Genomic DNA, 57,671 nt, shown 5'->3' on the forward strand with positions numbered 1-57,671 from the left:
GTTGAGCTAACGGAGGATCGAACTTAATAGCACCGCTTTTGAGAACTGAAACAGGAACCGTGACTAAAACTTTTCGCGCTGTAATCTTTTCGTTTCTGTCACTGTACATTTCAACGTAGTTATTTCGCCATACTATTTTGTTTATGACAGTTGAAAGTTTCAGGACCCCATGAAGATGATTAACTTCTGACCACAGATGCTCAACAAGCAAAGAATATCCGCCAATCGGCCGATACCCTTGAATATTTTCATTAGCCCACTCTTCCCGGAGTGCCAAGGCACTGGCCTTATTCACATCCGCAGCATCGTATCCTTGAACAAATCTTGTTACCCCTTCTACAAGTGATTGGTACTTGGGTTCATTAAAAAACGTTTTCAAGAACTCACCGATCGTGATGTCATGCTCAAGTTGTCTAAGTTTCGTTAAAAGGATATCCCAATTGTCGTCGAACAAATCGCCCCGGGCCAATTCGTTTTTTTCTACAGTCCACGTTTGACCTTTACCCGCGTAATAGGAAACTTTTGCCTGTTTCATCAAAGCTTTCGTGAGTGGAAGGTCTCCATGTATAAATTCAGCCCCAGCTTCAACGGGCCCCGAAAATTCTCCACCCTTAAGCGTATGAATCCTACCACCGATTCGGTCGCGTGCCTCACAAATACAAATCGACCTTCCTGCGGTCGATAATATTTTTGCAGCGGATAGCCCCGCGGCTCCCGCGCCTATAATGACGATATCAAACACATCTGGCTTCATCGGGATATTAACAACAGTTTACAGCCCTGGTTTTTGTCGCCACTGCTTCTTTTCAGCGTGAAGCTTCTTAGTAGTGATACGTTTTTGAATAGCGGTTTTAGATGGTTTAGAGGGCTTTCGTGGTTTTTTTTCCCGAAAAGCAGTAGAAATGAGTTGCTCTAATTTCCGGGTAACAGCTTCCTTATTTTCAAGCTGTGATCTGTAGTCTTGCGATGAAAGGATTAGAACCCCGTTCTTCGTAATGTTTGCAGATAACCTTTTTAGAATAATTGCTTTCTCTTCCTCTGTCAGGATCTGCGAATGGATTACATCAAACTTAACAGAAATTTTAGAGTTGACTTTGTTTACATTCTGCCCGCCGGGGCCGCTGCTCCGGGAAGCTGTAAAGTCAAGCTCATGGTATAATAAGGATGCAGTGATACGCGATGTCATGCACGATATGGGTTATGTTGATTCAAAGTTAACCGAAACACCTGTTTGTAGAGAAAACAATATTGTCAAAACAATTGAACAATTATGTAGCCAAACCGCTTTTAGTATTGTGATAGAACTTACTAAGTTAAGTAACTTCCCTTTCGACATTCCCCATGAAAAAGTTCCTCAAGTGGCTACTGTATATCGGTGGGTTAATTACCGTTCTGGCAATTAGCGTCCTCGCCGTTGCCTATTGGAATAGAGACCAGCTCCTGGATAAGCTCACAGCTCAATTAAATACAGGCATTAATGGAAAGTTTAGCATAGACAAAATCGATTTTACCTTTCTCCACAATTTTCCCAACTTTTCCATCACCCTTCACCGCGTTTCCCTGAGAGATAACCAATATGAACGCTATCAAAAAGAGCTGATTTCAGCAAAGAAGGTTGTCCTTGATGTCAACCCCTATGCGTTGATGAAAAAAGAGATTAAAATCAATTCGTTAGCGGTAGACGCGGCCGACGTCTTTATTTTTAAAGCAGCAAATGGTGATACCAATATCGATGTGTTTAAAAAGCGGGACACTGTTCAAACTGACCACGCTGAAAGAAGTGCGCTCTTTCTAAATCTTCAGAAGATTAATTTCAAAAATGTTTCAATCGTTTATGCTGACTCGGGCAAACGCAAATTTATGAACTTTCAGTTCTTGAATACCAGGCACACATTTTCGCAGACTGATTTAGGTTATACGATAGACGTCAACGGAAAAATGCATTTTGATAGTTTGTACTTTAACCCGAAAGGCGGCAGTTACCTGGCCGACAAAGACGCATTGGTTAATCTGAGTATCCGCATAAACCGAATAACAAATGATCTTACTATTCAACCTTCCTCGTTAATATTTGAAAAGAATCAAATCAATCTCAGTGGAAAATTCCAGTTACAAAAAGAAGGCCCCTACGCATTGTTATTCACTGCAACCCATATCAACCCCGCAGAGGCGACGCAACTCTTGAACAAAAAATTGATGCGAAGTCTTTCCAAATTCAAAATTAACGATCCTGTTGATGTTGAAGTTCGCCTCGCGGGAAGGTCAATCCCCGGATATGTTCCGGATGTAGATGTTGAATTTGAAACGACCAATGCTAAGTTTCAATATGGCACATTGGATTTTACGTCGCTCTCATTGAAAGGCCTGTTTACGAACCACCTGGATAGTTTGAAACCTAAGGATAATAATAATTCCAAAGTCACAATAACATCATTTGATGCCACCATGGAAAAAATACCCATTAAGGGAAAAGTGATTTTTACACAACTCCAGGACCCCACTGTGGACCTATCTTTCTCATCAAAAATGACTTTCAGGGATGTCAACAAGCATCTTGACAATGATCGATTCGTTTTGGAGAAAGGAAGATTTCAAACTGAAGTTACCTATAAGGGAAAGCTTTCGGAATACCTTGACCCTACACGCACAAAGTATTTGGGTAAACTCCAGGGGCAAATTAAGGCGATGAATGCTTCCCTCCGTTACAAACCGAAAAAGATTCATCTGGATAACATTCAGCTAACGTGTACCTTCAATGAAGATGTGTTTACCATAAGTGATCTTAATCTGAATGTAAATGGAAGCAGCGTAAGCATCCATGGAAATATAAAAGACTTTATTCCATTTTTTATACAACCCAAGAACAAGGGGTATGTGAGACTGACCGTCAATTCTCCTGATTTTGATCTTACAAGCTTAACCTCCAGAAGGGACCAGCAAAATAAATCAAATGAGCAAAACAAAGAGAATCGCAAAAAGGTCACTGACCTTATCGATAAAGTGTACAATAAGCTGGAGTTTGATGTGGATGTTATTATTGACGAATTAAAGTTTAGAAAATTTTCAGCTTCTAATTTCAAAGGCAGGGTTAAGCTCGACAATAATTTATTGCAGGCAAATCCTGTATTCATGCAGGTAGCAGGCGGAACAATGAATCTTGATTTTTCATTGAGCAATGTTTTTGATTCCTTTAGTCCCATGGCGATTGAAGCGCAACTCAACAACGCTAACATCAAGGAGCTCTTTCAGCGTTTTAATAATTTTAATCAAAAGACAATTGGCGCAGAAAACCTCGAGGGGAAAATTTCAGCTGATGTAAGCTTCAGCGCTACCGTTGATGACGATTATAAACTGCTGCCCTCATCTATGCGGGGAACGCTGGATTGCAAAATTTCAGAAGGTGGCCTGAAAAATTTTGAGCCAATGGAGAACATGAGCAATTTCTTATTTAAGAAGCGCGACTTTTCCGACGTGCAATTCGCCGAGCTTAACAGCGCATTTTCGATAGAAGGCACCAATATGGATATCAGGAGAATGGAGATTCAGTCATCTGTACTTTCGCTTTTTCTTGAGGGAAGATATTCTTTTACCGACAGCACCAGTTTAAGCGTGCAAATTCCCTTGAGCAATCTTAAAAAACGCCATAAAGACTTTACGCCAAAGAACATCGGCATCCATGCAAAGGCAGGGCCGAGTGTCTTTCTACATGTCTACCGCGATAAGGATATCAATAGCAAGATCAAAATTGATTACGATCCATTTAAGAAATGGGCCAGGAATTAACCTGACACGAGGCTATCTACTTTGCGCTGTTGTTCCCCTCGCCACTCGCGCGCATCGATCTTCTGTACCGGAAGAAAAGTTGGGACACAGGAATGAACATAGCACCTGAAAAAGCAAAAATTAAGAAAGAAACTCTTAAGTTGAACGCGTGGGCGAGGTATCCCACCAAAGGTGGCCCAATAAACATTCCGACTATACCATACGTTGCGATAAGCGAAATTGCCATTCCTGGAGAATACTTCTTTGAACCCGACGCGAGGGTAAATGTCATGGGAATGATCGCAGCTGTGCCGAAACCTGTAAGACAAAAGCCAATCATGGATGGCCAGAACGTCGGAAATGCGATAGCGAGCAGAATACCTGAAAATATTAAAAGTGAACTGGCAAAGAATGTTTTCGACATCCCAATCCATTCAACTACAAAATCAGAGGCAAATCGCGATAATGCCATGCAGATCATGTACGTGAGATAACCCCAGGTAAATATTTCAACTTTAACCACTTCCTTAAAATAAATTCCACTCCAGTCGAACATTCCTCCTTCGCATAAACCAGCGAAAAAAACCAATAAACCGAGGTAGGCGATGTAGGGATCGGGCTTACCAAGTATGAGCTTGTTTCCTGAAGTAGACCGATCGTTGCGCAATAAAAACCGGTACGAGAAGAATGTAACGAGCAGCGTAATACAGGCTACGATCAACAAATGTTTGGCAATAGAAATATTCAAGGCTACCATGAGCGTTGAAAATCCAACCCCCACAATTCCTCCCGTACTCCACAGGCCGTGGAATGATCCGTTAATTTTCCGATCGAATAATTTCTGCAAAGCAATCGCCTGCGTGTTCATCGAAATGTTAAGCACGCGCATGCTGAAAGAAAACAGGCAAAGTGAAGCAATGAGGGCAAAGCTTGTCGTGGCAAAGCCGATCGACAAAATGGCGAGTGACAGTGCGACAAAAGCAAATGACATGGGTATTCGGCTATCGTATCGCGCCACAAGCCAGCCTGAAATTGGAAGTCCTATTAACGAACTGATAGGCATAAATAAAAGGATGGTACCCAGTTCGGCTTCGTTGTAGCCAAAAAAACTTTTGATCGTTGGAATTCTTGACGCCCAGCTGGAAAAACAAATTCCCGAGAGAAAGAAAAATACGCTTAAAAAAATGCGTTGCCTGTTTTTTAAATCCATGCTGCTGCAAAAATCGCGTACAAAAGTAACACGATTAGCAGATTAAAGGATTAAAAGATCATGAGATTTAAAATGGTAAATCGCACGTTTGAAAATTGAATGTCCCTGATATCATCATTCATCCTCATCTGCATTAAACCACCGGCATCTCCCATCCATTGTGGTAAGCAGGCTTGATGAATTTGTTGGCTTCTGCATCGTTGCCAAAGTTTCCTTGCATAGCGTCCCAATAAACTTTCTTTCCGGTTCTGTATGCGATGTTCCCCATCTGTGCATTGATAGCTGCTACACTACCTGAACGTATGGGTGTGTTTAAAAGTGATTGATCATTTTTCTTGACCGCTGCCACAAAGTTTTGCGTATGCAAGTCGAGGTAATCGATTTCTTTTGGTTTAACAAACGCTTCGATGGGATCCATTTTTTGATCACCCCACATGGAATATCCCTCAGCTTTCCGCTCCGTTAGAACCTCATAGCCACCACGGTCGACCACAAGCGTCCCGTTGTTGCCGATAAAAGCGATGCCCTCTCTTCTTTTATAAGGACCATTATCGATACCGGTCGCGTGTTCCCACAACATGTTGAAATCTTTATATTGAAACACGGTCTGCAAAGTGTCAGGTGTCTCAGAAGCATCATCAGGATAAGCCAGCTTTCCCCCGGTAGCCATAACAGAAATCGGCGCGTCCGCTTGCATGGCGTAAAGTGCGATATCAATTTCATGAACGCCCCAATCAGTCATCAACCCACCAGCATAATCCCAAAACCATCTGAAGTTAAAGTGAAAACGGTTCGCATTAAAATTTCTTTTGGGCGCGGGCCCCAACCAGAAATTATAGTCTACACCAGCCGGAACAGCGGTATCAGGCACCACGGGTACAGGCTTCATCCAACCTTGATAAGCCCATACTTTAACCAAACGGATTTTACCCAGCACGCCCGAACGTACAATCTCTATCGCTTTTTTATAATGCGGACCACTCCTTTGCCATTGGCCGGCTTGCACAATTTTACCCGTCTTTTGTTGTGCTGCAACCATTAAGTTACATTCTGCTATGGTGTTGGCAACGGGCTTCTCAACGTACACGTGTTTACCGGCTTTGACCGCATCAACCATGATTTTGCAATGCCAATGATCAGGCGTTCCAATGATCACAGCGTCAATCTCTTTGTTATTAAGCAGTTCCCTGTAGTCTGAATAGGTCTTTGGAATGTTTTTTCTCAGGGACGAATAATCAGAGGTCCTCTTTTTGATCACGTTAGAATCAACGTCACAAATTCCCAACAAGTCAACGTCCTTCATCTTTAAAAATGAATTGGTATTCGACCAACCCATTCCATTGCACCCGATGACACCAATGTTAAGTTTGTCATTAGCAGAAACTATTCCAGGTGTGGCTATAATTTCAGATCCCAAAAACATACCTCCGGCCAATGCAGCACCGGTTCCTTTGATAAAATTTCTACGTTTCATGCAAGTCAAAATTTAAAGTTGTCCCTCATCCACGTTTCGGCTTTGCTAACTATTTTTATCCTAACAATGTTAATTTAACCTTTTCATACGGCATATCCACTTCCAAATAAACGGGCGTATCATTGATGCTCTGATAATTCAACTCAACAATGCAGCGCAAACTGCTTTGGGGGTCTGCATATACTCTGCCAATGCTGGCAATATTTACCAACTCAGTCTTCTCTTCAGATTCATCCGATACCTTTAACTCAATAAACTTTACCATAGTCCTTTCTATAAATTTCAATGCTAAAGTTACAGACCTTTACTTAGAAAACACACGGTGCACATAACAATAAATCAACTAACCGTGCGTGTTCCTGTAGCCAATCCAGCCTTATCCCTTTTGTGTAAATCGGATTTCATCTTAAATATAATAGAAGTAGTATTGTATTAAGACGTTCACAATATTAAAGACATACTATAAACGTAAGACACATTCGGTCTTTCAAAGAATTACAACCGGACCCTGACACCGGCAACTGCAATGGCGGCTAAATACTTTATCTCATGAAACACTATAAAAACATTCTGCTTGGGTCTATCCTACTCATGGCGATAACCCTCCACGCACAAACTAAACCAACAACCGAGGAGCTTCCTGTACGTGGATTTTGTATCGCTTCGCCACGTCCGGCTGACGTAGATGCGTTCGTCAAATTTATTCGCGAAGAACTGGCTCCTAGGAAAGTAAACACCCTGATACTCCGCGTGGATTTCAATTATCAATATGAAAGCCACCCGGAATTACGAGACTCCATCGCACTGTCAAAAAATGATGTTAAAAAGATGGTGGACATTTGTAAGCGTAACAATATTCGAATTATTCCGCAGATAAATTTATTGGGCCATCAATCGTGGGCAAACACTACGTATAACCTCCTGCGTGTATACCCACAGTTTGATGAAACGCCCCATGTAAAAATGCCTGAAAAATATGTTTGGCCAAACGCAGATGGATTGTATTGCCGCAGCTATTGTCCACTGCATCCTGATGTCCACAAAATTGTTTTTGAAATGGTAGATGAAATTTGTGACGTGTTTGAAACGGACGCTTTTCATGCGGGAATGGATGAAGTATTTTACATCGGCGACGATAAATGCCCGCGGTGTGGAGGGCGTGACAAAGCTGAATTGTTTGCCGGGGAAGTATCGCGGATACGCAATCATCTTGCACAAAAAAACCGGATGTTGTGGATTTGGGGCGACCGCTTATTGGATGGCAAAGCTACCGGTCTGGGTATGTGGGAAGCCAGTATGAACAATACGCATCGTGCCATCGATATGATTCCGAAAGACGTCATGATTTGTGATTGGCATTATGAACGTCCGGATAAAACAGCAGTGTACTTTGCCATGAAGGGTTTTAAAGTAGTGACGTGTCCCTGGCGAAACCCTTCGATTGCCGTACTGCAAGCGGAAGATATGGTTAAGTTCAGAAAAGATTCCACTCCAGCCATGAAAGAAAATTTTCAGGGGATGGTTCAAACTGAATGGTCGAGTGCGGCCAGCTTTATGGATGGATTTTACAATAAAAAGAAGGACCCCGAAGGTGGTAATAATACTTCCTGGAATTCCTTCATTGCGCTGTTCCAGAAACTGAAAGAACTGAATGCCGTAAAATAATTTAGCCGATGAAAGCCAGCAATTTTTTGCTGGCTTCTTTTTTTTACACTCTGCGACTTGTGGTTTTAAATCTACGGAGGAATAATATTCCACGATTTTCATCCAAGCAATACTTGCATTTTCAAATCTATTCTCACATTTGACTTCTGGCATTTTATTTCTGCACGTGCTTCCTGATTACGCAACAATTTTCGGAAACCAATGAAAAGAAATTTAAAATCCTCTACCCTGAACATGCACATCGCCAGTGCATGTTCTGTTTTGTTTATCTGCTTATGCCTGGTGTCTTGTGACGAGTGGTTTGATGATGATGACGATGGCTTAAATGATTTTAACGGTCAAGTTTATGCAGATCACCTTGACACACCCTGGGAACTAGAGTTTGCGCCCGATGGCCGGCTTTTTTTTACACAAAGACCGGGCGTGGTGAGTGTCATTGAAAACGGAAAAACAAACGTATGGCTGAAATTAGATTCCGTCGTAGCTGAGATTGGTGAGTCTGGTCTTCTCGGAGTAACGCTTCATCCTGATTTCGCACAAAATGGTTATGTGTATGTAGGATATACCTATGCTGCAAGTAAATCACCATTAAAGCTCGTTAACAAACTTGTCCGGTATAAAGAAGATCCCGCAACAAAAGCACCAATGTTCGACATGGTGGTGATGGATGGTATTGCAGGAAACTACGTTCACAACAGCGGGCCGTTGGAATTTGGACCCGACGGCAAATTATATTGGGCGATAGGAGAAATCTTTTCACCTGAACTGGCGCAGGATATGAATGTTTTGAACGGGAAAATTTTGAGAATGAATGACAATGGTAGTATTCCGTCCGATAATCCATTTCCAGCATCGTATATTTATTCTCTTGGCCACAGAAATCCACAAGGGTTGGCTTTCCACCCTGAAAACGGCGCGCTTTGGTCCACCGAGCATGGGCCTTCTGAAGAACAAGGATGCTGCATGGACGAGATTAATCTGATCAAACCAACTGCAAACTACGGTTGGCCTATCATACGCGGCAGTCAGACACAAGCGGGACTCGAAACGCCGGTCTACCACAGCGGCGACACAACGACATGGGCACCCACAGGTGGAATATTTGTCACGCAAGGTGACTGGAAAGGATCATTCATTTTTACCGGCCTCCGTGGGCAAGCGCTCTATCGCGCAACGATTGATCCAAACGATGCTACCAAAATACAAAAGGTTGACCGGTATCTCTACCAGAAATTTGGAAGGCTTCGGAATGTCGTTGAAGGTGCTGACGGAAAATTATATATCGCCGTGAGCAATCAGGATGGCAGAGGAGATCCAAAGACACAAGATGACCGGATCATTATACTTACACAAAAGCAAATAGAAAAAAATAATTAAGCAACTTTTAGTTGAACAGCACCAGCGTGAGCTTTGGCCACGCTGGCTTTTTTTATTTCTCCATTACAATACCCTCAAATTTGTCCAGGCGCTCGACAGTAAATTTTATAACGCCATTCTCCCAACGGAATTCAATTGGCGCATTGTTAATCATTCCCCGGATTTTTGACGGCCTGGTATCCGAACGAATGCTAAACTGAAGGTTGTAAACGGGAATTGGCTCAAAGTATGTATTGCCACTGAAGCCGGTCAGGTTAACAAGGTGTAATATCTTTCCCTCGGGTTCCTTTCGTGAAATGTTTTCTGGAATATTTCTGACATAGTCTTGAAGAACAACCTCTACCCTGACAGGCGCATTTGTTTCTATCAATTGGTTCACCTCCGGATAGAGGTAATCAATTACATCCAGCAGGATATTTTTATGTTGTTCATATCCATGAATAAAGTACAGCTTGCCCAGATTGATGGGCAAGATTGCTGCTTTGCTCTTAGCATGATTTTTTATCGCAAGTGCCTTATAGCCCGATGGCTCATGTCCACCGATAATTTCTGGCGGGCCAGGTCTGCCCGCCGTGTAAATGGGAAGCAATGAAGTATCAGCGGCAGAAAAATCATATAGTCCTAAGTTAAACTTCCAGAATAATAAAGTCTGCTTGTCAAATCGTTTAAAAAACTGCTTCTCCTCTGGTTTTAAATAATATCCATTTCCTACATGATCCTTGTTAACGATTTTTGCTCCAAACAATTTTAGCAAAGCCTCGGGGTGGCGATGAAAAGATTTGTTGGTCGCAATCAGGTTCACCCCCTTTTCACAAACACGGTTTATAACTTCCACTGCGTCGTCGCTCAAATTGATAATTTCCGGAAGAATGATGAGTTTATACTGTCCGAGTTTATTTTCCAGGCTTTCAATTTTTCCATCCTCAACAATATCGTATTGTATGTGCGATTCCTTTAACATCAGCTGAACACCTCTGTACTCCTGAGCAGCCTCACCCGCTGGCCAGGCGCCAGGTGCAATAACAACAACTTGAGCCGGTGAAGTATACTTTCCATAATAAGGCTCAAATTTTTTATGGTGATCATATACCAGTTTGAATGCTTCAAAGTTGCGTTCGTCTTCATAGTTTTGAAAATCACCCATCAGACTCATGTCCAGCCCTGAGCCGTTGGCGATATTCTCATACAACCGAATTACGGTCTCTTCCGGCTCTATGGCGTTATAGCGCGATTGAAAAGAGATTTGCTGAATACTGGCATTGCTGATGATGTGATCAGGATACGAATGCCTTGCATTGGTAACATTATCCGATGCCATGTACGGCCAATACGGTAGGCTATTGGTTTGTGTTTCATGGCGAATGATGTCGATGTAACGGTCTCCATAGGTGCAAATGGCTACTTGTTTATTTTTGGATTTCACCAGCGCGTTTAGGCGTTTCATCAGATCGTCTACGGAATGTTTCTTAAACGCTTCATACTTTCGGAAAACAGGATCATCCACATTTTCTTCTTTGGGTAGTGTCATGCCATTGCTGAATTCCGCAAAACGTTTTTTGCTGTATTCATTTTGATCGATTCCATGATATTCACCTACATAAGAATTACGGGTTTGATATCCAGGCATGTTAATAAATATGCCGTCGATAGGATATAGATTCATTACCTCCTCAACAATCTGGAACAGGACCTCTTGCTCGTAGGGTGCATCAATCGACACCACATACATGTCATCATTGATAATGTGTTCTCCTTTTGGAGAAATATAAAACCAATCGGGATGTTTCTGAAAGATACTTTCATGTGCGCGGCTAAAATCAAAACGGGTTATAACCTTTATGCCGTTCTCATGACATTTCCTGATTACATCTCCTAACATGTCTTTCTTCATGTATGGATTTGTATATTGGTTTTCCAATTTCGTGGGATAAAAAGCCATAATACCACCCGCATTGATAATAAGTGTATTGGCAGAAAAACGTACGAGATCCTGGACCAAAGAATCCGCATTTAATCCGCCTTCGTACGCAGGCAAATTGGTCTGCATCACGCGAAGGTTATTTCGTTTCCACCACGCCAGTGAATCGGGCCAGTTTGATATTAAAGATGTTGAAGGTGGATTTTCTTGTTCCGGAGAACCGCAATTGATGCATGCAGCAGAATAAAAAAGTAGATATAAATAAAAAATCAGTTTACGCATGTCTCTTATTTTCGGGAATATCAATTTAAAAAAGTAAAATGCGTAAAATTTTTGATACACGGTATTCCTTAAATAACTGATGATCGTAATTTTACGCTTCAACACGCCGTACTTCAACACTACAACATCTTTCACATGGATAATTTTAATATTAACAGAAGACGCTTCCTGCAGGGAGCAACAGCCTCGCTGGCACTCTCAGCTTTCGGAGCGCAGGGCATGGACATTATCAATCCACAAAAACCTCTTCGCGTCGGATTAATTGGAACGGGATGGTATGGGAAGAGTGATTTATTCCGGCTTATTCAAGTCGCCCCCGTAGATGTAGTTGCGCTTTGCGACGTTGATAAAAATATGCTGAAGCAGGCAGCCTCGATGGTAAGCGAACGGCAGAAATCAAAGAAGACACCGCGTACCTATGGAGACTACCGGAAAATGCTTTCAGAAAATGAAATGGATATTGTATTGATTGGGACTCCGGATCATTGGCACGCTCTACAAGCTATTGATGCGATAAAAGCAGGGGCTAATGTCTACTTGCAAAAACCCATCAGCGTTGATGTTATTGAAGGCGAAGCCATTCTTGCTGCCGCACGCAAGTATAATAAAGTGGTGCAGATCGGTACGCAGCGAAGAAGTACACCGCATCTCATCGAAGCGAAAAAAAATATTGTCGATGCCGGTCTGTTAGGAAAAGTATCGCACGTTGAAATGTGTTGTTATTTTCCTATGCGTAACAACACCAATCCACCTGTTGAACCAGTTCCTGATTTCCTTGACTATGAAATGTGGACTGGCCCTGCACCGTTGCGTCCCTACGATGGAATTCCTCACATCCGGTGGTGGCGTGCATTCATGGAATATGGTAATGGTATCGTGGGCGATATGTGTGTTCACATGCTCGACGCCGCGCGTTGGATGCTCGATCTCGGATGGCCTAAGAAAATTACTTCTACGGGAGGTATCTATGTCCAAAGAAATACAAAGTCAAATATTTCAGATACACAGACCGCTGTATTTGAATACGAGGGGTTAAATTGTGTATGGCAGCACCGCTCATGGGGTACGCCTGCTGATCCCGAATATCCATGGTCCTATAAACTGTATGGCGACAAAGGCACGCTTTCGGCCAGCACGATGAAGTACGACTTTGTGCCGGTGGGCGACGGTCAGAAGATTCACAAGGATGTTGTTTATGAAAAAGAAAAATATCCTGAAGACCTGAAAGAGGAAAGAATTGAATTGAATGCAGCGCCGGCTACGCGCCTTCACATGCTGGATCTGCTCGCAGCTATGGAAAAGGGTAGCCATCCCGTGGCAGATATTGAACAAGGACACATTTCAACAGCAAGTTGCATATTGGCAAATATGTCTATGCAAACTGGACGTCCGATGGTGTACGATCATCAGAAGAGAGAAGTCGTTAATGATAAGGAAGCAACGGCGCTTCTGCAAAGAAAATACCGTGCACCATGGATACATCCGGACCCGCAAAAGGTTTAACGCTGTAGCATTTCATATTTGAATATTCGATCTAAAAAAATTTTATTAATCCAATTATCATGAACAGAAGAGACGCGATCAAAGCAGCATCGGTAACAACGGGGCTCGGTCTTTTAGGAACCGTCGGCTTTGCCAAAGAAAAGAAAAAGCAAGCAGACAAATTCAAATTTTCCCTGAATACAAGCACCATCAGCGGTCAGAAACTCGGTGTTCAAAAATACATTGAGATTGCGGCTCGCGCAGGATACGATTGTATGGAGCTTTGGCTACCCGACTTGAAAGTGTACATGGATAACGGTGGCACACTGCCGGCATTAAAAAAACTGATCGACGATAGTAAGGTACCAGTTGTTAACGCCATTGGCTTCGCCCCCTGGATGATTGACGATGAAGAAAAACGAAATGCAGGATTCAAACAGATGCGTCAGGAGATGGAAATCATGGCAGCGCTGGGTTGTCCGCGCATAGCGGCACCATCGGCAGGTATTGGCCCGACTGCACAATTGGATATGTTTATTGTCGGTGAAAGATTTGCCAAGCTGATTGAGCTAGGTAAAGAGACAGGTGTTACGCCGCAGCTTGAGTTCTGGGGTGCTTCAAGATTCCATCATATAGGGCAGGCGTTAATGGCGTCTGCGGTGGCAAATAATCCGGGGGCGAAAATTCTCGCTGACGTTTATCATTTATTCAGAGGGAACTCCGGGTTTGAAAGTCTTAAAATGATCGACGGAAGCATGATCGAAATTTTCCACATGAATGATTATCCCGGATCAATTCCGCGTGAAAAACAAGAAGACAAAGATCGGATTTACCCTGGAGATGGTGTCGCACCTTTCAAACAAATTCTAACGGATCTGAAAAACATGAAAGGTCCGAAGGTTCTGTCACTTGAGCTTTTCAACCGCGAATATTGGGCACAAGATCCATTACAAGTGGCAAAGACTGGTTTAGAAAAAATGAAGAAAGTGGTGCAGGGAATTGTTTAGTCTTGTTCGATCCCGGACCATAGCCACCACGCCACCAATGTTTTAATCATGATCTTTATCATCCAACAGCAAATGCGCCAGAACTTTTAACCATTAACCTCTAAGAAACTGAAAGACTTCTTTTCAACCCAATCCAAAGCTTACGCAACATTTCGTCCGACCTATCCGGAAGAGTTGTATCAGTTTATTTTTAAACATGTAAAAGAATATAATACGGCGTGGGATTGCGCCACAGGTAACGGCCAGGTCGCACAATACCTCGCACGTTATTTTGAACAAGTGTTGGCAACTGATATCAGTCAGCAACAATTGGATCATGCAGCCCTCAGTGATAATATTATTTACAGCGTTAGTTCTGCAGAGCAGACCTCTTTTAAGGATAACCAATTTGATCTGATTACAGTCGCTCAGGCTTTGCATTGGTTCGATGCCAACAAGTTTTATTATGAAGCAACACGGGTCGGTAAGCCGGGATCGCTCATTGCCGTTTGGGGATACGGAATGCTGAACATTGAGTCCCGCATTGATGCAATGTTCAGGTCCTTCTATTCCGACACCGTTGGACCGTATTGGGATGATGCACGCCGCCTTGTTGAGCAAGGGTATAAAACCATTTCGTTTCCCTTTGAAGAAATCAGCGCACCGGAATTTTTTATTGAAGTACAATGGACGCTCGAACAGCTGTCGGGCTACCTGTCAAGCTGGTCTGCCACGCAAAAATACATCAAAGAAAAAGGACATGACCCCGTTACACCCTTTATCCAGAAACTTCAGAAACACTGGCCATCCGCTGTTATGAAAGTGTCTTTTCCTGTCTTTTTGCGAATAGGGAGAATCATAAAATAACATCAAATCTCACGGCCAGTAATCCAGCTTATCATAATTCTGTCTGGGAATTGACTACCTCACAAACAAATGTTGCTGCATCGGCCGTGGATAGCAAACTTTCAACTTCAAAATCAGCAAAGAAACGTTTCCATGCCATAAAGTATATGATAATGGTAACAAGGATCACATAAAACTGTTGATTCATTAGATAGCTGCCTGTTGGAACAAAGCGCTTTGTAGTCAATTATTACATAGCCTTTCATTTGTCCGGAAAGTGCACTATCATGCCACCATATTTTTTTTATATGCGCTATGTCATCCTCTCCATCATCGTCATTGGCGTCATCATGGCCTGTGCTAAAAAACCCAGACAAGATTTTGATCTTATCATTCGGAACGGAAATATTTATGATGGCTCAGGTGCTGCGCACTTCGTAGGTGATGTAGCTATTCAAGCAGATACCATTGCTGCGATCGGAAACCTGGATGATGCCGTCGGCAAAACAGAAATAGATGCCAAAGGACTTGCTGTCGCTCCCGGTTTTATAAACATGTTAAGCTGGGCCGACAGAAGCCTGTTAATGGACGGGCGGAGTGTGAGTGACATTAAACAAGGCGTCACATTAGAAGTATTTGGAGAAGGTTGGTCGCCGGGACCAGTAAAAAGAAAACCGACCAGCAAGCCAGTCGATAGTCTTTGGACGACCCTAGGGGGATACTTTGACTTTCTTATGAAAAAAGGTGTTAGCCCAAACGTTGCATCTTTTGTGGGCGCGACTTCCATTCGTATTCATGAATTGGGACACGATAATCGTCCACCGAAACCTGAAGAGTTGGATCGCATGAAAGCACTTGTTCGCCAGGCCATGGAGGAAGGTGCCATGGGATTAGGGACATCTCTGATTTATGCGCCCGCGGACTATGCCTCAACAGAAGAACTGATTGAACTCGCCAAAGTTGCGTCCCAATATGGTGGCATGTATATCACACACATGCGCAGTGAAAGCGACAACATTCTGGATGCGATGAATGAAACTTTCCGGATTGCCAAGGAAGCTAATATCGCTGCTGAAATTTATCATCTTAAAATCAATCACGAACGGAACTGGAATAAGATCGATACAGTAATCGCTAAGCTTGATAGTGCTCAACGGGCGGGGCTCAGAATCACAGCAAACATGTATCCATACATCGCCAGTGCCACAGGGTTAACAGCAAGGCTTCCGACCTGGGTACAGGAAGGGGGTGCTTCAGCTATGCGGAAAAGAATGAGGACGCCACCCATCAGAAAAAGAGTACTGGAAGAAATGAGGTTGGGTATACCAACAAAAAATTCGGATCCCAAAGATGTAATGATGCTGGGATTCAGATTAGATTCTTTAAATAAACTATATCGCGGTAAGCGGCTTGACTATGTGGCCAGAATGCATGGCAAAGATGCTGATGAGACTGCAGTTGATTTGATCATGAAAGACAAATCCACCATCGCGGCCATTTATTTTTTAATCTCCGAAGACAACATGAAAAAAATGCTGACACTCCCCTACGTGAGTTTAGGCTCAGATGCTGCATCCATGTCGGACGCCAAAATATTTGCCGACTGGGGTACGCATCCACGTGCTTACGGAACCTTCGCGCGCTTCCTTGGAAAATATGTAAGAGATGAAAAAATTGTATCGCTTGAAGAAGCCATTCGCAGGTTAACATCTTTGCCCGCTACAAATCTAAAAATTAAAAAACGCGGCAAATTACAAGTGGGATTCTTTGCTGATATTACCATTTTTGATGCCGCAACGATCACAGATAAAGCTACATTCGAACAACCTAAAGCCTATGCGGACGGCGTAAAACATGTGTTCGTCAATGGTGTGCAAGTACTCCGAAATGGAGAACACACGGGCGCAAAGCCGGGTCGCGTTGTACGCGGACCAGGCTGGAAAAGTCAAATCAAATAAGCATTAATGTAAGTTTCGTACCCGAAAGCCATTTTCCCTGGATTTTTTTTGCTTTATCTTATTTGAATTAGAGAAATTTTTATCAACGACTTCCATTTTGTTATGGCTAAAAATATTTTAGTTGTTTGGCTGATTTTATGCGCATTCACCGGATATGCTCAGGATCAGAAAACGCTAATTGCAACCGGTGATAAGCACTATAGCAAGAAAGACTACAAAAATGCATTGGCCGCTTACCTCGCTGCACAGGAAATCAATCCCGACGATGCATACCTGAATTTTAAGATCGGCCTTACATATTTGTACTCAGAAACAAAGTCCAAAGCGGCTACTTATATCGACAAAGCGTATCGACTCAATCCCGCCGTTAATCCTGACATCGATTATCATTTGGGTATTGCATTTCAAAACACAAACTCCTTCAAGCTGGCGATTGAACATTTCGAACGTTTCAAAAAAAAGAATAACAAACTGGCAAGCATCGCGGATGAGAAAATAGCAGAATGCCATGTTGCAGATTCACTTTCACAGAACGAGCTTAATGTAATTATCGAGAATTTGGGACAAGGGGTTAATACAAATTTCAACGATTATTCTCCCATCATTTCCGCAGATGGAAATACATTGATCTTTACCTCCAACAGAACAGATGATGTTTCGAAAGTAAAAGCGAATGCGAATTTTGAAGATATTTTTGTGAGTTATAAAAACGGTAACCAGTGGTCGGCACCAAAACCAATCAGTCCAAATATCAATATCAAATACAATGATGCCGCTGCTTCCCTCTCACCGGATGGACGAACATTATTTTTATACTATGAAGAAGGGGAAGGAGACATCTATATATCTACACGCAACGGAGATGAATGGTCTGAACCAAAAGCGCTGAACAAGAACATCAATACAGCCATGTTTTGGGAAACTTGCGCCAGTATTACTGCCGATGGAAAGAAACTTTTCTTTGCCAGTAACAGACCAGGCGGCATTGGCGAACTGGACATTTACATGAGTCAGCTTGATGCAAAAGGCGATTGGGGAAAAGCCGTCAACCTAGGCCCGGTAATCAACACGCCGAACAATGAAGACTCTCCATTCATTCATCATGATGGCGTGACCCTGTATTTCTCGTCCGACGGTCATCCCCGATTAGGAAACAGTGACATTTTTACTAGCCAGTATGTGAACAACAAATGGAATAAACCAGAGAACATGGGGTACCCGCTTAACTCCTGGGAGTACGATGGGTTCTTTACATTGTCACCGGACAAAAAGAAAGGATATTTTTCTACGGCCAAAGAAGGCGGGCTCGGCGATGCAGATATTTATTCCATCACTTTCCTGGAACCAAAATATAAACCGAAACCCAAGCCGGTGATCGCAAAGGCGGAAGAGGTAAAAATAAAACCAGAGTTACCCAAACATGAAGAGTTTGTCGATCCGGAAATTGAAGTTCACAAGATGGCAAAGGTCGTCACGCTGTTAAAAGGTAAAGTTATTGACGAACGTAACGCCGCACCATTAAGTGCGGTCATTTCATTGGTAGACAACGTTACTAATAAAGTGATCACGAAAATAAACTCTCATCCCACAACAGGCGAATTTGAGATTACAATTCCTCACGGGGGAAACTACGGTGTGGCTACAGAAAAATCCGGCTATCTTTTCAACTCCATTAACTTTAACGTTCCTCAGTTTGCCGAATATCAGGAAATCGATACACACATCATTATGGTGAAAGCGGAAGTCGGCTCCAAAGTCGTTCTGCGAAATGTGTTTTTTGATATCGGAAAGTCAGACTTGAAGACTGAGTCGATTGCTGAGGTGGAAAACATCCGGGAGCTTCTAGTGAGCGACCCTAAATTGCGTGTGCAGATCAACGGGCATACCGATAACATGGGTAACGCTACTTCCAACAAAGCGCTTTCCCTTAAACGGGCCTCTTCGGTTGTTAATTATCTTGTTCAACATGGCATCGCTGCCACACGTCTTTCGGCAAAAGGTTTTGGTTCAGACCGCCCAATCGTTTCAAACGATGACGAAGAAGGCGGACGTGCAATCAACCGAAGAACTGAAATTGAAATCATAAATTAGTCACTGGCTTAGTTTTTATTCCGTACAATTTTTTTTACCATTGGTAGGTAATACAAACTATCTACCATGATATTCAAACTTTTTTTTCTTATCATCCTATTTTCAATTCCGATACTTCCTGCTGCTTTCGCACAAGATGACGCTAAAGAAATTATCATCACGGAAGGACTGTCAATTATCCCTTTATCAAAAACCGTTTATCAGCACATTTCAGATTTTACATGGGAAAAGGGAAAAGTAAAATGCAATGGCTTGCTTTATATCAACGGCAACGAAGGCATTATATGCGACACCCCTACAAATGACGAGCTGTCGAAACATTTATTAAAATGGATCAGTGAAAATCATCCTGGCGTAAAAATAAAAGCCCTCATCGTAAATCATTTTCATGAGGATTGCCTCGGCGGTCTTGGTGAATTCCATCGCGCTGGAATTAAATCATATGGGCATTCGCTTGGCCCCGAGCTCATGAAAATGAAAAACGACTCTTCCGAAGCTCCTCAAAATCTTTTTAAGACGTCACTGGAAATAAAAGTCGGTAACAAGAAAATTATCAATTATTATTTGGGTGAGGCACATACACGCGACAATATTATTACCTGGATACCTTCGGAGAAAACAATCTTTGGAGGATGCATGGTGAAGTCAATGAATGCTGACAAAGGAAACCTCGCCGACGCCAACGTAAAAGAATGGCCCAATACAATTCAGAAAATTAAGGACACTTGCCCCCAGGCGAAGCTGATCATACCCGGCCACGGCGATGCGGGAGGACAAGAGCTCTTGGATTACACCATACAATTATTCAAATAGGCCACGGCGACCGAAAGGCAAACCCCGCTGCCTTACGATTAATCTTTCCGTTCCGTGCACATGCTAATTGACTTTTCGAACTTTGACACTTCAACATTTTTTATTAACACCCAACTAAAACTTGCCGTCAACTTTGTATCTTCGCTCTACACGAATTTTCGATCAGAATTTTCGTTTCCAAGGCCTCGATCAAAGCCATCTCCCGAAGCTGCCCAATGTACAATGGATGTAGGATGAGTGTAAGATGACTGTAGGATACCTGATGCTAACGGCCAACCAACCTGGAGCTACCTTAACGCTAATGACAAACTTTTTTTAAGCCACCAGCAGTGACACAAGTTGTCAAGGGAGGTGTATTAGCTTTAAGAAAATATTCTTCGTATGGCTATTGCAAAGTTTAATCCTATCTTAAAAAGCGTTTCTGGCAAAGTTGGGCTGCGCCTTATGTTCAAACAACGTGGAAAGACCACGGTACTTTCATCAGTCCCTAGAAAACCTGGAAAAAGAACTGAAGCGCAGAAAGCCTGCGCTGCAAAGTTTAAAGGCGCTGCCGTATTCGCCAAGGCCGTCCTTCGGAATCAGACCATCAAAGCATATTATAAGGAAATCTGCCGCCAAAGGGATCAGCATAGTGCTTATGTTTCGCTGCTGAAGGATATTCTGAACAGTCCCATAGCACTTACCGAAGAGCTATTGCTTGAACGTGCGAGTAAGGCTCCGAGGGTGGAAAACAAACCGAAGAACAAAAAGCATGATCTGGAAGTAATCGTCCGAACCGCACAAGGCGACATTATTGCTCAAGGGTGTGTCAGTCAATCTGATGGAAATCAGTGGATATACAAAGCGCCGCACAGTGGTATCGAGGTGGTGATAACAAAGGCCTAAAACTTACTGCCATGTTAAGCATGAAATTTGTTATCCCTCGCCCTTGACTGAGCGTTTTAACATTTATCCTTCTAGTGCTTGATTTTTGAGGCTGCCCCTTCGTCCATAAACCAATACAACGCTCCGTCTACCGGCGTAACCAGCTGCGCGGGATATGCTTCGATGTTTCGCGCATCTTCGATGATGTGATGCACCGCCTCCGCCTTCCCGGCACCATAAACCAAGAATGCAATTACATGCGCAGCGTTGATAAGCGGCGCCGTAAATGTTATGCGATACATGTTTACTTCATCGACAAAAATTTCCTTTACAAGCGCTTTTTGCTCGTGCAATACTTTAGTGTAAGGGAACAAGGAAGCGGTATGTGAATTATCACCAAGCCCCAGGAGAATAAGGTCGAAACGACATTCTTCATTGTTAAAATGACTGCGCATTCTGATCTCATAATCGTGTGCGGCTTCTGCGGGCGGAAGTGCAGTATTCACAGCGAAAACCTGCTCTTGCGAAATTCCTAGCGGCTCAAAAAGGGCTCTTTCGGCCATCAGGTAATTGCTGTCTTTATGATAAAGTGCAACGTACCTTTCATCTCCGAAAAAAAAGAATACCTTTTTCCAGTCGATCTTATTTTGATAGGGATCAGATGCCAGCAACTCATACAATTTCTTAGGCGAGCTTCCACCCGACAACGCTATCGTAAATCTGCCTTGACGGGCAATAGCCTCCTTCGACTGCACTACAATGAAGTCTGCCAGGGCAGTGAGAACGTTTTGTTCTTCTTTAAATACTTTTATCAAACCTGTATAAATTAAAGTTAAGTCGCCGGTCATTAATGACTGGTAACCCTATACTATTTTTTCAAAGGCAACGTAAACCAATGGAATCCATCTTTTGCAATTAATGCTTCAGCAATTTCTGGTCCCCACGAATCCGCTGCATAGTTGGGAAAATTCAAACTCTTCTTGCTCGACCATGCATTTAAAATTGGCATCAACAAATCCCACGCTGCTTCAACCTGGTCGCCACGCATAAACAGCGTTTGATCGCCCAACATTGTATCCAGCAAAAGTGTTTCGTACGCTTCAGGCGAATCGCCGTTATAAGTTCCACTGTAATCAAAGATCAGGTCGACTGGATTCAGCGTCATCCCTAAACCTGGGCGTTTCGCCTGCACTTGTAATCGAATGCTCATCTCCGGCTGAATGCTGATAATAAGACGGTTTTGCTGCCAGCTTTCAATGGCTTCCGAAGGGAAGATCAAATGCGGAACATCTTTGAATTGAATGCTGATAATGGAAGATGATTGATGCATCCGCTTTCCGGTTCTTAAATAGAAAGGAACACCGTGCCATCTCCAGTTATCAATAAAAAATTTAATTGCAGCAAACGTCTCTGTATTTGATTCCGGGTTTACGGATTCTTCTTCGCGATAGCCCAATACCTCACGTCCTTCTACCCAACCCTTACCATACTGGCCGCGAACGGCATTCTTCTTGATTTCTTCCGAAGTAAACTTCCGCATGGCATGAAGTACATCAACTTTTCGGTTTCGAACTTCGTCTGCTTGAAAACTCACCGGAGGCTCCATCGCTACCAGACATAATAATTGAAGGATGTGGTTCTGAACCATATCACGCATGGCACCAGCCTCTTCATAATAACCTCCCCGATCACCAACGCCCAGCTGCTCCGTAACAGAGATCTGCACATGGTCAATGTGATTCCGGTTCCATAGCGGCTCCAGAATAGAATTGGCAAAACGAAAAGCAAGAATGTTTTGTACCGTTTCTTTACCAAGATAATGATCAATGCGATAGATCTGTCTTTCTAAAAATAAACTGTTCAAAAGCCTGTTTAATTCTTTGGCTGAATCTAAATCATGACCAAAGGGTTTCTCTATGACGATTCTGGCTTTCTCCGGATTGTCAGCAAGCTTATGCTTAGCAAGATTTTCGGCAATTGTGGCAAAGAATCTTGGAGCGACTGCGAGATAATAAATGATGCATGGCTCGGCATTCCATGCACTGCTCAACTTCTTTATTGTATTTGTCTGCTCCTCGTATGTCCTGTCGTCTTTAATATCGGATACCTGAAAGGTAACATTCGATGAAAAGGCTTCCCACTTTTTTGGCTCAGCCTTGCCTTTCCTTGAAAAATTATTAAGATCCTCCAGCAGCAAACCACGGAATTGTTCATCGCTATACAAAGTTCGGCCCATACCGACCACTGCAAATTTTTCGGGCATCCATCCATCCAGGTACAAGTTGTACAACGCCGGAATTAATTTTCGCGATGTAAGATCTCCGGTTCCTCCGAAAATGAAAAATATGGTTGGTTGTTTTTGGATAGGGTTTTTTTCTGAGCTCATTTGGTTTAAGGTAATAGAAGAACTGAATTATTTAGCAAACCACTGGGTGTGGTGAACACCATCTTTTCCTATTAATTCGTAGGTATGTGCACCGAAGTAATCACGCTGTGCCTGGATAAGATTAGAAGGCATTCGTTCGCTCTTAAAGCTATCGAAGTAACTGATAGCGGCCGTGTGTGCCGGCATGGCAATACCTGAAGTAATGGCTGACGACAGGATCGATCTTGTCGCTCCTAACGTACCACTAATTGTTTTTTGAATTTCTTTGTCCAGCAGTAAATGTGGCAGGCTTGAGTTTCTTTTAAACGCCTGGTACATGTCTTCGAGAAAAACAGAACGGATAATACAACCCCCTCGCCAGATCAAAGCTATCCGGTCCATCTTTAAATCATACTTATATTCAGCTGACGCTTGTGCAAGCAAATGCATGCCTTGCGCATAAGCAACTATCGTTGAAAAATACAACGCCGCTTCTAATGCCTGAATAGCGTCATCCTGGGATCCGATCAATGTTACTTTTTCCTGACCGTATATGGAAGCTGCCTGGCCGCGAAGGGTTTTATACTTTGACATATCTCGCATGGTAACGGCTGAGTCGATTACGTTTAAGGGTGTAACCAAATCCATCGCTACCTGAGATGTCCATTTACCAGTGCCTTTTGACTTCGCTTCATCTTTAATATCATGAATAAGTAAATGATCTGACCCATTGGCCTTGAACGCAAGGATATCGCGGGTTATCTCGATGAGGAAAGATTTCAATCTTCCTTCACTCCACTGTCTGAATACCGAATGAATTTTTTCATCCGGTAAATTCAACCCTTTTTTCATCATCTCATACGTCTCAGCAATTAATTGCATGATGCCGTACTCAATTCCGTTGTGAACCATCTTAACAAAATGTCCTGATGCACCTGGACCAATGTAAGTGACGCATGGGTCACCATTTACTTTAGCTGCTACAGCTTCAAAAATAGGTTGTACCACTTTGTACGCCTGTTGATCACCGCCTGGCATCATGCTCGGACCCTTTCGCGCACCTTCTTCACCACCGGAAATACCCATTCCAAAAAAGTGTAATCCTTTTTCCTTTAATTCAACTACGCGACGATTTGTATCGGTAAAGTGCGAGTTACCGCCATCAATTATTAAATCACCTTTATCGAGGAGAGGCACAAGTTCCTGAATAACATTGTCAACAATTTTACCAGCGGGAACAAGCAACATCACTGCGCGGGGCTTTTGCAAGCTTGCAATGAATTCGTTTGCCTGGCTGAAACCTTTGACATTAGTTTTGCCAGCAGATTCCTTGCCTAAGAGTTCTATTTTATTTTCATCCTTGTCATGACCGGCCACCATAAAGTTGTGATCAGCCATGTTGAGTAAAAGATTACGACCCATCGTGCCCAGGCCGATTATTCCAAAAGTGTATTTGTCTCCCATGTATGTTGAGTTAAATTGGACCTATTGACGTAATTATTTTTCGAGCGCCTTAATTTTATCAAGTCTTCTCCGATGTCTCTCAGCGCCAATGAAACGCGCGTTTAGAAAAGCGGTAATAAGTTCTTCCGCTATTTTCACACCGATTACTCTTCCCCCGAGGCAAATCAAATTCATATCGTCGTCTTCGACGCCCTGGTGCGCTGAGAAGCTATCATGGATTAAAGCGGCCCGTACGCCGGCAATCTTATTAGCACATATCGATGCTCCTACGCCGCTTCCACAGATAGCAATCCCGTATTTCACTTCTCCGGCGGCCACAGCACGCGCAAGTGGCACGACAAAATCAGGATAATCATCGAACGCATCCAGGGTATGAGCACCAAAGTCTTTTATCTGGTGACCTCCTGAAGCCAGCCAGGATTTTATTTCCTCCTTTAGCGTGAACCCGCCGTGGTCTGCAGCAATTCCTAAGTTCATGTTATTACAATTAGCTATAAACTTGAGTGACTCACAAAAATTATGAAAGCAATGCCTTTGCTTTTTTAACTACGTTATCGACGGTAAAACCAAAGAATTTCATCAAGTCGCCAGCTGGTGCAGATTCACCAAAGGTGGTCATCCCCAGAATATCTCCTTCATCAGTCACATATTTGTGCCATCCCAATGTTGATCCCATCTCTACTGCCAGGCGCTTCCGAATTGCCGCTGGAAATACTTTCTCTTTGTAGGAGGCATCCTGCTTTTCAAATAGCTCCCACGAAGGCATACTTACCACGCGGGCGGAAATCCCTTCTTCCTTGAGCTTTGCCTGCGCATCCAAGACCAATGCAACTTCGGAGCCCGTTGCAATTAAAATAATTGATGGTCTTTCCGCATCGGACAGTATGTAAGCACCTTTTTCAAGTTCTTTTGCTGCCGTGTATTTTGTTTGGTCAATTACCGGAAGTCCCTGACGGGTCAAAACAATTACCACCGGGCCACTTTTATGCTCCAAAGCAACTCGCCACGCGTGCGCAGTCTCATTGGCGTCTGCAGGTCGAAGTACGACTGTATTAGGAATGGAACGCAAAGAAATTAATTGTTCAATAGGTTGATGTGTTGTTCCATCTTCGCCAAGTCCAATACTATCATGTGTATAAACAAAGATTGGTCGGATTTTCATAATTGCAGCCAACCTTATGGGTGGACGCATGTATTCTGAGAAAATAAGGAACGTTGCTCCATAAGGAATGATCGCTGGCGTTAAAACCATGCCATTCAATACCGACCCCATGCCATGCTCTCTGATTCCAAAATGAAAATTGCGGCCGCCATAATTTTCAGGCGTGAAGGATGGATACTTCTTAAGGAGCGTTTCTGTAGATGGCGCGAGGTCCGCAGCACCACCCATTAATGTTGGTAACGTATCGGCTATTGCATTTAATACTTTTCCCGAAGCCTGGCGTGTTGCCAGCTTACCGTCTTCAGGTTTGAACACCGGTAATTTATCCGTCCAGCCATCCGGCAACTTCCCACTGCTCAGCAATTCAAATTCTTTTGCTAATTCAGGATGTGCTTTGCGATATTCATTAAATAATTCATTCCACGCTTTTTCTTTCTCTGCCCCCCGCTTGCCACGTTGACGATAAAATTGTAATACTTCATCCGGTACGACGAAATGCTGGTCCGGATCAAAGCCAAAATTTTTCTTCACTAACTTTACTTCGGCCTCGCCAAGTGGAGATCCATGGGCCCCGGCGGTATCCACTTTATTAGGGCTGCCAAAAGCAATATGGGTCCTTACATTAATGATCGAAGGCTTGGATGTTTCCGCTTTTGCTTTTTTAATTGCATCAGCAATGGCATTAACGTCATTTCCATCTTTTACAATCTGCACATGCCAGCCGTAGGCTTCAAACCGTTTTGCAACGTCTTCAGTAAATGCTATGGCAGTGTCACCTTCTATGGAAATATGGTTGTCATCATATAAGTAAATGATATTTCCCAGCTTCATGTGACCCGCCATGGAAGCAGCTTCAGCACTTACTCCCTCGTTCAAGTCCCCATCACTGCATATAGCATATACGTTATAATTGAAAAGTTCAAAGCCGGGCTTATTGTATCGTGCCGCCAAAAATTTTTGGCCGATAGCAAACCCGACACCATTGGCAAAGCCCTGACCGAGTGGCCCGGTAGTCACTTCTATGCCTTTCAGCAAGCCATATTCCGGATGGCCGGGCGTTTTGCTATGGAGCTGACGAAAACTTTTCAGGTCTTCCATAGTAATATCATAGCCGGTAAGAAAAAGATAAATGTATTGCAACATGCATCCATGTCCCGCCGACAGAATAAACCGGTCGCGGTTTAACCAGTCCGGGCTCTGCGCATTGTAGTTCATGGCTTCTGACCAAAGAACATGTGCCATTGGCGCAGCGCCCATAGGCATACCGGGATGACCGGAGTTTGCTTTTTGAACTGCATCAGCCGCCAATACCCGTACAGTATTGATTGCAGTTTGCACGAGATTTTGTTCTTTTTGTTCCATGTCAAATTGGGTTTTGTATTTCTAATGATATAATAACAGGTTCCTTAAACAGCATAGTACATTTCACGTTGCCAGACTTTTGCGCCACCTTTAATGCCATCAATGTTAGAAACTATGGTGATGTTGTTCTCTATTTCAAAGCTGATTTTTTTTGAATTGCCTCCTCCGATGTACAAGGAATCATAATTGAATACTGTCTTTAATATTCCAATGACCTTTTTCAGTCTTCTGTTCCATTTCTCTAAGCCAGCCTCATCGAGTGCTTTATCGCCAATGTATTGATCATAAGTTCGGTCTTTTGAAACGGGGTGATGCGCTATTTCAAGGTGAGGTAATAAGTTGCCTTCCAAAAAAAGTGCAGTCCCAAAACCTGTTCCCAATGTAATTACCATTTCCAATCCTTCGCCCCGAATTACACCCATCCCCTGCATATCGGCATCATTTAAAACCCGAACTGGTTTGTTCAGCACATCACTCAATAGTTTGGTTAAATTAACGCCGCTCCATTTTGGTGTCCCCAAATTCGGGGCAGTATGAATGATGCCTTGCCTGGTATATCCCGGAAATCCCACCGATACCCGATGATACTCTTGAAAATTTTGAGTGAGCTCTAAAATGGCTTGAATGACGTTGCCGGGATCCGGCGTTATAGGCGTTGCGATTTTTTGATAGTCCATCAGCATCTTACCATCCGGATCCAAAATAGTGGCCTTAATGCGCGAACCGCCGATATCGATAGAGAGAATTCTTTCGTCGTACCTAAGACTTTGCATGCTTTGGACAGGTTTAGCCAGATAAAAAATCTGCCAAAGATAGCAGAAATACTTTCTTCTAACTTTCTGATGCCCTTCTATTTCCGAAAACGATTTTCCGTACTGAAAAAGAAGAAATTTACAATCAGCCTAAGCGGGAACAGCAAAACCAACTGAATTTACTCTGCTGCGAGGTGAAAGACTGCGCCATTTAAATTTTCATTGATCTTGATCTGGCAAGCCAGTCTGCTTTGTGGCGTAGCTTTAGGAAGTTGATCAAGCATGTCAAGTTCTACATCCGTAGGAGATGGTAAATTTTCCAGCCCCTGTGCAACTTCCACCTGGCAAGTTGCGCATAAGGCCATGCCGCCACATGTTGCCAGTATGGGATATTCGGAAGCCTTGAGTACCTCCATTAAATTGAGGTTTATTTCTTCGGGAACCTCAACTTTCTGCAGGTTTCCGGCCCTATCAACGACGTCGAAAATTATCATCTCGAAATTTTAAAAAGCATTAACACCATTGACGGTCGTGTATTTGAAACTGAGTTTCTGATTTGGATACACAAATTTAAACGCACTTTGAGCCATGAGGGCAGCTTCATGAAAACCACAAAGGATAAGTTTCAACTTTCCAGGATACGTATTGATATCGCCGATCGCAAAAATACCAGGTACGTTAGTCGAGTAATCAAACGTATTTACTTCAATCGCATTTTTGTCTATGTTTAAACCCCACTCGCTTATAGGGCCCAGCTTTGGACTCAGTCCAAACAACGGTATCATATAATCAGCTTCAACTTTTTTAAGTTCTCCCTGCTTATTCATGATATCAACAGATTTCAATACGCCATTTCCATTGAGTGCGTGCAGATTGGAGTTCAATAACAAATTGAGACGGCCTGCTTTTGCCAGATCAAAAACTTTTTCGGTTGAATCCGGTGCACCACGAAATGATTCATTCCGGTGCACAAGGGTTACCTGCTCGGCAATTTCAGTCAGATAAATAGACCAATCTAACGCAGAGTCGCCACCACCGGCTATGATCAACTTTTTGCCTCTGAATTTCTCAGGATCTTTCACCATGTATACCACACCTTTTCCTTCGAAATGTTCAAGGCGTTGTAACTCAGGTTTACGGGGCTCGAAACACCCTAACCCTCCGGCGATAACAATTACTTTCGCCTTGATCTCGGTCTGATCAGATGTAGTGAGAAGAAAACCCCCATCCTCCGTTCGACTTAGTTTGTCAACTCTTTCACCTAATGAAAACGTAGGCTTGAAAGGAAGAATTTGCTGATAAAGATTCTCAATAAGTTCTTCAGCTTTAATTTCCGGAAATCCCGGAATATCATAAATCGGTTTCTTCGGATAGATCTCAGAAAGCTGTCCACCGATCTGCGGTAGGACATCAACCAAATGACAACGCATTTTTAGCAATCCCGCTTCAAAGACCGAAAAGAGCCCTACCGGGCCTGCGCCGATTATACAAATATCCGTGGTTATCATAATGGTGATTTTATAAGCCTAAAAATACGAAAAAAAGGAACATACTAATAATTAGTACAACAACTATTTAGTTAAAAAAATTTGGCGACTACCTAGCCTTTATTTTAGATTCACATATATCGCATTCAGAATTCGTTTGAATTGGGTAAAATCCCGTTCCGATAAACCTTCCCATGCTTTTAACCGTACGTCTTTAATTTTAGGTTTTATTTGTTCAACTTTCGTTCTTCCCTGCGCAGTAAGACAAACGTTAAAAGAACGGCGGTCGTCGGGGTGTTGTTTACGTTTCGTCAACCCTTTATCACAGAGTAGATCAATTATCCGCGTTAAGGTGGGCGTATCCTTAAAAATTAACTCCGCTAACTCCTTTTGATTAAGGTTATCATGATCATAAAGATGTCGCAAAACGAGCCATTGATCTACAGTGATATTAAACCCGAGTTCCTTAAACCTTTTTTGAGCATATTGTTTTACCCGCCGCGCCGTGCGATCAAGCAAAAATGAATACATGCTGTAGGGTTCTTCTTCCATGTTAATTATTAGTATAACAACAAAATTAGAAAAAAGGACCATCATTCGGTCGCCATTTTAGAGATGAATAAAAATCCCACGTTCTTGGCGTGGGATTTTCATTTGACTGTCACATCATCTTCAATAGCTATTTCATCGTAATAGCATTTTGCTTCGACATCTTAGGATCAGCCTCCAACTTGATGTCTGAAAGAATGAATAGGGGTTGGCCTTCCGGTGCTTTGTCATTCTTGTAAATGAAATACACGTCATGGAAACCTTCCGTAGCCGTAAGTCTGATGGCGGCATTGATGGGAACCGGGTTAGGTTGTTTTCCCTTTACCACGGCTATCGGTTTAGATTGCCCGATCACAGGTCCATCAGGAGCATCTATCCGGACTTCAATTGAGCCACCTGCAGCATTCAATCTTTCTTCCGGTGCAAATACAGTGCAAGTAGCCTGAGAAACACCCGACATATCCAGTTGGTTAAATGCGATGTATGCATTGTTCCGCGATCCGATCATCCGCGGGTTTTGATTTCCGGCCTTTCGAACACCGTCTATTTTATCGGCCTTGCTTGCAGGAAAATTAGGGCTAGCCAACATCAATACCTTTTCTGTCGTTGCAGCTTGAATACCGTTCGCACCTTTATCGGTATATGCAGCTCTCAAGATTAACACTCCTTTGTCGCTTACATCTTTGGCAAGCTGTGTCGTATAGCTTCCCCGTGGAGGAAAGGATTTCACTTCCTCTTTTTCGCCTAAGCTCAAAATATAATTAACAATCTCCGTTGCATCTTTTATAGCCAGCTGCGGATGTGCGGCCATCGCTGTCTCACCCCAAACGCCACTACCGCCGCCGATGATTTTTTTAGCGAGGTAATCAACTGCCTTCGGATCGTCTTTATATTTTTTAGCTACTTCCATATACATTGGACCTACCGACTTTCTATCTACACTATGGCAAGCTTTACAATCACTGCCTTCCATCAGCTTTTTACCTGTGGCGAATTTGGCAAATGCGTCTGCACTTAAATGGCCCTGAGCAATTTCAATCTTATCAAAACCTTCTTCGAGGTAATCGATGCGCACGGAAACCTGATCAGCAGCAATACTACCATCAGCCAGACTGCCGTCTTCTTTGTCGCTTACTTTTACTTCATATTCAAATGCCTGATTGGGAAAGAAAAAAGTTTTGTTGCCTTTGGTAATTTCGAAGGTAAGTTCGGCTGGTTCGTTACCCGCCAGGATTTCCATTTCACTCACTGACTTCTCTCCTTTTGCATCGGTTACGCTGAGCGCAGCCTTATAAACTCCAGGCTGATCGAACGTATAGTCCGCGTTCGGGTCTTTGCCTGTTAATAAAACCTTACCATCCTGCGCAGTAATTTTCCATTCATAGGTCATTGCATCGCGATCATAATCTTTTGTTCCGTTCGAATTCAGACTGACCGCCATTGGCACAGCACCTTTTGTTTTGTTTGCAGCCATCCTAATGAGCGGCTTGCGATTGTTACCGTTGTACTCAATGCGCACGAGTCTTGCATCATCATTCCCTGTAAACCAGCCAGTACCATATTCAAGCATGTACAAGTCACCATCTGCAGCGAACTCCATATCCATGGGGTTGCTGAATTTATGACTTGGCATAAACCGCTCCATTGAAACGTAATTGCCTTCATCATCCATGCTCACCGCCATGATCCAGCCACGCATCCACTCATAAATAAATAATTTCTTATCGTAATAATCCGGAAAGGCACGTTTAGCGTTTTTAAAATCATTCACATAGTAAACCTGGCCGGCCATTGCCGTTCTTCCGCCTGTTCCAAGCAAAGGGAACTCAGGAGAAATATCGTAAGGATACCAGATAAAAGCTTTTTGTGCAGGAGGTAATTCAGTCAGCCCTGTGTTATTCGGAGAACTGTTAATGGGCTTCAAAGGGTCAAACGCAGGCCCTGTTTCACCTGTAGCAAAGTTACGTTGATGATAGGCCTTATTATCGCCAACGAAATATGGCCAACCGAAAAAGCCAGGTTTGCGCGCCTGGTTAATTTCATCGAACGCACGCGGTCCGCGATTAACGGAGTCACTAGCTGCATCTGGCCCAACATCACCCCAATATAAATAACCCGTATGCTTATCAACCGAAATGCGGTATGGATTTCGGCCGCCCATGATGTAAATCTCCGGCCTCGTTTTTGGCGTTCCCTTAGGAAAAAGATTTCCCTCCGGAATGGTATACGACCCGTCTGGTTGGGGATGAATGCGCAAGATTTTACCTCTCAAATCGTTCGTGTTTGCCGATCCTTTTTGTGCATCCCATGGGCCTCTTCCTGGACGATTATCCATCGGCGCATATCGCGTTGATCTCGGGCTCGTATTATCTCCGGTAGACAGAAATAAATTACCTTTTCCATCGAAGGCAATAGACCCACCCGTGTGGCAACACTGCTCGCGTTGAACTTCAACCTCCAGCAGAATTTTTTTCGATGATTCGATCAGAGAATCTCCTTTCAACTCATATCGCGTGAGAATATTCACCGGCTTCTCTCCTACCTGTGAATAGTACAGGTAAATCCAATTATTCTTTTCGTATTGAGGATCCAGCGCGACCCCGAGCAACCCATCCTCAGCTTCAGCCCTTCCGTTGTCTTTGAATTTGTATTTCGTGCTGACAGGAATCTGTGCGATGGTTTTGGTTAGCTGCAGTTCCGGATCATAAATTTTTACTGCTCCTTTCCGCTCCACAAACAAAACACGTTGCTTCGGAAGCAATGCCAACTCCACGGGTTCATCCAACTTCTCATCCAACACGATTTTTGTAAATCTATTTTCTTCGGGCACCCGTTTCGAACGTGCCAGTGAATAATTCAATTTAACGGGCTCATCACCACCCAACACATATTCCATACCGCCTGCCAGATGTCTTAAAAACAATGCCTCGTTGTATGTTTCATCCGTATGCCCCATAGCCGTGTAGAACGCTCTTCCGCCGTCATATTCATGATACCATGCCATTGGATGATTGTCGCCGTTAGTGCCGCCGGTATAGGTTTTCTCATCAATTTTTACGAGCACTTTAATGTCATTGCTGATGTTCCTGAAGCTGTAGAATTCATCCGAACGTTCGAACCGTTCAGGTAAAGAATCGGTAGCCGCATGATTTTTATCCACTACAAAATATTCCCCCTTTTTCACATTAGGGTTACTGGGATGACTTTCAAAGTATGCTCCTACCAGTTTTCCATACCATGGCCAATCATATTCCGTATCCGTGGCTGCGTGGACCCCAACGTATCCTCCACCGGCCTGAATGAATCTTTCAAAATCATTTTGTTGCTCCTGGTTGAACACATCACCTGTCGTGTTTAAGAAGACCACCGCTTTATACCGGACAAGGTTCTCCTCATTAAACTGTGAGGCATTCTCAGTGGTATCTACAATGAATCCCTGTTTTTGCCCGAGTTTTCGCAATGCTTCAATCCCGCTTCCAATGGATTCATGCCGGTATCCGGCGGTTTTTGAAAAGACCAATACGCGTACCTCTTCCTTAGTTGAATCACAGGAAATCCCTAACGCTACCAGCATCGCAAACACCATGATGGATGGCGTTATTTTTATCATCTTACTCATCATACAGTTATAGGAAATAATTTGATTACAATTTAATCCGGAAAAGATAGGAAAAATTGTCTGGGCCACTCGCTACAATTTGATAATCGGCAAATGGTAATAACTGCGATTCAAAAGGTCTTTTATACGGACTACCCGCGGATCAATCAAATTTACCGGTAATCATGTTTAAAGGTTGTATTTACCAACGTTGGTGACTCTGTTTTATACAGTCCATTTCTAAAGGCATAGCTCGAGGCTTGATACCAGGTGATGGCTTCCTCTACAAGTTCATTCTCCACTTCGCTCGGAACGGCAGATCCGTCTTTGAAATCAGGAACAACCTGCGCCACCTTTCGCTGAGGCGACAAGAGCACCAACCGGTTATCTTTAATAAAACCAAGTGTTTGATAAGTACTAATAAATGCACGTTCGCGACCTTTTTCTAACTGAAAAATGTCGTATCCAAAAAATTTACTGGTATAGCTAAAATTCAACAGACCCAGGAGTGTCGGCCCTAAATCTATCTGACTCATCAAGCGGTCTACTCTTTGAGCAGGAACATTTGCCGGAGAGTAAATCAACAACGGGATATGATATTTATTAACCGGGAGTTCCGTCTTGCCAGCACTTGATGCACAATGGTCTGCGACGATCACAAAGACTGTATTATTAAACCATGACTTCTTTGAGGCATCCTTTAAGAATTTGCCCAATGCATAGTCTGTATACTTCACAGCGCCCTCTCTGCCCGTATGCGATGGAATATCAATTCGGCCTTCCGGATAGGTATAGGGTCTGTGATTAGAAGTTGTCATAATGTGTGCAAAAATTGGCTTCCCCTTTTCCAATGTCTTTTCAATTTCCCGGTTGGCGAGCGTAAATAAATTTTCGTCTGCTACACCCCATATGTTCTCATAATCAATTTCTTCATCCTTCAATAAATCGCGGTCATCCACTTCATAGTAATTATTCGCGAAAAAATATCCCATGTTATCAAAGTAACTGTTACCCCCAAAGACGTACTTACATTCGTAGCCTTTATCCGTGAAAATTTTTCCGAGTGAATACAAATGCTCATTGTTCGGCCGGCGGACTATTGACTGGCCAGGCGTTGGCGGAATGCAGAGCGACAATGCTTCCAGTCCTCTGACCGTTCGTGTGCCTGTAGCATAAACGTTAGTAAACAGAAGGCTTTGCGCTGCCAGGGAATCTAATGCGGGGGTAAGATGCCGGGTGTTTCCAAAAACGCCCAAAAATTCCGCGCTTAAGCTTTCGACGCTTATCATCACTACATTCAATTTGCGTTCTCCACCAGTATGAATAATCTCTCTTTCTAAATGCAAAGGATCATCAGATAAAAATCTGCTTTCCTTTGTCTGCAACAATGCTCGGATGGACTGCAGAGAGGCTTCGTCATTGATGGTTTTATAAAACTGATTATAATCCAGTTCGTTATTTAAATACGCGGCAAACAATTCATACATTCCATTTCCGGAAAGTTCATTGACATACATGTTTTTACTAAACCGGTGAGCTTTGGAATCTACCGTGAAATAAAATACCACTGGCAGGAATAACAGCGCAATTGCCCAAAGACTTCTCTGTCTAAAAGAAGCATTCGACAGCGCAGAGAATTTTAATAAAGATCTGATCTTATAAACAACAATTAATGTAACTCCGCCGACTGCAATGAATACCCAGACAATCGGATAAGACTCCCATATGTTACCTATGACTTCCGTGGTATACACCAGGTAATCAACTGCTATAAAATTGAAGCGTGTGTTGAATTCGTTCCAAAATAAAAATTCAGCTGCAGCATTCAATACCAACAGAAGCGTTAGCAGGAAAAATAATCCGTACATAGCAAATCGGTGCCACGACTTCTTATAAAGTTTTTGAGGAATCAGCCATAGGTAAAATACCAGTGGTATTATAAAATAACCAGTATTCACGAAGTCAAAAAAAAGGCCTACAACAAAAACGTTAACGATATCTGAAATTTCTATTTCGGCTTCACGAAAAGAAAATAGCAGTAATACAAGACGTGTTAGGAATGAAATCATTATTAGTACAATGCCTAATAATAAAACCGGACTAAAACGATGTTCTAATACCTTAATTTTTGAAACCATAATTTTGATCGGACTATTGGATAATTTTGATGACATCACCCGCAAGAGAGAATTGGACGATCCTGACAGCAAATTCTTTTTTCAAGTAAACCTTGTACAACGTGTCACCATCAATGCGTTCTATCCTTTCTGCAGTGTCAATTCTATAGCCAGGAAATTTCTTTGTTATCGTTGTTCTGATGGGTTTAGGCAGATAGCCTTTTTTTATTTCTCTGTCTATTTCCAACCAGTCGCCAGTGTCCTTGAAGGTGGCGGAATACAGGACTTTTCCAATTTGAAATGCAGCCTTAAAGCAATGTGACTCAAGCGCCTTCCATAACACGTTGTCAGAGTGTGCAAACCGGCGTTCAAATGATTGTTTCACCAGTGGAGGTATGTCGTTGTTGAGGTTCTGAGCCGTGGCACTGCACGCAAGGAAAAAGGAAATGATGAAGATGATGTTCCTGGCCATATCGTTTATTACTCCCCTAAGTAACTAACCGATTTAGAAGAAATTCTGAATTTCGGAACCTTCAGGTCTTACAGGGCATTTTCTTCAGAACTTTATTAAAAACTTATGAAATCCTTCCTCATAACTATAATGAAGACCAAAATTTGATACCGCGCAAATTCTTTTTACGATAGCCAGTCCAAGACCAAGGCTTTGAGAAAGGTTACTTTCTTTACTAAAACGATCAAAAATTCTACTGGGGTTTTGCAACGGCACCCCAGGATTACGGATGCTTAGTTCTTTGTTTTTTAAAACCACCACAACTTGGCCGCCTTTTATATTATGCCGCTTCGCATTTGTGAGCAAATTGTGAACTAAAATTTCAAGCAACGCATGATTTGCGTTTATAACGGTAGGTTCAAGGTCGTAAACTATTGCAAGGTTCCGAATACTGATTTGCGGGGCAATTTGGTCTATTTGATTTCGAATTAAAACATCCAGGGAAACCGGCGCCATATCTGAAAACTGTCGGTTATCTATTTTAGATAACAATACAATATTCCGGTTAAGCCTTGCCATCCGCTGCGCCGTCGATTCCAATTCGTCTATGAGACGAGCCTGTGTCTCAGTTAATCCAGGCTGTTGCATGAGGATGTCCAACTTGGATTGAAAAACGGCGATAGGGGTTTGAAGTTCATGCGATGCGTTTTCAATGAACTCCTTCTGTTGCTGAAACAGCAAACTATTTTTTGACGTTAATTGCTGAATTGCCGTATTCAAATCGTCAAACTCTGCGATGTTGGTACTTTCATATTCGAAAGACGGAACTTTATCTACTTCATAAGCTTTTAATTTCGCAAGCGTATTATAAAACGGTTTCCAGAGACGCTGCGAAAGTGACTTGTTTATAAAAATCAGCCCACCCACCAACAAAACGACAAGCGCTGCCTGAACTTGAACGATTGCCCAGGAAAGTTTCTCGCTTGCACCCAGCGACTTTCGTAAAGTAAGCACATAAGGATTTCCTTTTACAGATATCTTAGAAGTCAATTCTCGAAAAGGTTCTTCTTCTTTTGTAAGACTGCTAAAGGAATAGACTGTTTGAAAATATTCAGACGGACCAGTATTTGTTCCTGATTTGATACTTACATCGTGCGTTAACTGATCCAATACCTGCAAATCAACTTCAAGATCCGTCAAGTATTCAAAATTCTTTAGATGTTGAACAAATTCCGCCCGATCCACCAGAAGAGACGCATCAACCTCCGCCTGGATGATTTCCCGGATAACGTAAAACGAAACAGGTATACTGATGATCACCAGTATCAGGGCATACAACAATAAACTTCTTAAACTAACCTGGAGAAGTCTCATACAGAAAATTTATAACCCAGACCATATACGGTCTTTATATAATCGAAACACCCGGCTTCCTGCAATTTTTTCTTTAGGTTTTTTATATGAGCGTAAACAAAATCAAAGTTGTCCATCACATCCGCGTCATCTCCGGAAAGGTGTTCTGCTATGGCGCTTTTCGAAATGACTTTGTTTTTGTTGGCAACTAAAAAAAGGAGCAAGTCAAATTCCTTTTTTGTCAACGGTACTTCCGACTCATTCACATGAACAGTTTTACCCGACGTATTAATCTCGATCTCCTTGAATCGGATAATATTGTTCCCTTCAAATTGTCGGCGCCGCACAATAGCTTGCACCCGCGCCCCTAACTCGGCCATGTGAAAGGGTTTTGGCAAGTAATCGTCTGCACCAAGTTGCAATCCGGAGATTTTATCATCAAGCGAGTTTCTGGCGGAAACAATTATAACGCCCTCCGTTTTATGCATTCGCTTCAACTCTTTTAGAATATCCAGACCACTTCCTCCTGGCAGATTGATGTCCAGAATGATACAGTCATAGTCGTAACTTCCGATTTTATCAAAAGCGGATTGATAATCGAAGGCAGGCTCACATAAAAAGTTCTCACCTTTCAAGTAGTCGCAGATACTCTGTGACAAAAACTTTTCATCTTCAATAACAAGGATCTTCATCGTTGCAACAAGGCTAGTCGTTAATTGCCCCGTCAGACTTCTAAGTTATGAACTATTTAGTAAGAATGATATCCGTCTTGGTATGATACAAGATCTAAATGCCGCCTTGCATGAAACAATTCTGTTGTTTGGAACGTGAATATGAGGCGCGGTTAAAAATATCTAATTGAATAATTTTTGTTCGTCCATGTAATATGTTTTTCTGGAACTTGAAGTTTCTACCTTGATCGGTGCGCCTGTTGGACTGTGTTCCTTTTTGGATTATGGATGAGCATAAAATCACGAATCTCGCCGCTGATAATATCAGGGTGTGTTTTAGTAATACTTTTTTCTGCTTTTTTAAGAACACTTTTAATGGACTTTAATAAGCCTTTAATCTCCGACTCTGGGATCTTCTTCGCGATAGAAAAAGGTGAAATACCAGCATCCCACAAAATCTCATCTGCATATGCATTGCCTATGCCTCGAATGATATGTTGATCAAGGAGCACATTTTTTATCGACGCTTTTGAGCGTGAAAGTTTATTCTTTAAAAAAAGAAGATTAACATCTTCCGAAAGTGCATCCGGAGCATCTTTCGATTCTGGATTTAACGTTGGAGTAGCCGCCTTTTGGAAATCAGTGAGCGCCAACCCTGAATAGTCGGAGAAAAGGAATTCGACTATCGTGTTCTTTTGCGTATTCTCGTTTTCAAACTTATACATCTTACCGTGAAGCATCAAATGCAAAGCCAGAACATTTCCATTCTTAAATTGAAAATGCAATTCCTTCCCTACTCTGTTAATAGCAATCAGCTTTTCACCCTCCAAACTTTTTTTCAACCTAGAGACTGAAACGTTTAGTTTTTTGGAAATGGGAACTGCGACCTTTTTCAGTTCTTTACCGCCAAAAACCTTCGTGAGGTTCTTGCTGAAAACTTGTAAGTCGGGAAGTTCTGGCATATCAAATAATTATTTATACCATTGGAGAATCTCCTTGCCAATTGCGTTAACAAGCTTTTTATCCTTCAACTTCTCAAGTTTCCAACTGTTTTTCAACCTTTGGATAATTCCGATATGCTCGCCATCTAAGGATACTTCGAATTGCATGCAACCCTCTTCAAAACAAGTTTGGGCTATGGGTGATGCTTCCAGCCGATAGGTTTTCTCTTTAAACTCAAATTCAGAAACCATCGGATCTTTTTCCAGTCCATCGATAATTTCCTTCAGAAAGTTAATCAAGTGCTTGCGTTGCGTTTTTGTTGTTGAACTCCATTTCTCCTTTGTCGCCCGTTTGTGAGAAAGCTTATACTTCAGGCCGGTCATAGAAGTCGTGTAATCATTTGCATTTAATTTCTTTACGTTTTGATGAGCCAGAATAAACCAATGGTATGCAGTACCAACGGGTACACCAGAGCCTTCGGGTGCTTTTCCCGCACGTCGTTTGGTGACTTCATAGGAGATCTGCCACAGGTCAGGTGTGATTTTTGTTTCTTTCCATTCGCCTTTGTCGTAGTACCATTTGTGGCTCCGTCCGATAGTCATTCCCGTATATTGCTGCCCGTCAAATTGTTTAAATTCGTTATAACTTTCCGATCGATCCGGTTTTGCTGTTTTGCTTTCAGAGATAGGCATCCTTTCCTTTAGCCTGCGCCTCGGGGTCGTGGCTTTCTTTATAGCCGATTTTATTGTTGCCATATTTCAAAGTTTTGAATATATCAGATTCAAAAGTCTGCCATAAGTTATTAGTTATAGAAACTAAAAATTTTGTGCTGACAATGATGAAATTCCTCTACAGAAACAGGAAAAAATTCTACTCCACAATTGCGTACAACGAACAGCATGTTTCAGGTGGTCAGCCCTACAAACGAAGCATATCGACACCGTTGTAAGTCAGACCAGACCTTCCAGTTAGCTTTGTCCAGCGTCACTAAGGTTGCGCCGAGGCTAATAAAAGTTTAATTCAAACGCAAGAACTCGTTGCTTCAAAATAACTCGCTATCCCTTTCATTTGCGGTCAAGGAATTTCGGGAGATTAGACAAAGATTAACTCGATAGTTCGAACTATCGAGTTAATAATACCATCTATTGAATAACAATTGTAAAAGTAATATCAAGATCTGTCTCGCCCTCAGAGGAACCTGATGTTGCGGATTTCAAATCTGGCTGATGCTTCAACAAAACTCTAAATTCGCCTGTCGCGGCGGCTGCGGTTGTCCATGATGTTTCTAAGCCGAGGGGCAAAGCGTTGCTATCCTGATCCTGATATCCTACTTCGTCGGATCTGTTGTCAATGTTGCCGTTCCCTTCAGGATCACTAAATACATTGTTCGTCCAGGAGAAATAGAACATATGCTCATCACCTTCTTCTTCCACTTCTTCCGTTATGTTATAGGCAGGATCCGACGGCTGAGCCAACCCGTTAATTAGTGAAATGGACATGGAATAGGTCTTGTTTGCTTCCAGGTTGATTGGGCCATCGACTTCAATTCCTTTAATCCCCTCGCCGTCAGGATCAGTTGCCGTTACAGTTACAACATTTCCCCCGGACTGTGGAGTGAATGCCAGCGTTGCTGTAGTGATAAGTTCTGGCACATCTTCTTTAACAGGGTCATCATCGTCACATCCCGAAAGGACGAATGCTGCTACAAAGACAGCAACTACTGGCATATAAAAACTTATAAAGCGTTGTATTTTTTTCAAGTTTAAAGTCATAATAATATTTGTTAGAAAATGCATTTAATAGATAAAATAAAATTTCGTCCGAGATCATCTGCATAATAACGAAATCTGTTCGTGTATTCACGGTATGACGCGTTGAGAAGATTCTCCGATCCAAGTCGGAAGTCATATTGCGTCTTTTCTCGTTTAATCGTAATCCCTGTAGAAACATTCCATAATAAATATCCTTCAGGCGATCTCATAAAATCAAAATTATCGGAACTGCCTTCCAGTGGATCTGTTCCATTCTCCTGCGCATCATTAATCTCCTTTACGGTAACAACCCGAGGAGCACGATGTTGACGGCTAACATATTTAGTCTTGGATTCGATGTAGAAATTTTTAAAAGAACCCAAGACAGGTCTATCATAACGAATAGCCAGTTCATACCAATTAGAAGGAATAAATACCAGGTAATCGTTATTGCTCACATCGGATGCATGCAAAAGAGAAATCTTGGGCGTTACGGTAACCGATCGACTAGCTTTCCAGCTACCTGACACATCCAATCCCAGAAACAAGGCGTCGGTTTGTGTGTACCTATAATAAGGATATACGCCCCGAATATTTTGAGTAACACCTTTTGGCCTAAGGTAAATGTAATTGAAAATGTAATTTACGTATGGACCTACTTCCATCTGAAAACTCGTCCACTTCTTTTGATAGGTTGCTACCCACTTCAAAGCTTGCTCGTTCTTGAAAGACACATCATGAATATTCATTACTTCATTTGTTGAATCATTTAGCAACAATCCATACTCAATGGCCGCCGCGCTTTGGTGGGTACCCAAGCTGTATAATTCCACAACATGCGGCGGTCGCCAGGCGCTGCTTATATTCATGTGCAAAGCCTGGTTGCTTTTTAATTCAACTGTTGCCCCAAGCGTTCCGCTTACATTGTTAAAATCGATCGCAGCGTCAAACAGCGAATTTTTAAAGTCGTAGCCATTAACTGAATACTTCCGATAGTCGTATCGTATGCCCGCGTCAATTGTCCATTTGTTGAAATTCAATTTTGTTATTACGAATAGGCCGCCCGATGCACTGTTAAAATTTGGAATGAACGGGATCCGTTGTGTGCCGGGTATATTTCGGTTGTTTTGCAACATTCCTGTTAAACCGAAACAAAACGTCTTTCCCTTTGATGCCAATGTTTCCCATTCTGCTTCGAGCGTATGGGTGTTGAGTTGTAGATCAATCGATGGCAAATTAGAAAGCCCTCCTCTACGTATATCATATTCAGCGCGGTTATTATTTTGAAAACCATACTGGACATTTAATTCTCCGCGTTCAGTACCTACATGAGCAATAATCTTTGCAAGGTTGTGGCTTACTTTCTGACGAGGTTCGCTGATGGTATAGCTAAAATCTCCCGTATATTGGGGAATGTCTCTTTCCATCGCAGCTTCCAGATCTTCCAAACTGCTAATCGACGTTCCCTTCAGTATGCCAATTTCAGACTGAAAGTGACTAAAAAAACCTTCGATACCCAGGGAATTTTTATGGTACCCGAGGGCTGCCGAAAAATCCATTTCTTTTATTGCAGTATTTGTCAGTGCATAAGAAGAGGTTTGAAAATCTCCCGTGCGCTTCGCCGTACCTTGCAAACGCCAGCCCCAGCCATCGTGCTTTTTTAAGCCACCTTCAATCATACCGGAAGCTGTTCCCGATCTTCCATTACTTTGGAAAATGGTATTGAATGTTCCGCCGATTCCTCCGCTCTCCGGCAGTGGTGCTGGATTCACCACAATGACACCCCCCAAAGCATCTGTCCCATATTTAATTGAGGACGCATCCTTTATGATAACAATATTAGAAGCGATAAACGGGTCAATTTCTGGCGCATGTTCTGCTCCCCATTGCTGTCCCTCTTGCCGGATACCATGATTAAGTATCAGCACACGTTGGCTATGTACACCGTGAATTACTGGCTTGAAAATTCCCGGCCCCGTTTGAATTGAATTTACACCTGGAATGTCTTTTAGGGACTCCCCTAACGATTTTCCTGCCGACTCGGCCAATTGTTTAGCATCTAGCTTTGCCAAATTATGCGCTTCCTCTGTATGCATTAGTTCATCTTCAACTATAACTGTTTGTAACTGATGGACATCCTCGGTCAAATGAATGACTTTAGATACTGCGCCTTCGATTTTTATTTCAAACTCGAAAGGCTTATAGCCCAGATACTGAATGTTAACTTTATAGGTGCCACTGCATATCTTCAGAAATACAAACTCACCTGAATCATTCGTTACAGTTCCTGTCTGGATGTTCTCAAGAACAATCGCTGCACCAATCAACGGGCGGTTGGCTTCGTCCAGCACCCGGCCGGTAAATGTACCGTTGCAATCTTGCCCGGGGGAGGAGATTATAAAAAAGACTGCTACTATCAGCAGCGTGATATACCTTAAAAACATCAATTGAATAAAATAGAAGTTGACTGATAAAACTATCAGCTTAAATGTGAAACGGGATTTCTAAAAAATGGGAGGCGCTCGAGAAGGCAGTTTGATTGAAAAAATAACTTTGTCAACACTCGGTGAATATCCCTTGATTTCGAGAGATGGGGTAAACACATCAAAAGACTCGTAAATCGCCAAGTGTTGCTCGTTAACGGGAACCACGTGACATAGTGGGCATTTTTTTGGGGCAGTTAAATGAGTTTTATGGTCACAACCTTCTTTTGTAACCTCATGATAAATCGCACGGTGACAGGGATCTTTTTCCTGTTCAGTGGAATGCAGCGCCTTCTCCAGTGAATGGAATGCCTGATGAAAGCTTTCTACCTGAACATTTCCTAATACATATAAGAAAAGCAAAACAGCAGCAAAAATCGGTTTTATCCGTTCGCTGAGATGTTTACCCTTTTTCTCATGCTTAAAAAACATACGGTATGGGTTCATTTTCCAGGCACGCCAAAGTAAGTTACCTTTATCCCTATTTGCAACACTATTGCATTAATTTTATATTTATAAAGACAACAGGCGTTTTCCTAAGGAATTTAACAAGATTACAACGTGTGCCGTTTTATGGCATTATAAGGTGAGTGCTGCACGTTTTCCAACATGGCCCTATCCATTAAAACATCACCTTATGCGAAAGCAAGCAGTTGTTTTTCCAGGGTATTCTTATCGATCATACCTGAATGTCGCCAAACCTGCTGGCCTTGTTTGAAAATAATAAAAGTAGGTACAGCCCTTACGTTGTATTGCATCGCAGCGGCCTGATTCTTATCAATGTTTACTTTAACAACACGGGCCTTTCCTTCCACTTCCTTTCCAACTTCTTGTATAGCCGGCCCCATCGCTTTACAAGGCCCACACCAATCGGCATAGAAATCTACCAGCACCGGTGTGCTGGTACTAATGAGTTTGTTGAAATTTTCCATATAATTTCAATAAGTTGATTTAAGCTGTTCAAACAATTCCCGTTGCTTGTCCGTCAAAGATTCGGGAATGTGAATTTGTAATTGAACATATAAATCGCCGAATATGTTCGCATCGCCATACACCGGCATCCCCTTTCCTTTTATTCGAATCGTTTTACCGCTTTGTGTGCCAGGCGCGATTTTCACTTTTACCTGGCCCGACAACGTATCGACGATAGTGGATCCTCCTAAAACAGCCGTAAACAAATCAATTGAATGGGTGGCATAAAGGTCATCTCCTTTTCGTACATAGCGTGGATGAGGTGTCACATGAATGCGCACATACAAATCACCATGGTTGCCCTTGCTTCCCTTCCCGCCTTTGCCCTTTATTCGCAGGCGTTGGTCGTCGTATGCTCCTGGCTTTGTTGTTATACGAAGTTTCTCATCCTCCAACTGTATTAGGCGGCTAGCGCCATGGTAGGCTTCTTCCAAAGTAATTTCCATCTCCGTCTGGTAATCCTGCCCTTTAAAAGTCCCTGATTGCCTACTTTGTCTGCCTCCCCCTGCGGCACCGCGTCCGAAAAACTGCTCGAAGAAATCAGAGAACCCGGATCCTCCTTCCTGACCAAAAATATCACTGAAGTCACCTTCAAACGTAAACGGTCCGTCCTGACCATTTCCTGGTCTCGAACCGCGTGGTCTTCCCCCAGCACCTGCATGCTCATATTGGCGCCAATTTTCTCCTAGCTCATCGTATTTTTTTCTCTTAACGGGGTCACTTAAAACCTCATTCGCTTCGTTAATCTGTTTAAATTTTTCTTCCGCTACTTTGTTGTCCTTGTTCTTGTCAGGGTGATATTTAACAGCGAGCTTTCGGTATGCTTTTTTAATTTCATCCTGAGAGGCTTTTTTGTCAACCCCCAAAATTTTATAATAATCCTTGTAATCCATATTAATTATAAGCTACACTAATTAATATTAATTAATGAAAAAAACCAGTGATTAGTTCTCGTAGAAAGTAGTTTGAGGTTAAGGAACAAGCCCTTCGTCTTTCAGCGCCTGCTGTTCATCGCCTGTGATATACGCAAAGATTCGAAGGTGCTCATCTTTCTTCTGTATCAGATAGAAAACATCGAAATCAATCTCGCCGTGAGTGTTATTCTTGCGGACGAAAGCACTGTTCCAATGAATTTTAACGAGCGCATGCATATCATCCAAAATACTTATCTGTTTAGATAATATTTCCATGGCCAGAATACCGATCTGTTTATAAAATGTCCAGCCCTGTCTTACTGAAGCTTTGAATTGATCATCATTTTTTGCTGCAACAACACCTGCGGGACTCGCTTCAATAAAGTACTCGGCAAATGAATTTACAGTTTCCTCTACGTCAGGTTCACCACCACGAAGCGCTTCATTAAAACGCGTTTCGTATCGATTAAAAAAATTTTCTATTTCAGGTTGTTGAATGGGCGTCATTTCACGATTCTGATAAATTAACCTTTTGTTGAGAGGGGCATGGTGTTCATTTGGCACTCACGTAGCTATTTACTTTTAACATAAATGAAATGCAAATTGTTAAAATATCCTAACCTACCAACAATACGATTTTGCCAATGTGGGTGCTGCTTTCCATCAGACGATGTGCGTCTGCCGCTTTCTCCAAAGGAAATGTTTTGTATACAACCGGTTTAACCACCCCTGCTTCTAACCATGGCCATACATGTTCTTTTATCTTTTTTGCAACGGACGATTTAAACGCTGTGTCTCTTGCCCGCAAGGTTGATCCCGTAATGGTTAAACGTTTGCGCATGACCATAGACAGTTTAACCTTCGTTTCATCGCCTCTCATTACATTGATCAGCACAAGTCTTCCTTCTTCAGCAAGACACTCGAGGTTATCTGGGGTATAATCTCCCCCAATCATATCGAGAATAACGTCGACACCTTGTGATGATGTCACGCGTTTGATCTCTTCTTTAAAGCTTTGGGATTTGTAATTAATGGCCCTTTCAGCGCCAAGTTCCTCACAATAAGAGCATTTTTCATCAGTACCGGCCGTAACATAAACCGTGGCACCCCATGCTTTAGCGAGCTGGATAGCGGCGACCCCAATTCCACTGGAGCCACCATGCACTAGCAATTTTTGTCCGGGTTTAAGTTGCCCGCGATCAAAAACGTTGCTCCACACCGTAAAAAAAGTTTCAGGCAAAGAAGCAGCCTCTTCGAAAGATAAATTATCCGGGATGGGGAGTAATTGACCTTCCGGAACCGTGCAATAGCCGGCGTAACCGCCTCCGCTTACAAGCGCACAAACTTTGTCACCAGGTTTCGTAGTCGTGCAATCTTTTCCTAATGCTTCCACAATGCCGGCAACTTCCAACCCTGGAATATCAGGCGATGCACCTTTTGGTGGCGGATAATGTCCTTTGCGTTGAGCAACGTCCGGACGATTAACTCCAGCAGCAATAACTTTAATCAACACTTCGCCTTGCTCTGGAACTGGCGTCGGTCTTTCTTTAACCTGAAGAACTTCAGGGCCACCTGGCTCTGTTATTACGATAGCTTTCATTAGCAGCTTAACGATTGGATATTTTGAGCAAAGTTAGCTGAAGATTTATAATGACAAGGAAGATCTTCCTCAGACGGGTCGGTGTTGAAATATCTACTTAAAAATCAACACAACAACTTTAAAGTTTCAAACAAGCATCCTGGAAAACAATTCCTTTCCATAATGTACCGTAGTGCTTCAGATGTGAGCTTAAACTAAAGCATATGAACCAAACAAAATTTTCTTATGGACACCTGAATCCGTTCGAAATATAACCAGACTTAACGCTTGTGTTTTTAACACTGTACGGGCTGTCCAGCATGACGTCGCGAATCCACCCCTTCGGTGTCGAACCTGGAGCAATGTTAACAATAGATTGGTATGTACCATCCGTTGTAATGTCCATACCCGGGCATAAATAAGGCGGATTATATTCGTAAAAGCCATTGCCTGGACCCCACTCCCAAACCAGATACCCGATATTATTTGCAGAAGCTTCAGACAACAAAGTTTGATAATCAATTGAACCTTTCTCTTCGCAAGAAGCGGTATTTGGCTGACCAGCTCCGGGCCATCCGCCGTAACCACATAATTCACCCAACAAAAGAGGGATATTATTATCCGTGGCTTTTTTCAACTGGTCTTTAATAAAAGTTGGTTGCACTGTTTGAATGTCAAGCTTTGACCAATAAGGATGGACAGAAAACATAACGTTGTGATCGGGATCGTGGGCAATCAACGTAGCGGCTGTGGGTACCAACACATCCAAATCCTTTCCACAACCTTTGGCATCTATAATTAAAGGAGTACGGATACCGGCATTTCGCAACGTGGTTATGGCCGATTGATATCCCGATACAAATTGTTGTTGTGTGACATTGTCGTCACCTGCTTCATTCGCGATATTAACCAGCAACGCATGTTCATACCGTTGCACGATTTGAATCACCTGAGGCTGTGTCCAATAATTGACTACATTATTTAACGCATTCCAATTACAGGTTGCATCATGCATTTCCACCATAGGAATCATTTGATGTTTGATGCAATTTTTTATCAGAGAATCGAGTTGATTTAATGACGATGGCGTTCCATTGCTATAGGTTGCCTGCCAAACAATTCTTACACAATTTGAATTTGTTTTTGCAATTTCCGGAAAGTAATTCCTTCCATAAGGATCATTCTCATCAAACACGCTCATTTTATTAACACCTTTCAGAATAACTGTCTCACCACAAGGGTCAGTTAGTTTTGTTCCCACCACCTTGAAAGTCGACGCTGCCGGATTGGGGGTGTCGTCTGAACTGCAGGACAGCATGATCAATACGACAACCAGCATAAAAACTGAGATTAGAGCTCGTGGACTGCATATCGTTTTATTAATGAACATATTTAGTAGCTTAACACAAAGGTGGTTAAAAGTATGACGAGATAGAGCAATAGAAAAGCAACGTGGCGATTGATTTTCGTTTCACAAACATTTAACAATTCCTTTACCCGCGTTTGCATTGAGCTGAATTTAAATTATGATTATGCTTCAGATACAAAATAACCATTTCCGGGTAGGGCGATCAATAACCTTTTTGGGTGAGTAAATTATGCCAGTTTTTGTTGGCCTCATCAGGTCGATCACTAAGGCTAATTAAAAGCTGCCGCTTTGAACCTCGAAAATTATCCTGCCGATTTTGTAGTATAATTTTTAAATTTGAGAACATCTCCATCAAATATTTACAATCAATAAAGTGAGAAGCAAACAAAAAATACTAATGCTCCTGATATTCTCAACTTGCTTCTTAACAAGCTGCAAGGAAAAACAAGACAGGGATGGACGCGCAAGTGAACAAACAATGGACAGCATTACCTGTTGCGGGGAGTCTTTGCCTAAACGCTTTTCATCGCCACCATCCACAACTATTCCAACAACACAAAATGGAACCTCCCATGAGGGCATGGTATGGATTGAAGGGGGCACATTTTCAATGGGTGCATCTGACAACGATGGACGCAGGGATGAGTATCCCGCCCACGAGGTGAGGGTAAAAGGATTTTGGATGGATGCCACAGAAGTAACCAACGCTCAATTTTCAAAATTTGTTGAAGCAACCGGATATGTGACAACCGCTGAAAAGGTGCCCGATTGGGAAGAACTAAAAAAACAATTGCCTCCTGGTACGCCCAAGCCTGCGGATAGCCTCCTGGTGGCTTCATCCATTGTTTTTGTTTCACCTGCCCGTCATGTTTCTTTACATGAAGTAAATGAATGGTGGCAATGGAAAAAAGGCGCTAACTGGAGACATCCACGAGGTACTGGCAGCAGTATTAAAGGAAAAGAAAATTATCCTGTCGTACACGTCTCCTGGGATGATGCAAACGCATACGCTGCATGGGCAGGCAAGCGGTTACCAACGGAAGCAGAATGGGAATATGCAGCTCGCGGCGGCGTAACAAATCAGCCTTTCTTTTGGGGTGCTGAAGACGCAGAACAAGGATCACCAAAAGCCAATACGTGGCAAGGACAGTTTCCTAATGTTGACACAGGTTGGGATAAATTCGAGGGACTCGCCCCAACGAAGAGCTTTGCTCCAAATAACTTCGGACTATATGATATGGCAGGAAATGTCTGGGAGTGGTGTTCTGATTGGTACCGACCCGACTATTATGGCCAACTTTCAGCCAGTACAGCAATAAATCCTCAGGGGCCAGAAACGGGTTACGATCCTGATGAACCAACTGTTCCGAAGCGTGTAGTTCGGGGTGGGTCATTTCTTTGTCATTCCTCTTATTGTTCAGGCTATCGTGTGTCCGCCAGAATGAAAACATCCGCCGATACCAGTTTGGAGCATACAGGCTTTCGCTGTGTTGCTAATTGATTAAATGATTTTCTCCCGTATCGCTTTGGCTACTGCTTCAGGGCCGCATTGAACATGTAGCTTTTGGTAAATATTTTTCAAATGACGTTTTACTGTTTCCGGTGAAATCGAAAATTCAATTCCAATCATCCGATAAGAAAATCCCCGAGCCAATAATTCCAGCACCTGTTGTTCGCGATCAGTAATATGATAATCGTTCTTCGATGGTTGCTTAGATTCACGAAATGCCTGCAACACCCGCTTGGCAATTCCAGGAGACATTGGTGCACCGCCCTCATGTACTTCCCGTATGGCATTTACAAGATGGGCCCAAGAATCTTTTTTTAATAAATAGCCATCAGCACCCTTTGTGAGGCATGTAAACAATCTGTCATCATCATCAAAAACCGTGTGCATAACCACACGAATGCTGACATCAACTTCCTTTATCAGTTGAACGCCTACAATTCCACTGCGCCCAGGCATGTCGATATCCATGATAACAACATTGGGCCTATCCTTTTTTACATCTTCAGTAACGTGGCTACAGTCGGGGTAAGAACCAGAGATACAAAATCCATCTGTATGTCCAATCAGCAATTCCAGCAGATCCCTCAGCTTTGTGTTGTCTTCATAAATCGATACTCGAATAGGTTCCATAAAAATATTTAAAGGGGCCTCGTTACGTTTACAAGGAAATCATTAGTCTACGCTTCATCAATACCCCATTAGGGTCACCTGGCTACAGGAAATTCCAGTTTAATGGATGTGCCCTTGCCGCTACCTGATTTAATATCTATAACGCCGTTTAAACTCTTGGCGCGCTCTTTCAAATTTCGAATTCCATTGCGATCTGTTGTCGCTGTTGGATCAAAGCCCACGCCATTGTCTTCAACGGTCAATAAAATTTTCCTTCTATCCATACAAATACCGACAAACGCTTCCGTGCATTTAGAATATTTTACCAGATTGTTAACAGCCTCCTTAAAAATCAAGTAAATATTTCGCCTTTGTTCCATCGATAATTTAACATCGTCCAATCGTTCGGGAATATCAAATTTGAACGCGATCTGTTTAGCCTCAAAGAGCTCCGATGCATAACGCGTCATGCGTGCAATTAAGCTGGAAAGCGAATCATTTTTTGGACTGATATTCCACACTATGTCATCTAAAGAACCACTGATCTGCCGCACGTCGTCCATGATACGATCCACCAGAGCGCTTGATGCATGCTGCACAGGCAGTTCTTTCTTTGCGAGCGACCCCATAATGCTGATCCCACTGAGTGTTGATCCTAATTCATCGTGGAGGTCTGCAGAAATCCGATTTCTAACCCTTTGCAGGTGCAGTAGTTGATTAATACGATATTGATAAAATGCATAAAGCACACCGGCAATAAACAAACTGATTAGAATTTTAAACCAAACCGTTTGATAAAATGCAGGGAGGACCTCAATTTTCAAATCGAGTGTATCTTCGTTCCAGTTCCCTAAAGCATCACCAGCTTTCATGTGAAGGATGTATTCGCCGGGGTTGAGATTTGTATAATTCGCGACGTGCTTTGATCCGATATAATTCCAATCTTTTTCAAACCCTTCCAGATAATAAGCATATTGGTTGTCATCTTGTTTCCGATAATTAAGTGCTATAAAATCAATGCTAAACACGTCTTGCGAAGGCTGCAAGCGAATAGATTCCGAAGGATTTGCCAAATACTCCGTGTGATGAATTTTAAAACTATTAACGACCAGCGGAGGTGGATCGAGGCGTTTCAGAACATCACCGACCTTCACGAGATTAAAACCTTGAATATGCCCCACCAGCAGCTCACGTTTATTATGCGTGATATAGACTCTGCCGGTGGTATTGTTGCTTAGCAGACCATCATTCATGGTAAACCGAATCAGTCTGTCATTGGTGGTGTTAATGCAATACAAACCTTCATGATTCCCGACCCATAGATTCCCTTGAAAATCCTCAACAAGTCCCTTTATCTCGCGGTCACTGAATCCATCTTTTGCATTAACAACCTTGCTGATTTTTCCTACCTCAGGCATCATTGTAATACTTCCCCAACGGGCCGCCCATACGTTGCCGTTGTGATCCTCGAGTAAGGTATTAACTGTTGGATCATCGACTCCTGCAGGTAAGGTTTCCGGATCAGCACGAACAAACTCCTTTCGTACATCATCATAGTAATAAACACCTTTATAACAACCAATCCAAAGCCGGCCCTTCGTATCAATCATCATGTCATTGATGAGATTGTTATTCTGTACAACGTTTCGCATGACTTCTTTTGTCCAAGGGGTAATCTCCTGTTGCGAAGTCTCATCAACAGCATGGATTCCCTCGTCTGAATTGCCCACCCACAACTTGCTATCTTGAAAGCGCCCGTACATGAAAAAAGGAACGGAAAAAAACTGATCTGTTATCCTGGCTAACGGCGGGTTCAAAAATTTTCCGGACAATAAATGATAAACGAAAATCCCGGGTCGTTGATAGTCCCATCGGTTCGTGCCGATCCAAAGCGTGCCATCCTTTCGCTGCTCAATCCACCGGGTTTCCGCCGCCGCGCTCGGATAAACAATTTTGGAAAAGGAATTCTTCTGTCTGTCCCATCGAAGTAAAACATTATTCGACATACCAAGATAAAAAATATGCTCAAATCCTGGTCGGTTATCCTGGTGGACAACGTTCACGGTAAGCGCCTGCGGCAAAATATTTTGGGGGATTGTGATTACCTGAATCACATTGCTCAGGGGGTGATACTTTATTATTCCATCCGATGTACAAACCCAAACAATTCCATCTTGGTCCCTGTATATAAAATTGACTTCGTAAGATTTTGGGAGAATATCTGGAAAGAAGAAAAATCTTTTTTGCTCTGGCCTGAATATTCCAAGACCGTGGCTGTCGCCAACCCAGAGTATGCGTTTTCCATTTTCGTCCAATCCTTCTTCTACGGCAAGGATCTTATTTGCCATTCGCCCGGTTTCAAATAGCTCGAAAGCATGTGTACGCGGATCGAATTTTATCAATCCTAAGTTGTATGTACCAATCCATAAAAATCCATCCTGATCCCGCGTCGCTTTCGACATCAGCATATCCTTTAACTGTCCGGCCGGACTATCTGCACCTAATACACAGATTAACGTGTCCCGTTGACGATCATAGCGGAATAATCCATTGTCTCTGCCAATAACCCAAAGGTTGCTATCAAGATCTTCCACGAAAGCACCTTTTAGCCAAACAAAATTGGTTTGGCGAAATGGGTAATGTTTACGCTTTCCGGTTTTCAAATCAAGCCGGTTCACACCATGATGATCACTAAACCATCCCTGGTCATAGACATCGATGTAAAAATCGCCTGTACTTCCAACATGTTTGTCTGAATCACCAAGTACACGCCCCATGCGCATGGTGCTTAAATCGATTTTTGAAACACCACTACGATCGGATGACAACCAAATATTGTTGCTTTCGTCTGGCTCAATTCCAGTCACGAAATTGGTAGTATAGTCATTAAAGCTTTTAAAGGTAACTCCATCGTATCGAAGCGGGCATTGCCTGGTGCCAAACCACATAAATCCCAACTGATCGCGGGTCGCGGAAAACACAGAATTACTAGGCAATCCTTCTTTGGAAGTGATTAGTTCAAAAGTTATGGTGGGTAATTGACACCAGCCTTTTTGGTTTTTCGTAAAAAGAAAAAGGAAGAGTAGCGCAACGACTGCCCGCAACATCATTTTCATGTTGAGCATCATTATTTTCACCCAATTTACTATCCATTCGGAAATAAACCTTGACAAACACTGTTTGATTTATTTTGTTTTATCGTCCAGGTGATTTCTTCGGCCCGTATAAATACGACATCATTTCTTTGCATTCCGAAAATTTTATCTATAGTTTTATAATAATTGAGCCCATCAATTTACCCTATCCAGGGCGTTGATGGGCTTCGTTTTATTTAATATATGTAGCGAAGATGTGTTAACCCCAATTATGCTATGAATGAAAAGGAAGTTGAAATTCTTATTGTAGAAGATAACCCGGATGATGCGGAGCTTGCAATCCGTGCGCTTAAAAAAAGTCACCTCGCAAATAATGTCATTCATTTGATTGATGGTGCGGAAGCTATTGATTTTCTATTGGGACTAGGAAAGTATGAAGGTCGTGATATCAATAACATACCGAAGGTGATCCTACTCGACCTCAAAATGCCTAAGGTAAACGGTCTAGAGGTATTGATGCGGATTAAATCCGAATCACACACAAAATCAATACCCGTTGTAATTTTGACGTCTTCAGCTGAAGATCCCGACATAAAACGCTCATACGAGCTGGGCGCCAATAGCTATATCGTTAAGCCAGTTGAATTTAACAACTTCGCAAAGATCATCTCCGACTTAGGCATGTATTGGCTGGTTATTAATAAGATATAACGATTTTTTTCTGAAGACAATCATCAGGATAGATCAAAACAACACCGTTATGGAAATGAAAAGATTTTTTTATATCATATTCTGCTTCATAATCCTGCCCATGGGCATTTACGCTCAGGATCACAATAACACCACTGCGTCTGCTGCTGTGAAGCTAAAAAAGCTGAGCATCGAGGAACTAATGGATGTCGAAGTAATGTCTGTCTCCAAACGTCCGGAGAAACTAGCAGAGGTAGCTTCTGCTATTCAAGTGATTACAGGCGAAGATATCCGTCGGTCGGGAGCGACGAGTATACCAGAAGCGTTGAGGCTCGCTTCCAATTTACAAGTAGCACAAGTTAACGCAAGCCAGTGGGCAATCAGTGCAAGGGGTTTTAATAATGTGCTTGCTAACAAATTACTTGTTATGATCGATGGTCGGACCGTATATACGCCGATGTATGCGGGCGTTTTTTGGGATGTTCAAAATATCATGCTGGAAGATGTGGAACGAATAGAGGTCGTTAGCGGGCCTGGTGGAACGCTTTGGGGAGCAAACGCAGTGAATGGTATAATTAACATTGTAACGAAAAATGCGCAAGATACGCAGGGTCTATTGGCAGAAGCAGGCGTAGGCACTGAGTTGCGTGGTTATGGAGCCCTTCGTTACGGGGGTAAACTTTCCAAAAATGTTTACTACCGTCTTTACACGATGGCCTATAAAAAAGGAAGCACCGCCACTTTAGAAGGCGATGATGCAAACGACGAGTGGACAATGGCGCAGAGCGGGTTTCAGCTGGACTGGGAAGGCGAAAAAGACCAGCTTAAAGTACAGGGGAATCTTTATGATGACCGACCAAATCCAGATGGCGTTTCCGATATCAGGGCGAGCGGCCAAAATGCACTGGCAAGATGGACGCACTCTTTTTCCAACGGATCGGATTTCAAAATTCAAATATATTATGATCATACGTGGCGCGATTTTAGAAATGGCTTTGCCCAACGACTGAAAACGTATGATGTTGATGCTTACCATCATTTTCGACTTGGCAAACGCCAGGAAATCACTTGGGGGTTTGGCTACCGGCTTATGGCAGACCGTTTTAGAAATCTGGACCTATTGAGGTTCGAGCCTGGCGAAAGAAACCTGCACGTCTACAACATTTTTATTCAGGATAAGATTAACATTGTTCCTGAACGCCTAGACCTTACGATAGGCGCTAAACTTGAACACAATTCTTACACTAAATGGCAATTTCAGCCAAGTTCGAGACTGGCATTCTCGCTGACGAAAAGTCAAACGCTGTGGGCCGCAGTTTCGCGGGCCGTTAGAAATCCTTCCCGCATTGACACCGATTTTTTATTAAATGCAGCACCTGGCGTCCCCTTTCTGCAGGGTAATAAGGATTTCAAATCTGAAGAAGTCCTCGCTTACGAACTTGGATGGCGTATGCAATATGAAACATCATTCACGCTTTCGCTTGCAACATTTTACAATATTTATGATAATCTAAGGACTGCTGAACCAGGTCCGCCGCCATTAAATCTTCCAATAACAATATCCAACGGTGTTGAAGGAAACACGTATGGTGTGGAATTTATGGGGAGCTATCAACCATTGGCCTGGTGGCAACTTCGAGGAGGATATACATTTCTAAAAAAAGAATTAACAATCAAACCAGACAGCAGAGATCTAAATGGAGGAAGGGTAGAAAGTAACGATCCGGAGCACCAGTTTTTGATTCAATCCATGATGGACCTGCCGGGAAAGACAGAACTGGGATTTGTTGTTCGCCATATAAAAGAATTACCTGAGCCCAGGGTAGCTGGTTATTGGGGGCTTGATGTGCGACTGGCCTGGCGGCCGAATGATATGCTCGAGTTTAATGTTGTAGGACAAAATATACTTGACGAAGAACATTTGGAATTCATTCCTGCTTCGCCAACACCAAGAAACATGCAGCGTGGCATTTATGGAAAGATTGTGTGTCGCTTCTAGTGATAAGACCATGCCTGGATAAGAATGGTTTATGTAACTTTGCTTTAATTTTGGGTCAATTGGCGGGCAAAAATCAGATAAAATAAATGTCTTGGAATTTTGATAAGCAATGAAATAAGGAACATGCGGCTGGCAAAGGAATATTGTTGGAAAGGGTTGACGACAGGTGCCAATGTTGTCGCGATTTTTTTATTGCTGTTTTTATCAACCGCATTGACACCTCCTCAAAAAAAGATTGCCGCTGCCGAACATGAAGTGAAGGCAGTATATCTTTTCAATTTCGCACAGTTTGTTGTATGGCCGTCCGACGTTTTCGAATCGCCAGCCAGCCCGATCGTGATCGGTATTTTAGGAAAGGATCCATTTGGATCCTACATCGAGGAAACAGTAAAGGACGAAATCATCAATGGTCATTCACTGGTAATACAACGCTACGGCAGCGCGAAGGAGATTAAGAATTGTCACATACTATTTATCCATGCGAGCCTCACGCCCAGGCTGGATAACATTTTAAATGAATTGAAGGGTAAGGATATTCTTACTGTGAGCGATGCTAAAGATTTCACAAAACAAGGAGGAATGGTCCGTTTCATAAATGAAAGAAGTAAAATAAAACTTGAGATAAATCTGAACACCGTCAAAACCACGGGTATTACAATCAGCTCCAAACTTTTGCGCTTGTCTGAAATAGTTGAATGAAAGTAATTTCATGAAGGAAAAGGAAAGTCCCATTCAGCGAAAACTGATCAATGTTATCATGATCTCCTGTGGAGCGGTAACCTTGCTGACTTGCATTGCTTTTTTTGCTTATGAGTTTATCACCTTCCGGCAAACAACGTTGCGTCAACTTTCCACTTTGGGTGAAATTATTTCTGCCAACAGTACAGCAGCTATAGCGTTTAATGATCCCGCAGATGCGAATGAAGTCTTGTCTGCATTAAAAGCTGAAAAGCAGATTGAGGCAGCGTGTTTATATGATAAAAGTGGGGTCCTCTTTTCCAAATACCCGCCGGATCTACCCGACACTGCATTTCCCTCTACTCCGGAGAATGTGGGCTACCGGTTTGAAAAATCTAATGTCATAGGTTTTCAGCCTGTCATTCAGGCGAATCAAAGGCTTGGTACGTTATACATCAGGTCGAACATACAAGCCTTGTATGATCGTTTCGAATTCTATAGCCTCATCGTTCTATTGATTATTGCCGGCGCATTTATCATTACTTACATACTTTCAAAGGGACTTCAACAGCGTGTTTCTAAGCCGATACTTGCGCTCGTTGAAACAGCGAAAATCATTTCTAGTCAACAGGACTATTCCGTCCGCGCAAAAAAGGTTAGCGATGACGAACTTGGCTTGTTAACGGATGCCTTTAATCAAATGCTTACGCGCATAGAAAAGCAAACGGTAGATCTAAGCGAAAGTGAAGAGCGCCTTCGTGCCGTGCTGGATTCGTCCATCACCGCTGTTATTGTTATGGATGTTCATGGTGTGATCATCGACTGGAATGAGCGGGCCGAAAAAATGTTTGGCTGGAAGAGGCATGAAGCGCTCAACCGGGACCTTGCAGATACAATCATTCCGCATAACCTGCGTGAGGCACACCGGTCGGGGCTTAAACATTTTTTGGCCACTGGACGTGGTTCAGTTTTTAACCGACTGATTGAGATTGTAGCATTGCACCGGAATGGAAGTGAATTC

Annotated in this window: 48 protein-coding genes (2 of these 48 running past the window's edge); 15 read left to right on the forward strand and 33 right to left on the reverse strand. The window is 42.7% G+C overall.

All coding sequences use genetic code 11. The annotated features are described in order from the left end of the window. Positions 1-754, reverse strand: the 5' portion of a protein-coding gene (locus P2W71_RS26710; RefSeq protein WP_276374500.1) for an NAD(P)/FAD-dependent oxidoreductase. It extends 542 nt beyond the left edge of the window; 754 of the gene's 1,296 nt are visible here — the first part of the coding sequence; it begins with the start codon at positions 752-754; its stop codon lies off the left edge, out of view. 18 nt (positions 755-772) lie between these two features. Next, positions 773-1,186: an alternative ribosome rescue aminoacyl-tRNA hydrolase ArfB gene (gene arfB / locus P2W71_RS26715; RefSeq protein WP_276374501.1), complete on the reverse strand. Its 414-nt coding sequence runs from the start codon at positions 1,184-1,186 to the stop codon at positions 773-775. 155 nt (positions 1,187-1,341) lie between these two features. On the opposite strand from arfB, the gene P2W71_RS26720 reads away from it, so the two are divergent. Then, the gene (locus P2W71_RS26720; protein ID WP_276374502.1) at positions 1,342-3,783 is read left to right on the forward strand and encodes an AsmA family protein; all 2,442 of its coding nucleotides are present in this window, start codon (positions 1,342-1,344) and stop codon (positions 3,781-3,783) included. Between the two features lie 16 nt (positions 3,784-3,799). Here the strand turns inward: P2W71_RS26720 and P2W71_RS26725 are convergent, their stop codons facing one another. The 3 genes from P2W71_RS26725 to P2W71_RS26735 form a co-directional block, all read right to left on the reverse strand. Next, the gene (locus tag P2W71_RS26725; protein ID WP_276374504.1) at positions 3,800-4,972 is read right to left on the reverse strand and encodes an MFS transporter; all 1,173 of its coding nucleotides are present in this window, start codon (positions 4,970-4,972) and stop codon (positions 3,800-3,802) included. 133 nt (positions 4,973-5,105) lie between these two features. Then, positions 5,106-6,446, reverse strand: coding sequence for a Gfo/Idh/MocA family oxidoreductase (locus P2W71_RS26730; protein WP_276374505.1), 1,341 nt, complete (start codon positions 6,444-6,446; stop codon positions 5,106-5,108). A gap of 55 nt (positions 6,447-6,501) precedes the next feature. Further along, the gene (locus P2W71_RS26735) at positions 6,502-6,711 is read right to left on the reverse strand and encodes a hypothetical protein (RefSeq protein ID WP_276374507.1); all 210 of its coding nucleotides are present in this window, start codon (positions 6,709-6,711) and stop codon (positions 6,502-6,504) included. A gap of 284 nt (positions 6,712-6,995) precedes the next feature. Between P2W71_RS26735 and P2W71_RS26740 the strand changes: the two genes are divergently transcribed. Continuing rightward, positions 6,996-8,111: a family 20 glycosylhydrolase gene (locus tag P2W71_RS26740; RefSeq protein WP_276374508.1), complete on the forward strand. Its 1,116-nt coding sequence runs from the start codon at positions 6,996-6,998 to the stop codon at positions 8,109-8,111. A gap of 201 nt (positions 8,112-8,312) precedes the next feature. Beyond that, on the forward strand, positions 8,313-9,488 hold the full coding sequence (locus tag P2W71_RS26745) for a PQQ-dependent sugar dehydrogenase (protein ID WP_276374509.1): 1,176 nt from the start codon (positions 8,313-8,315) through the stop codon (positions 9,486-9,488). A 52-nt stretch (positions 9,489-9,540) separates the two neighbouring features. Here the strand turns inward: P2W71_RS26745 and P2W71_RS26750 are convergent, their stop codons facing one another. Next, positions 9,541-11,823, reverse strand: a complete 2,283-nt coding sequence (locus P2W71_RS26750; RefSeq protein ID WP_276374510.1) for a family 10 glycosylhydrolase — start codon at positions 11,821-11,823, stop codon at positions 9,541-9,543. Here P2W71_RS26750 and P2W71_RS26755 point away from each other — a divergent pair, their 5' ends adjacent. The 3 genes from P2W71_RS26755 to P2W71_RS26765 all read left to right on the forward strand — a co-directional run bounded on the left by P2W71_RS26755 (position 11,824) and on the right by P2W71_RS26765 (position 15,023). After that, positions 11,824-13,191: a Gfo/Idh/MocA family oxidoreductase gene (locus tag P2W71_RS26755; RefSeq protein WP_276374511.1), complete on the forward strand. Its 1,368-nt coding sequence runs from the start codon at positions 11,824-11,826 to the stop codon at positions 13,189-13,191. 59 nt (positions 13,192-13,250) lie between these two features. Next, the gene (locus P2W71_RS26760) at positions 13,251-14,177 is read left to right on the forward strand and encodes a sugar phosphate isomerase/epimerase family protein (RefSeq protein ID WP_276374512.1); all 927 of its coding nucleotides are present in this window, start codon (positions 13,251-13,253) and stop codon (positions 14,175-14,177) included. Positions 14,178-14,351: 174 nt separating this feature from the next. Then, positions 14,352-15,023, forward strand: a complete 672-nt coding sequence (locus P2W71_RS26765) for a methyltransferase domain-containing protein (RefSeq protein WP_276374513.1) — start codon at positions 14,352-14,354, stop codon at positions 15,021-15,023. 31 nt (positions 15,024-15,054) lie between these two features. Here P2W71_RS26765 and P2W71_RS26770 read toward each other — a convergent pair whose 3' ends face one another. After that, complete coding sequence (locus P2W71_RS26770) at positions 15,055-15,210, reverse strand: hypothetical protein (RefSeq protein WP_276374514.1); 156 nt, start codon at positions 15,208-15,210, stop codon at positions 15,055-15,057. A 79-nt stretch (positions 15,211-15,289) separates the two neighbouring features. Between P2W71_RS26770 and P2W71_RS26775 the strand changes: the two genes are divergently transcribed. The 4 genes from P2W71_RS26775 (at position 15,290) to P2W71_RS26790 (ending at position 20,749) form a co-directional block, all read left to right on the forward strand. Further along, positions 15,290-16,960 (forward strand): D-aminoacylase, encoded by a 1,671-nt coding sequence (locus tag P2W71_RS26775; protein ID WP_276374515.1) that lies wholly within the window; start codon positions 15,290-15,292, stop codon positions 16,958-16,960. Between the two features lie 102 nt (positions 16,961-17,062). Then, positions 17,063-19,051 carry an OmpA family protein gene (locus tag P2W71_RS26780; RefSeq protein ID WP_276374516.1) on the forward strand — a complete coding sequence of 663 codons (1,989 nt, stop codon included), beginning with the start codon at positions 17,063-17,065 and terminating at the stop codon, positions 19,049-19,051. Between the two features lie 66 nt (positions 19,052-19,117). Continuing rightward, positions 19,118-19,864: a subclass B1 metallo-beta-lactamase gene (gene bla / locus P2W71_RS26785; RefSeq protein WP_276374517.1), complete on the forward strand. Its 747-nt coding sequence runs from the start codon at positions 19,118-19,120 to the stop codon at positions 19,862-19,864. A gap of 381 nt (positions 19,865-20,245) precedes the next feature. Beyond that, positions 20,246-20,749 (forward strand): hypothetical protein, encoded by a 504-nt coding sequence (locus tag P2W71_RS26790; protein WP_276374518.1) that lies wholly within the window; start codon positions 20,246-20,248, stop codon positions 20,747-20,749. 71 nt (positions 20,750-20,820) lie between these two features. Here the strand turns inward: P2W71_RS26790 and pgl are convergent, their stop codons facing one another. The 24 genes from pgl to P2W71_RS26910 form a co-directional block, all read right to left on the reverse strand. Further along, the gene (pgl, locus tag P2W71_RS26795; protein WP_276374520.1) at positions 20,821-21,543 is read right to left on the reverse strand and encodes a 6-phosphogluconolactonase; all 723 of its coding nucleotides are present in this window, start codon (positions 21,541-21,543) and stop codon (positions 20,821-20,823) included. Between the two features lie 53 nt (positions 21,544-21,596). Continuing rightward, complete coding sequence (gene zwf, locus P2W71_RS26800) at positions 21,597-23,114, reverse strand: glucose-6-phosphate dehydrogenase (RefSeq protein WP_276374521.1); 1,518 nt, start codon at positions 23,112-23,114, stop codon at positions 21,597-21,599. A 27-nt stretch (positions 23,115-23,141) separates the two neighbouring features. Further along, on the reverse strand, positions 23,142-24,557 hold the full coding sequence (gene gndA, locus P2W71_RS26805) for an NADP-dependent phosphogluconate dehydrogenase (RefSeq protein ID WP_276374522.1): 1,416 nt from the start codon (positions 24,555-24,557) through the stop codon (positions 23,142-23,144). Between the two features lie 33 nt (positions 24,558-24,590). After that, the gene (locus P2W71_RS26810) at positions 24,591-25,034 is read right to left on the reverse strand and encodes an RpiB/LacA/LacB family sugar-phosphate isomerase (RefSeq protein ID WP_276374523.1); all 444 of its coding nucleotides are present in this window, start codon (positions 25,032-25,034) and stop codon (positions 24,591-24,593) included. 40 nt (positions 25,035-25,074) lie between these two features. Next, a complete protein-coding gene (gene tkt / locus P2W71_RS26815; RefSeq protein ID WP_276374525.1) occupies positions 25,075-27,081 on the reverse strand; it encodes a transketolase in 2,007 nt (668 codons plus the stop codon). 44 nt (positions 27,082-27,125) lie between these two features. Next, positions 27,126-27,854, reverse strand: coding sequence for an ROK family protein (locus P2W71_RS26820; RefSeq protein WP_276374527.1), 729 nt, complete (start codon positions 27,852-27,854; stop codon positions 27,126-27,128). A 158-nt stretch (positions 27,855-28,012) separates the two neighbouring features. Beyond that, positions 28,013-28,327 (reverse strand): 2Fe-2S iron-sulfur cluster-binding protein, encoded by a 315-nt coding sequence (locus P2W71_RS26825; protein ID WP_276374528.1) that lies wholly within the window; start codon positions 28,325-28,327, stop codon positions 28,013-28,015. 9 nt (positions 28,328-28,336) lie between these two features. Then, the gene (locus P2W71_RS26830; RefSeq protein WP_276374529.1) at positions 28,337-29,341 is read right to left on the reverse strand and encodes an NAD(P)/FAD-dependent oxidoreductase; all 1,005 of its coding nucleotides are present in this window, start codon (positions 29,339-29,341) and stop codon (positions 28,337-28,339) included. A 99-nt stretch (positions 29,342-29,440) separates the two neighbouring features. Beyond that, a complete protein-coding gene (locus tag P2W71_RS26835) occupies positions 29,441-29,872 on the reverse strand; it encodes a MarR family transcriptional regulator (protein WP_276374663.1) in 432 nt (143 codons plus the stop codon). Between the two features lie 127 nt (positions 29,873-29,999). After that, positions 30,000-33,491: a ThuA domain-containing protein gene (locus tag P2W71_RS26840; RefSeq protein WP_276374530.1), complete on the reverse strand. Its 3,492-nt coding sequence runs from the start codon at positions 33,489-33,491 to the stop codon at positions 30,000-30,002. A gap of 149 nt (positions 33,492-33,640) precedes the next feature. Beyond that, positions 33,641-35,605 (reverse strand): alkaline phosphatase family protein, encoded by a 1,965-nt coding sequence (locus P2W71_RS26845; RefSeq protein WP_276374532.1) that lies wholly within the window; start codon positions 35,603-35,605, stop codon positions 33,641-33,643. 13 nt (positions 35,606-35,618) lie between these two features. After that, complete coding sequence (locus P2W71_RS26850; protein ID WP_276374533.1) at positions 35,619-36,056, reverse strand: PepSY-like domain-containing protein; 438 nt, start codon at positions 36,054-36,056, stop codon at positions 35,619-35,621. An 84-nt stretch (positions 36,057-36,140) separates the two neighbouring features. Further along, on the reverse strand, positions 36,141-37,409 hold the full coding sequence (locus tag P2W71_RS26855) for a HAMP domain-containing sensor histidine kinase (RefSeq protein WP_276374534.1): 1,269 nt from the start codon (positions 37,407-37,409) through the stop codon (positions 36,141-36,143). Next, the gene (locus P2W71_RS26860; protein ID WP_276374535.1) at positions 37,406-38,080 is read right to left on the reverse strand and encodes a response regulator transcription factor; all 675 of its coding nucleotides are present in this window, start codon (positions 38,078-38,080) and stop codon (positions 37,406-37,408) included. Before P2W71_RS26860 ends, P2W71_RS26855 begins: the two co-directional genes overlap by 4 nt. Positions 38,081-38,298: 218 nt before the next feature. Then, on the reverse strand, positions 38,299-39,021 hold the full coding sequence (locus tag P2W71_RS26865; RefSeq protein WP_276374536.1) for a DNA-formamidopyrimidine glycosylase family protein: 723 nt from the start codon (positions 39,019-39,021) through the stop codon (positions 38,299-38,301). 9 nt (positions 39,022-39,030) lie between these two features. Beyond that, entirely contained in the window at positions 39,031-39,756 is a 726-nt protein-coding gene (locus P2W71_RS26870; protein ID WP_276374537.1) for a hypothetical protein, read from the reverse strand. A gap of 387 nt (positions 39,757-40,143) precedes the next feature. Then, positions 40,144-40,773 carry a hypothetical protein gene (locus tag P2W71_RS26875; RefSeq protein WP_276374538.1) on the reverse strand — a complete coding sequence of 210 codons (630 nt, stop codon included), beginning with the start codon at positions 40,771-40,773 and terminating at the stop codon, positions 40,144-40,146. Between the two features lie 11 nt (positions 40,774-40,784). Further along, entirely contained in the window at positions 40,785-43,196 is a 2,412-nt protein-coding gene (locus P2W71_RS26880) for a TonB-dependent receptor (protein ID WP_276374539.1), read from the reverse strand. A 60-nt stretch (positions 43,197-43,256) separates the two neighbouring features. Then, positions 43,257-43,667, reverse strand: a complete 411-nt coding sequence (locus P2W71_RS26885; protein WP_276374540.1) for a hypothetical protein — start codon at positions 43,665-43,667, stop codon at positions 43,257-43,259. Between the two features lie 203 nt (positions 43,668-43,870). Next, positions 43,871-44,167 carry a thioredoxin gene (trxA, locus tag P2W71_RS26890; protein ID WP_276374541.1) on the reverse strand — a complete coding sequence of 99 codons (297 nt, stop codon included), beginning with the start codon at positions 44,165-44,167 and terminating at the stop codon, positions 43,871-43,873. A gap of 6 nt (positions 44,168-44,173) precedes the next feature. Beyond that, positions 44,174-45,100, reverse strand: coding sequence for a J domain-containing protein (locus tag P2W71_RS26895; protein ID WP_276374542.1), 927 nt, complete (start codon positions 45,098-45,100; stop codon positions 44,174-44,176). A gap of 78 nt (positions 45,101-45,178) precedes the next feature. Next, a complete protein-coding gene (locus P2W71_RS26900) occupies positions 45,179-45,628 on the reverse strand; it encodes a hypothetical protein (protein WP_276374543.1) in 450 nt (149 codons plus the stop codon). Positions 45,629-45,737: 109 nt separating this feature from the next. After that, the gene (locus tag P2W71_RS26905; protein WP_276374544.1) at positions 45,738-46,721 is read right to left on the reverse strand and encodes an NAD(P)H-quinone oxidoreductase; all 984 of its coding nucleotides are present in this window, start codon (positions 46,719-46,721) and stop codon (positions 45,738-45,740) included. Positions 46,722-46,944: 223 nt separating this feature from the next. Then, positions 46,945-48,039, reverse strand: coding sequence for a cellulase family glycosylhydrolase (locus P2W71_RS26910; protein ID WP_276374545.1), 1,095 nt, complete (start codon positions 48,037-48,039; stop codon positions 46,945-46,947). A gap of 427 nt (positions 48,040-48,466) precedes the next feature. Between P2W71_RS26910 and P2W71_RS26915 the strand changes: the two genes are divergently transcribed. Beyond that, positions 48,467-49,570 (forward strand): formylglycine-generating enzyme family protein, encoded by a 1,104-nt coding sequence (locus P2W71_RS26915; RefSeq protein WP_276374546.1) that lies wholly within the window; start codon positions 48,467-48,469, stop codon positions 49,568-49,570. Here the strand turns inward: P2W71_RS26915 and P2W71_RS26920 are convergent, their stop codons facing one another. Continuing rightward, entirely contained in the window at positions 49,571-50,209 is a 639-nt protein-coding gene (locus P2W71_RS26920) for a response regulator transcription factor (RefSeq protein WP_276374547.1), read from the reverse strand. It abuts the gene before it with no gap. A 74-nt stretch (positions 50,210-50,283) separates the two neighbouring features. Then, positions 50,284-53,304: a sensor histidine kinase gene (locus tag P2W71_RS26925; protein WP_276374548.1), complete on the reverse strand. Its 3,021-nt coding sequence runs from the start codon at positions 53,302-53,304 to the stop codon at positions 50,284-50,286. 255 nt (positions 53,305-53,559) lie between these two features. On the opposite strand from P2W71_RS26925, the gene P2W71_RS26930 reads away from it, so the two are divergent. The 4 genes from P2W71_RS26930 to P2W71_RS26945 all read left to right on the forward strand — a co-directional run. Then, entirely contained in the window at positions 53,560-53,994 is a 435-nt protein-coding gene (locus P2W71_RS26930; protein WP_276374549.1) for a response regulator, read from the forward strand. 49 nt (positions 53,995-54,043) lie between these two features. After that, positions 54,044-55,972: a TonB-dependent receptor gene (locus tag P2W71_RS26935; protein WP_276374550.1), complete on the forward strand. Its 1,929-nt coding sequence runs from the start codon at positions 54,044-54,046 to the stop codon at positions 55,970-55,972. 123 nt (positions 55,973-56,095) lie between these two features. Beyond that, entirely contained in the window at positions 56,096-56,671 is a 576-nt protein-coding gene (locus P2W71_RS26940; protein ID WP_276374551.1) for a YfiR family protein, read from the forward strand. Positions 56,672-56,681: 10 nt separating this feature from the next. Continuing rightward, positions 56,682-57,671, forward strand: the 5' portion of a protein-coding gene (locus tag P2W71_RS26945) for a PAS domain S-box protein (RefSeq protein ID WP_276374552.1). 843 nt of this gene lie beyond the right edge of the window; only the first 990 of its 1,833 coding nucleotides appear in the window; it begins with the start codon at positions 56,682-56,684; its stop codon lies beyond the right edge, outside the window.

Origin of the sequence: Chryseolinea sp. H1M3-3 (assembly GCF_029360725.1) — a bacterium.
Taxonomy (GTDB): domain Bacteria; phylum Bacteroidota; class Bacteroidia; order Cytophagales; family Cyclobacteriaceae; genus Chryseolinea.

Coding starts and splice junctions, on each gene's coding strand:
- arfB (WP_276374501.1), bottom strand. CDS start 1,186: ATGACATCGCGTATCACTGCATCCTTATTATACCATGAGCTTGACTTT.
- P2W71_RS26720 (WP_276374502.1), top strand. CDS start 1,342: ATGAAAAAGTTCCTCAAGTGGCTACTGTATATCGGTGGGTTAATTACC.
- P2W71_RS26725 (WP_276374504.1), bottom strand. CDS start 4,972: ATGGATTTAAAAAACAGGCAACGCATTTTTTTAAGCGTATTTTTCTTT.
- P2W71_RS26730 (WP_276374505.1), bottom strand. CDS start 6,446: ATGAAACGTAGAAATTTTATCAAAGGAACCGGTGCTGCATTGGCCGGA.
- P2W71_RS26735 (WP_276374507.1), bottom strand. CDS start 6,711: ATGGTAAAGTTTATTGAGTTAAAGGTATCGGATGAATCTGAAGAGAAG.
- P2W71_RS26740 (WP_276374508.1), top strand. CDS start 6,996: ATGAAACACTATAAAAACATTCTGCTTGGGTCTATCCTACTCATGGCG.
- P2W71_RS26745 (WP_276374509.1), top strand. CDS start 8,313: ATGAAAAGAAATTTAAAATCCTCTACCCTGAACATGCACATCGCCAGT.
- P2W71_RS26755 (WP_276374511.1), top strand. CDS start 11,824: ATGGATAATTTTAATATTAACAGAAGACGCTTCCTGCAGGGAGCAACA.
- P2W71_RS26760 (WP_276374512.1), top strand. CDS start 13,251: ATGAACAGAAGAGACGCGATCAAAGCAGCATCGGTAACAACGGGGCTC.
- P2W71_RS26770 (WP_276374514.1), bottom strand. CDS start 15,210: ATGAATCAACAGTTTTATGTGATCCTTGTTACCATTATCATATACTTT.
- P2W71_RS26775 (WP_276374515.1), top strand. CDS start 15,290: ATGCCACCATATTTTTTTTATATGCGCTATGTCATCCTCTCCATCATC.
- P2W71_RS26780 (WP_276374516.1), top strand. CDS start 17,063: ATGGCTAAAAATATTTTAGTTGTTTGGCTGATTTTATGCGCATTCACC.
- bla (WP_276374517.1), top strand. CDS start 19,118: ATGATATTCAAACTTTTTTTTCTTATCATCCTATTTTCAATTCCGATA.
- P2W71_RS26790 (WP_276374518.1), top strand. CDS start 20,246: ATGGCTATTGCAAAGTTTAATCCTATCTTAAAAAGCGTTTCTGGCAAA.
- zwf (WP_276374521.1), bottom strand. CDS start 23,114: ATGAGCTCAGAAAAAAACCCTATCCAAAAACAACCAACCATATTTTTC.
- gndA (WP_276374522.1), bottom strand. CDS start 24,557: ATGGGAGACAAATACACTTTTGGAATAATCGGCCTGGGCACGATGGGT.
- P2W71_RS26810 (WP_276374523.1), bottom strand. CDS start 25,034: ATGAACTTAGGAATTGCTGCAGACCACGGCGGGTTCACGCTAAAGGAG.
- tkt (WP_276374525.1), bottom strand. CDS start 27,081: ATGGAACAAAAAGAACAAAATCTCGTGCAAACTGCAATCAATACTGTA.
- P2W71_RS26820 (WP_276374527.1), bottom strand. CDS start 27,854: ATGCAAAGTCTTAGGTACGACGAAAGAATTCTCTCTATCGATATCGGC.
- P2W71_RS26825 (WP_276374528.1), bottom strand. CDS start 28,327: ATGATAATTTTCGACGTCGTTGATAGGGCCGGAAACCTGCAGAAAGTT.
- P2W71_RS26830 (WP_276374529.1), bottom strand. CDS start 29,341: ATGATAACCACGGATATTTGTATAATCGGCGCAGGCCCGGTAGGGCTC.
- P2W71_RS26835 (WP_276374663.1), bottom strand. CDS start 29,872: ATGGAAGAAGAACCCTACAGCATGTATTCATTTTTGCTTGATCGCACG.
- P2W71_RS26840 (WP_276374530.1), bottom strand. CDS start 33,491: ATGATGAGTAAGATGATAAAAATAACGCCATCCATCATGGTGTTTGCG.
- P2W71_RS26845 (WP_276374532.1), bottom strand. CDS start 35,605: ATGGTTTCAAAAATTAAGGTATTAGAACATCGTTTTAGTCCGGTTTTA.
- P2W71_RS26850 (WP_276374533.1), bottom strand. CDS start 36,056: ATGGCCAGGAACATCATCTTCATCATTTCCTTTTTCCTTGCGTGCAGT.
- P2W71_RS26855 (WP_276374534.1), bottom strand. CDS start 37,409: ATGAGACTTCTCCAGGTTAGTTTAAGAAGTTTATTGTTGTATGCCCTG.
- P2W71_RS26860 (WP_276374535.1), bottom strand. CDS start 38,080: ATGAAGATCCTTGTTATTGAAGATGAAAAGTTTTTGTCACAGAGTATC.
- P2W71_RS26865 (WP_276374536.1), bottom strand. CDS start 39,021: ATGCCAGAACTTCCCGACTTACAAGTTTTCAGCAAGAACCTCACGAAG.
- P2W71_RS26870 (WP_276374537.1), bottom strand. CDS start 39,756: ATGGCAACAATAAAATCGGCTATAAAGAAAGCCACGACCCCGAGGCGC.
- P2W71_RS26875 (WP_276374538.1), bottom strand. CDS start 40,773: ATGACTTTAAACTTGAAAAAAATACAACGCTTTATAAGTTTTTATATG.
- P2W71_RS26880 (WP_276374539.1), bottom strand. CDS start 43,196: ATGTTTTTAAGGTATATCACGCTGCTGATAGTAGCAGTCTTTTTTATA.
- P2W71_RS26885 (WP_276374540.1), bottom strand. CDS start 43,667: ATGTTTTTTAAGCATGAGAAAAAGGGTAAACATCTCAGCGAACGGATA.
- trxA (WP_276374541.1), bottom strand. CDS start 44,167: ATGGAAAATTTCAACAAACTCATTAGTACCAGCACACCGGTGCTGGTA.
- P2W71_RS26895 (WP_276374542.1), bottom strand. CDS start 45,100: ATGGATTACAAGGATTATTATAAAATTTTGGGGGTTGACAAAAAAGCC.
- P2W71_RS26900 (WP_276374543.1), bottom strand. CDS start 45,628: ATGACGCCCATTCAACAACCTGAAATAGAAAATTTTTTTAATCGATAC.
- P2W71_RS26905 (WP_276374544.1), bottom strand. CDS start 46,721: ATGAAAGCTATCGTAATAACAGAGCCAGGTGGCCCTGAAGTTCTTCAG.
- P2W71_RS26910 (WP_276374545.1), bottom strand. CDS start 48,039: ATGCTGGTTGTCGTATTGATCATGCTGTCCTGCAGTTCAGACGACACC.
- P2W71_RS26915 (WP_276374546.1), top strand. CDS start 48,467: ATGCTCCTGATATTCTCAACTTGCTTCTTAACAAGCTGCAAGGAAAAA.
- P2W71_RS26920 (WP_276374547.1), bottom strand. CDS start 50,209: ATGGAACCTATTCGAGTATCGATTTATGAAGACAACACAAAGCTGAGG.
- P2W71_RS26925 (WP_276374548.1), bottom strand. CDS start 53,304: ATGAAAATGATGTTGCGGGCAGTCGTTGCGCTACTCTTCCTTTTTCTT.
- P2W71_RS26930 (WP_276374549.1), top strand. CDS start 53,560: ATGAATGAAAAGGAAGTTGAAATTCTTATTGTAGAAGATAACCCGGAT.
- P2W71_RS26935 (WP_276374550.1), top strand. CDS start 54,044: ATGGAAATGAAAAGATTTTTTTATATCATATTCTGCTTCATAATCCTG.
- P2W71_RS26940 (WP_276374551.1), top strand. CDS start 56,096: ATGCGGCTGGCAAAGGAATATTGTTGGAAAGGGTTGACGACAGGTGCC.